Consider the following 56,546-nt stretch of genomic DNA (forward strand, 5'->3'; position numbering starts at 1 on the left):
TCGTTGAAGTAGGAATGAAACATAGAAGTTTGTAACTTTTTATAAGTTTTCAGTAACGGCTGATTCATATGAAGATGGTAGTATTAGTAGAAAACAGTTCCAGATGCAGACTTTGTGCAGAACATGGGCTGTCGGTTTATATCGAATATGAGGGAAAGACGTACCTTCTGGATACTGGCGCAACAGCGCTCTTTGCAGAAAATGCAAAGGAGCTGGGGATTGATCTTTCGAAAGTAGATACGGCGTTTTTATCCCATGCACATTATGACCACAGTGGCGGTTTTGAGGAGTTTTTTAAGGAGAATGACAAAGCAGCGGTCTATATGCAGGAGACGTCTGCTGAGAACTGCTTTTACCGGACAGAAGGAAAAGAGAAATATATTGGAATTCCGCAGCATCTTCTGGAAAATTATAAAGAGCGGTTCCGTCCGTTAAATGCAGTCTGTGAAGTTGAAAAAGGCGTCTGGGTCGTGCCGCATTTTACCGGCGGTCTGGATGAGATGGGACGCAGGGCGCACATGTACCGGAAAATCGGTGAAGAGTTTATTGCAGATGATTTTGCACATGAGCAGAGTGTGGTTTTTGAGACGGGAAAAGGACTGGTGATATTTAATAGCTGTTCCCATGGGGGAATTGTCAATATTGTGCGAGAAGTGCAGATGGCACTCGGCGGGCAAAAGGTCTATGCGGTTGTCGGTGGATTCCATATGATGAAGCTTTCGGGCATGGATACACTTGCCATACCAGAGGAAGAGGTTGTGGAAACTGCGCAGGAATTGAAAGGGCTTGGCGTAGAGGAAATCTATACCGGTCACTGTACCGGAAATATTGCATTCGGGATTCTGAAAAAAGAACTTGGCGAAATGGTACATGCACTTGGAACAGGGGAAACGGTGGTATTTTAAATGAAGGAAGCCCCAGGATTTATCACGGGTAATGAGTTGATAGATCCTGGGGCTTTTGTCTTGTTACATTGCTTCTTTTATGAGTATGACTTCAGGTTCGGTCATTGCATAAGCATCCAGAACTTCATCCAGCTCGTCTGCCCTGATCAGATTTTCTTCCAGAACCAGCTTATAGTGAGGGGGATAAAACAGAAGTTGAATTCTGAAAATAATTGTTAAATATGGCTATTGAATGGAATTGTGTATATAATAACTAAAAAACATTGTCGTTGACTAACCAATATGAAAGCGAGTATACTGTAGTAAAATCAAAGGAGAAAAAAAGAAGGTGTAAAAATGCAGGCATTATCAACAGCTGTTCCGGGGAAATGGTACACGATCAAATGGATGTTCGGAGTACCGGAGGTGCTGGAAAAATTAAAGGAATTCAAAATCAAAGAGGGCAGCGAAATCCATGTGATCCAGAATGATGCCAGTGGTATGATGATTATAGCATCTGACCAGAAGCGGTTCGCTATCAGCCAGGATGCCGCCGCGAGAATTCAAGTATAACAAAGAAATGAAAAATCGATCTTACAATCACAGGAAAAGTAGGATCGATTTTTTTGTATATCCGGATCATGAAGGAGCCAGTCTGTTCGATTTTATAAAGTTTTCACAGAATAACGGATTGTTTTCAGCTGCGATTGAAGATATAATACATTTATGTAACAAAATAGAAGCGCGAAAGAGGGAAAACAAATGTTAGAAATTATTTGTCTTATATGGCTTTGGCGTGTGAATGGAAAGCACGCGATAGAAAGAGGACAGAATCCAAAAAAATATCGTGCATTGACACTGGGATTGTGGTTTGGCCTTGAATTTACCGGTACTTTTGTCGGAGCCTGGCTGATGCAGCTTTTGAATGCTGGTGATAATGCATTTTACGGGGCATATGTTTTTGGAATTATCGGAGCTGCAATTGGTGGTTTCACTTCTTACTGGGTTGCAAAAAAAGCACCGATGGGAAATTACAGACCAGAAGACCAGCCAAATGGATGGAATAATCAGTCAGGTGGATGGAATCAGAGCCAGAACGGCTGGGACAATCAGCAAAATGGATGGAACCAGAATCAGAACAGCTGGGATAATCAGCAAAATGGATGGAACCAGAATCAGAATGTCTGGAACAATCAACAGAATGTCTTGGAACAGCCACAGCAGGAACCGGATTGCCTTTTTGCTCCGGCAACGATCCATATTATCGAAGAAGAGGGCGGTTATACCGGCGGACAGGATGCATTTTTCTTAAATGGCAGACCCATCTGTTCTCTGCGGCCGGGCAGTGAATATACCTTTACAACTTACGCAAAGAAGAATGTGCTTACGATTGGCAGACCGACACCGGAACTGTCAGATGATACAACGGCATTAAAGTTTATTGCCGGAGAAAAAGGTCAGATCGAAATTCATGCATGTGCGGGAAGACTGCTCCCGGGAAAATTCAGCAATTATACAGCATAGGAATATTATGTGGTTCTGAAGCATACACTGTCAACAAAACGGTATATGCGGCAATATGAGACAGAGATCCGAACAAGAAGACGGGACACGAAGGTATCGCATGGCAGATGCAGCAAATTTGCCGAAGGATGTGGTGCTGGGTGTCCCGATTCTGACTCTTACAGGGCATTATGAAGTGAATATAGAGAATTACCGTGGAATTCTGGAATATACCGAACAGCTGATCCGTATAAATGTACGTAGCGGACAGATTCGCATCACAGGGAAATCACTTGAGATCAACTACTATACAACAACCGATATGAAGATTACCGGAAAGGTAGAGAAAATTGAGTATTCTTAGGAAGGGATGACGAAGATGCTGCGATATATTCTGAATAATCTTGCCGGATACCTGCGCATCAGAGTCGAAGGATATTCACCGGAACGTTTTTTAAATCTTTGCTGTTATCATGGGATTTTTCTCTGGAATTTGAGACCGGCAAAAGGGGCATATGAGATGAATATCCGCGTCCGGGATTTCCGCAGACTGCGACCAATGGTCAGGAAGAGCAGGGCAAAGGTACGGATCATCCAGAAAAGAGGAGTCCCGTTTTTTATACATAAATACCGTGGACGGAAGCTTTTTTTTACAGGATCGGTCATCGCAATCTGTCTGATCTTTCTGCTTTCTTCTTTTATATGGAGGATTCAGATTGATGGAAACCTTGCAAGGACAGATGAGGTTTTGCTTTCTTTTCTGACGGAAAAAGGAATTGCCTGTGGAATGGCAAAAAAGAATGTAGACTGTGACCGGATTGAAAAAGATATTCGTATGGAATACGACGATATTATCTGGGTTTCAGCCTATGTTCATGGGAGTTGTCTGAAGATTAAAGTCAGGGAGAATCCTGACCGGAAGGAGCTGCAGACAGAAGCTGAGGCGGAAGCGCCGATGGATATTGTGGCAGAAGCGGACGGGATCATTCAGAAGATCATTACACGAAAAGGGAATCCGCTTGTCCGGGAAGGCAGTGAGGTAAAAAAAGGAGAGATCCTTGTGAGTGGAAGTGTGGAAGTAAAGAATGATTCAGATGAGGTGACAGGATACCAGTACCGGGTATCGGATGCAGACATAATAGCACAGACAACGGTTGCGTATACAGATATTCTTGACAGGTTGCATCCGGTATGGAAAGATACCGGCAAGAAGAGCTGGAGGTTCTGGATAGAAACACCGGGAAGGCTGTATCTTTTTGGCAGGCGGGAGCTACCTTACCCGGAATATAATGCGCTGACCTGCAGATATACCCTGTATTTGGAGAGACACTTTCCATTTCCGGTCTCGGTAAGAGTTGAACGGAGCAAAGAGAGCAGAAAAGAGGAGATTTCTTATACAGACAGGCAAGCAAGAGAAATTCTGTCCTATAATTTTGAGAAGTTTTGCGCCCGATTAGAGAAAAAAGGGGTTCAAATTTCAGAGAATGATGTTAAAATATACAGGGAGACGAACCGGTATTCGGCAAAGGGGAAACTGGTTTTATCCGGACCGTTCGGAATTGTACAAAAAGGAACGGTACATGAACTGCCGAAGGCAGATGCAGAAAATATACAGCAGGAAGGAAACTGATTTATGGGAATTCTTGAGACCATGATAGACATACCGGCTGAACATGAAAAAAATGTGTTTGGCCAGTTCGATATATTTGCAAAAAAAATTGAGAGAGCTTTACATGTTACACTGATCGCGCGAAATGGAAAGGTGAAAGTCCTTGGAGAAGAAAAGAATGTAGAGAGGGCGCAGCAGGTATTGTCGCAGCTTACCGAGCTTTCCAGGCGCGGGAACATGATCCAGGAGCAGAATGTAGACTATGCCCTGTCCCTTACGATGGAAGACAGCGCGGAAGATATTTTGACAATTGATAAAGACCTGATCTGTCATACACTTCAGGGAAAGCCAATCAAACCAAAGACGCTCGGACAGAAGAAATATGTGGATGCGATCCGGGAAAAGATGATCACCTTTGGTCTTGGCCCTGCCGGAACCGGTAAAACTTATCTGGCGATGGCAATGGCAATCACGGCGTTCAAACGCAATGAAGTGGGGCGTATCATTCTGACACGTCCGGCAATTGAAGCAGGAGAAAAGCTTGGCTTTTTGCCGGGAGATCTGCAGAGTAAGATCGATCCATATTTAAGACCACTTTATGATGCACTCTATCAGATCATGGGAGCAGAAAGCTTTATCAAGAATTCAGAAAAAGGGCTGATCGAGGTTGCGCCTCTTGCCTATATGCGAGGCAGAACCCTTGATAACGCTTTTATTATTCTGGATGAGGCACAGAATACCACACCGGCGCAGATGAAGATGTTCCTGACACGTATTGGCTTTGGATCCAAAGTCGTGATTACTGGAGACTCTACACAGAAAGACCTTCCGGCAGGACAGACATCCGGACTTGATGTGGCAGTGAGTGTAGTCAAGAATCTGGAAGATATTTCGATTTGCCGTCTGACCAGCCGGGATGTTGTCAGACATCCGCTGGTACAGCGAATTGTTAAAGCGTACGAGGAATACGAGCAAAAGCAGGAACAGAAAAAATCCCACACTAGAGACAGAAAGAAACGAGGAACAAGATGAGACTATTTTTAGAGGATGAGGGAGCATTGGATTTAAAGCTGCCTTATGAAGAACTGGCGACAAAAGTTGCAGATGCAGTCCTGGATTATGAGAAGTGCCCATACGAGGCGCAGGTAGAACTTCTTCTTACGATGAATGAGGAGATCCGACAGATGAACCTGGAATTTCGCGGAATCGACCGTGCAACCGATGTCCTGTCATTTCCGATGACGGAATTCCCGTCACCGGCTGATTATGCATATCTGGATACAGATGACAGTTCATTTGATCCGGAAACCGGAGAACTGATGCTCGGCAATATTGTGATTTCCAAAGAGCGCGCAAAGGAGCAGGCAGAAGAATATGGCCATTCGGTAGAACGTGAATTTGCTTTCCTTATTGCGCACAGTATGTTGCACTTGTTAGGTTATGACCATATGGAAGATGAAGAACGGCTCGTGATGGAAAAGAAACAGCGGGAAGTTCTGGAGATGCTGGGAATTACAAGATAGATAAAAGTATGAGGTTTTAACGTATGGGTAAAAAGAAAAAATCAAAGGGCGGCAGTTTTCTGATGCAGGGAAGCATCCTTGCGGCAGCCGGTATTATCACAAAGATCATCGGGGCAGTATACCGGATCCCGATGCTCAATATTATGGGGCTTAAAGGACAGGGCTATTATGATATGGCATTTCAGGTGTATTCTATTGCTCTGATCATTTCGTCTTACAGTCTGCCGGTTGCGGTATCAAAGCTGGTGTCATTCAAAATGGCGGCAGGAGAACGGAAAAATGCATTCAGGGTATTGAAGGCATCGCTGATCATAGCTACGCTATCTGGTGTCACGATCATGGTGATCGTATTTTTTGGAGCAGAGGCGATCGCAGAATATCTGATGGGAGCCAAAATGAGCTGCTATTCTTTGAAGGTGCTTGCTCCCGGGCTCCTGATTTGTGCGATTATGGCAGTTTTTCGTGGCTATTTTCAGGGGATGGGAACGATGATCCCGACTGCAATTTCGCAGATCATTGAACAGCTTCTCAATGCGATTGTCAGTGTTGTAGGTGCAGCCGTTCTTCTGGAAAATGGAAAACAGATGGCTAAGGTGCAGGGGAATAACCTTTTGGGACCAGCCTATTCCGCAGCAGGAGGTACACTTGGTACAGTAGCCGGTGCTCTGATCGGTCTGCTGTTCTTACTGTTCTGCTATGTGGTATTCCGCAAGCCGATGATGCGGCAGATGAAGCGGGATACCTCGAAAGAACTGGATGATTACCGTGCGATTTTCAAGATCCTGATTCTGACGATCGCACCGATCATTTTAAGTACAACGATTTATAACAGTGCAAATGTTATTGACAGTGCTATGTTCAATAAGATCATGGGCGCACAGGGAACCAGTGAGGCGGTCTGTGCAGAGCTTCTTGGTAAATTAGGACAGTATTATACCCTGTTCAACGTACCGCTTGCCGTTGCGAGTGCATTGGGATCATCTGTGATCCCGGGGCTTGTAAGCGCGGCAGAGAATCATGACAGAAGACTGTTACATAACCGGATTTATACAGTTATCCGTTACACGATGCTGATCGCGATTCCAAGCGCATTTGGATTCTTTGCACTTGGTCAGCCGATCATGGATTTCCTGTGGCCGAATGTAGATAATGTAACACAGGGAATTATGCTGAAGATCGGAGCGATTTCTCTGGTATTTTATTCACTTTCAACCGTTACGAATACAGTGCTTCAGGGTCTGGACCGTATGATGGAACCGGTAAAAAATGCAATGGTATCCCTGATACTACATATTGTATCTCTGTTTATTATGCTTGTTATGTTCAAATGGGGCATTTATGCACTGATTGGAAGTAAGATTGTGTTCTCTTTATGCATGTGTATCATGAATGCACATGATATCCGTGAAGCATGTGGATATCTTCAGGAGAGCCGTAAGACTTTTGTCATTCCGTCTATCGCCGGAGCTGTTATGGCAATTTTGGCATGGGCAGTGCATTTCGTACTTGACACCTTCATCGGAGGAAGAATCGCAACCCTGATCGCCCTCATCGTGGCAGTAGCGGTATACGCAGTCGTTCTCCTTAAAATGGGTGGCATGTCCGAAAAAGAACTCCTCGGTCTCCCAAAAGGTCACCAAATTGTAATAGTCTGCAAAAAATGCCATTTATTAAAAGAACGCAGATATTACTAAGCTGTGGATGATTTGATATCACAACCTAAAAATTCCCCCATAATGAATAAAATCCTCCAAGCAGACCAATACTTGTAGAAAAAGGAGTGTTCCTTATGGAAACAAGATATCATATTGGTCTTTTAACGGGGACTCTTCTGATTCTTGCGATCTTATCTTATGCATATTATGCAGATTATAATTACAGGAAAGAAATTGCAAGGACAGAACAGACGGAGCAGCAGGAAACAGAACAGACAGTCAGCACTCAGGGCGGCGCACACAAAGAAGGGGTGTATTATCTGAAAAACCGCAACGGATATGTGATTGTTTATCTGGACGACCAGACAAGTATTTATGAATATACGAATATCCGTGTCGAAGAGCTTCCGGAAGAACTGCAGAATGAGATCCGGGAGGGAAAGCGGTTAGAGGGAAAAGACAAGCTTTATGGGTTCCTGGAAAATTATTCCAGCTGATTAAAAAGATAACATTATTATATAGAAAAACAAAGAAGGGACAAAAGAAAAATGGAGACAGCAAAAATTGAACGCATTAATGAATTATATAGAAAATCAAAAGCAGAAGGACTGACAGAGGAAGAGAAAAAAGAACAGCAGATTCTCAGACGGGAATATGTAGATGCATTCAAAAGAAATCTTCGTGGACAGCTTAATAACATTTCAATCAAGGAGAAGGATGGATCCATTACAAATCTGGGTGAGAAATATGGACAGAAAAAAGGAAATTAGGGCAAAATTTCTGAAAATGAGACAGGCACTTCCAAAAGAAGAGGTTCGGGAGAAGAGCCTGCGGATCATGAGACGCATTGAAGAGACAGAGACATTTAAAAATGCAGACAACCTTCTTGCGTATATTGATTTTCGTGGAGAGGTGGCAACCGGAACACTGATCGAGAAGGCATGGGAGCTTGGAAAAAAGGTCTATGTGCCACGGGTAGCGGGAAAAGAGATGGAGTTTTATCGGATACATTCTTTTGAGGATCTGGAAAAGGGGGCTTATGGCATCCTGGAGCCGAAAAAAGAATGCCCTGTTTATAAAGCCGGAGAAGGGCAGACTACACTGGCAATCCTGCCGGGAAGTGTTTTTGATGAAAAAAAGAACCGTGTCGGTTATGGCGGTGGATTTTATGATCGTTATTTTGAAAAACGGAAAGATATCTGCCGGATCGCAGCTGCTTATGAAATGCAGATCGTAGAAGAAATTGAGACCGAAGAATTTGATCTTCCGGCAGATTATGTTACAACGGAAGAGAGGTTCTGGTAGAAATTCTGGAAGTGTATCATAGAGAGTTTTGATTGAAAACAGGAATGGGAGCAAACATACAGGAACATTTGAAGAAAATCAATGGATAGTATGTTTGACTCCCATTTTCAGGTTCATATAGTAAGGCTTATTCAGGATAAACCAGCTGTTTTTCTGTAATATTTTCCAGAACCTCAGTCAGATATCTTTTTGCCATATAATTTGCCATCGGAAGGTTCATGTCCAGATAGTTTCCGCAGTCTTTTGCAGCAGCTCCCGGTACGTCCCCATTGAAGTCTGCGATAAAAGCAAACATTTCTTTCATCAGTGGAACGATATCTTTTGATTCATAATCACCTACAAGAAGAAGGTAGAAGCCGGTACGGCATCCCATTGGTCCAAAGTAAAGTGTTTTTGATGCGTAGTCCCTGTGGTTACGAAGGAAGGTTGCACCAAGATGTTCGATGGTGTGAACCTCTGCAGTATTCATAACCGGTTCTTCATTCGGATTGGTCATGCGGATATCAAAGGTTGTAATGACCTGTTCGCCGGCACAATCCTTACGTGAGACGTAAAGCCCAGGAACAAGCTTCAAATGGTCTATTGTGAAACTGGTAATTTTCTCCATAATCAAGTATCTCCTTTTTTGTACTACGTTTATTATAAGATACCAGGGTAAAAAGGTCAGAAAGCCGATGCAAGCTTGCTTGCAAGAGGTTTTTTGACATCTTGACCCGCCAAAAACATGAGTAAGTAGCCATTTTTCAAAGAAAAATGAGCGGATTACGAATGTTTTTGAGGATTGCGAGAGTGCAAAGCACGTAGCAATCTGGTATCAAAGGGGTCAAAATACCTTTTGACCCCAACATCATTATAACTGTCATAAAGTTTAATAACAAGCCTTTTGGTGGAAGAAAGGTGAAAAATGTGCTATAATCGTTACTGTTAACTCCCGTGCCAATCGCTATGCTGACTGACACGGAGGATGCGTGTGTTTTTAATGATAGCAGGAGGAAGCTAAGAGATGAAAATATATATGATCCGTCATGGAGAGACGGACTGGAATAAAAAAAGAAAATTACAGGGACAGGTGGATATTCCACTGAATGAATTTGGAAAACTACTTGCAAAAGAGACGGCTCCGGCACTCGCAGATGTTCCATTTGCGGTCTGTTACACAAGCCCGCTGAAAAGAGCGGCAGAGACGGCACGGCTCGTCCTGGGGGACAGGGAGGTTCCGATTGTTCCGGATAAGCGGATCCAGGAGATGAGCTTTGGAGAATTTGAGGGACTTTGCTGCAGGGAAGAGGGATGGAATATTCCGGATCCGGGATTTCGCAATTTTTTTAATGCACCGGAAGTGTATCAGCCGCCAAAAGGAGGGGAATCCTTTGAAGAAGTGCGGGCACGTCTGAATAATTTTCTGGAAGAGCTTTATCAGAAAGAAGAGCTTCAGGATAAAAATGTACTTTTATCCACACATGGTGCAGCACTTTGCGGGATTCTGAGCCTGATGAAAGGTCTGCCGATTTCCGGGTACTGGCAGCAGGGGGTACATAAGAACTGTGCGGTATCAATTGCGGAAGTAAAAGATGGAAAAATAGAAATTTTACAGGAAAATGTGACTTATTATCAAGAGTCAGTGCAGGACTGGTAGAAAGTTATTTGATGTCCTAAAGGCTTTCTGATGAATTGTTTAATAAAAAAACTCCCATCCGGAGAAATGTGAGCTAATTATAACTCATTTCTTCTCCGGATGGGAGCTTTTTGATGTTAGATAAAATTCATTGGTATATTCACACAGATATGAGCTATTTTTCAATCGCTTTACACGAATTCCGGACAACCAGCTTACACGGCAGTTTGATCTTAAGTGCAGGTCCCGGATGCTCCCTCAGGAGATGTTGCAGAATAGAAGCTCCGTACATTCCCATATGATAAGCTGGCGCACTGACCGTTGTCAGCGGTGGAGCAGAAAACTGTGCCATATTGATATCATCAAAGCCTACGATGGAAATATCCTCCGGAACACGGATCCCGTGTTCGGTAAAGGCTTTGATCGCACCAAAAGCGATCGGATCACTTGCTGCAAAGATCGCCGTCGGCAGCTTGCCGCCGTTAATCAGATTGCATGCCATCTCATAACCGGAAGAAATCCGGAAGACACCCTCCTGGATATAAGGCTCATAAATCAGATCGTGTGCATCACAGTAATCAATAAAGACTTTTTTCCGGTAATCCGGATAGAGATGATTTTCGCCGATATATTCTTTTCCGGTAAAAAAACCGATCTCCCGATGCCCGATCCCGGTCAGATAATCCAGAGCCTCTGTAACTGCTTCACCGAAATCCGGAATAATTGTGGAAATCCGGTCATCGTTTACCGGCATATCCAGGAACAGGATGCACGAATTCATCTCATACAGATAAGAAATTTCCTCCTGACTGAATTTGCCGATACAGATCAGACAGTCTACATCCTTCAGAACGTCCATGTAATTGATGTCGCTTTTGTAGGTACGCACGATCTGGATATTGTGTGAGAGGCAGTAATCTTCAATTCCCTGACGGATCAGAAGATAATAATTATCCTCCAGTTCCTGCTGGGAAGAGAACCACTGAATGATCCCAAGGGTAAAAAGTGATTTGACAGAAGGACGTCCGCGCTTTACATAATGCAGCTCTCTTGCAGTATCCAGTACTTTCTGTCGGGTTTCCGGTGAGACATTGAGCGTCTCATCATTATTCAGTATACGTGAAACTGCTGCGGCAGAAACACCGGCAGCAGAAGCAATATCTTTGATTGTTGCCATAAGCGGCCCCCTTGTTAAAAAATTTCTGATTCTTCTATTATAACAGAGGAGTAAAAAAATGGAAAGTGAAAGAATTATGTAGAACTGTACAAAAATTCACTAGTAAATTTATTAAAATATTTAGTAAATATATATTGCAAATTTACTAAATATATTTTATAATACAATTATCAAAGCAGAATCGAAAATGTATTTGGAGGAAATGAAGATGAAACAGCTTACAAAACTTATGGAAGAAATGAAACAGGGCGTGTACCGTGATACATTAAAAGATATTTATATTGATGAAAGTGTGATTGCACATCAGGAAGAACGCTATGTAAAAGCGATGGCAGAGTATCAGAAATTGTATGGGGACAGAGAAGTAGAAGTATACAGCGCACCGGGACGAAGTGAAGTTGGTGGAAATCATACAGATCATCAGCACGGAATGGTGCTTGCAACCTCTATTAATCTGGATGCGATCGCAATTGTAAATAAAAATGAAGATATGACCGTCCGTGTGGTATCTGAAGGATATGATATGATCATTATCGATGCGAATGATGTAGAAAAGGTTGACAAAGAAGAAGGGACATCTATCGGACTGATCCGTGGCGTACTTGCAGGACTGAAAGAACGCGGATACAAGATTGGTGGATTCAATGCTTATGTGACAAGTGATGTGCTGATCGGAGCAGGACTTTCTTCGTCTGCTGCATTTGAAACAATCATTGGAACCATTGTTTCCGGACTTTACAACGATATGCAGATCAGCATGGTAGAGATTGCACAGATTGGTCAGTATTCTGAAAATGTTTACTTTGGAAAGCCAAGTGGTCTGATGGACCAGACAGCCTGCGCGGTTGGTGGACTGATCCACATTGATTTCAAAGATCCAAAGGCTCCGGTTGTAGAAAAAGTAGATGTAGATTTTGAAAATCATGCATGCAGTCTGTGCATCGTAGATACCAAAGGTTCTCATCAGGATCTGACACCGGATTATGCACAGATTCCGGCGGATATGAAAGCTATTGCAACATATTTTGGAAAAGAAGTTCTCCGTGACGTAGATGAAAAAGAATTTTTTGCAGCGATCCCGGCACTCCGCGAGAAGCTTGGAGACCGTCCGGTGCTTCGGGCTATGCATTTCTTCGGTGATAATGCGAGAGTTGCAGCACAGGTTGCATCCCTTCGCGAAGGAAGATTTGAAGATTTCCTTAATATGATCAAAGCATCCGGAGATTCCTCTTTCAAATATCTTCAGAATGTATATACTAACCGTGACGTGCAGAACCAGGCAGTATCCATTGCCCTTGCAGTCAGCGAAAATGTACTCGGAAACCATGGAGTATGCCGTGTGCATGGAGGCGGATTTGCCGGAACCATTCAGGCATTTGTGAAGAATGATTTTGTAGAAGAGTACAGAAAAGCATTGGATGCAGTATTTGGAGAAGGATCCTGCCACGTATTAAAGGTTCGTAAATATGGCGGAATGAAAGTAATCGCGTAAACGAAAATATGCTAGCTGTCAAGGTTAGACATAAATACAGATTTTAGTTTGCTATCTGAATAAATAAAGGATTCGGTGTAAAAAATGTGCCGCATTGAAAATGGATGGATAAAGGACGAGCAAAAAGATTTGGAGGAAGAAAAATGATCGATCAGGCAATTACAGAACTGGTACAGTATGGATTAGATACGGGGCTTGTAGCACCGGAAGATAAAATATTTGTTACCAATCAGATTTTAGAGGCACTTGGTCTGGAGTCTTACGAGGAGACACCAGGAAGCAGGGGGGCAGAGGAGCTGGAACAGATTCTGAAGGAGATTACAGATTATGCAGTGGAAAAAGAACTGATTGCAGATTCAATCGTGTACCGGGATCTGTTTGATACAAAAATCATGGGAAAACTGGTTCCGTTACCGAGCATGGTAAGCCATAAATTCTATGAACTGTATCAGGAAGGACCGAAAAAGGCGACCGATTATTTTTACAAGCTTAGTCAGGACAGCGATTATATCCGAAGATACCGGATTAAAAAGGATCAGAAATGGATCACAGAGACACCATATGGGGAGATGGAGATCACCATCAATCTGTCCAAACCGGAAAAAGATCCGAAAGCGATCGCGGCAGCAAAAAATGCTACACAGAGTGGTTATCCGAAATGCCAGCTGTGTAAGGAAAATGAAGGCTACGCCGGTCGCGTCAATCATCCGGCAAGACAGAATCACCGGATCATTCCGATCAGGATCGATGGAAAAAACTGGGGATTTCAGTATTCACCGTATGTGTATTACAATGAACACTGCATCGTTTTCAACGGAGAGCATGTGCCGATGAAAATTGAGCGTGCAACCTTTGCAAAGCTGTTGGATTTTGTCAGCCAGTTTCCACATTATTTTGTTGGTTCCAATGCAGATCTTCCGATCGTAGGAGGATCGATCCTAAGCCATGATCATTTCCAGGGTGGAAATCATGAATTTGCAATGGCAAAAGCTCCGGTTATTAAAGAATATGTGATTCCGGGGTATGAAGATGTGCGCGCTGGAATGGTAAAATGGCCAATGTCTGTTATCCGTCTGCAGTGCAAAGACAAAGAACGTCTGATCAGCGCAGCTGACCATATTTTAATGTGTTGGAGATCTTATACAGACGAAGCCGCATTTATCTTTGCCGAGACGAACGGAGAACCGCACAACACGATCACTCCGATCGCCAGAATCAGGGATGGGTATTTTGAGCTGGATCTTGTTCTCAGAAATAATATTACGACAGAAGAACATCCGCTTGGCGTTTACCATCCGCATGCAAAATTACATCACATCAAGAAAGAGAATATTGGTCTGATCGAGGTGATGGGACTTGCAGTGCTGCCGTCAAGACTGAAAAGTGAGATGGAACAGCTTGCAGATGCAATCCTTGAAGGAAAGGACATCCGCAGCAATGAAGTGCTTGAAAAGCATGCAGACTGGGTAGAAGAATTCCTTCCAAAATATACAGACATTACGAAAGAAAATATCATGGACATTCTCCATGAGGAAATCGGACAGGTGTTTAACCAGGTGCTGGAAGATGCCGGCGTTTATAAGCAGACAGAAGAAGGCAGGTCAGCATTTGAGCGGTTTGTTGGAAGCCTGTAATATAGAGCAAAAAAAGAATATAAAAAGATAAAAAAGGACTAAAACTCGGGTGTCGGACCGAACTTCAATTGTTCGGGGGAACTACCTGAGTTTTAGTCCTGATTTATTATACATCAGCACAAATGTACCGACAAGATAAATTCTTAGTCATCCTGTTCTTCTGTATTCAGATCCAGGATTGCCTGTCTCTTAGAAGCCCCAATATTATTTTTCAAATATTCATCGTAAGTTGTCATCTTATCGATCATTGAACCATCCGGAAGGATTTCCATAATACGGTTTGCTGTCGTTTCAACGATCTGGTGGTCTCTTGAAGAGAACAGAAGTACGCCAGGGAACTTCTTCATTCCATTGTTGAGCGCAGTGATGGATTCCATATCCAGGTGGTCAGTAGGCTCGTCGAGGATCAGTACGTTGGCACCGGAGATCATCATCTTGGATAACAGACAGCGTACCTTTTCCCCGCCGGAAAGAACTTTAACCTTCTTTACACCGTCGTCGCCGGCGAAAAGCATTCTTCCAAGGAAACCTCGTACATAGGTAACATCCTTTTCTTCCGAATACTGAGTCAGCCATTCTACGATGGTATCGTCATTGTCAAATTCTTTTCCGCTGTCTTTCGGGAAATATGCCTGTGTAGTGGTGATTCCCCATTTATAAGTACCTTCATCCGGCTCCATTTCTCCGATCAGGATCTGGAAGAGAACAGTTTTGGCAAATTCATTTCCACCGACAAATGCAACTTTGTCGTCCCGGTTCAGTGTGAAGGAAAGATTGTCCAGGATTTTTTCCCCGTTGATGGTTTTGGATAAGCCTTCGACCATCAGAACTTCATTACCGATCTCGCGGTTTGGTTTGAAATCGATGTAAGGGTATTTACGGCTGGATGGGCGGATCTCATCAAGCTGGATCTTTTCCAGGGCGCGCTTACGGGAAGTTGCCTGACGGGACTTGGACGCATTGGCGCTGAACCGGGAAATAAAGTCCTGTAACTCCTTGATCTTTTCTTCTTTTTTCTTGTTGGCTTCTTTCATCTGACGGATCAGCAGCTGGCTGGATTCGTACCAGAAGTCGTAATTACCGGCGTAGAGCTGGATCTTACCGTAATCGATATCGGCAATCTGTGTGCAGACCTTATTCAGGAAATAACGGTCATGAGAAACAACAATCACGGTATTGTCAAAGTTGATCAGGAATTCTTCCAGCCATGCGATCGCATCCAGATCCAGGTGGTTGGTAGGCTCATCCAGAAGAAGAATATCCGGATTACCAAAAAGTGCCTGTGCAAGAAGGACTTTGACCTTCTGTGCACCGGTCAGCTCGTTCATCATATTGTAGTGAAGCTCTGTCTCAATTCCAAGTCCGTTCAGAAGAGATGCGGCATCAGATTCTGCTTCCCATCCGTTCAGGGTTGCAAATTCTGCTTCCAGTTCACTTGCCTTGATCCCGTCCTCGTCTGTGAAATCTTCTTTGGCATAGATCACTTCTTTTTCCTTCATGATCTCGTAAAGACGGGCATTTCCCATGATTACAGTATCAAGAACCGGATACTGGTCGTATTTGAAGTGGTCCTGCTGCAAGAAAGAAAGACGCTCACCTGGTGTGAGGATGACTTCTCCGCTGGTCGGCTCAAGCTGCCCGGAAAGGATCTTAAGAAATGTAGATTTTCCGGCCCCGTTCGCTCCGATCAGACCGTAGCAGTTGCCTTCTGTAAATTTGATATTTACATCTTCAAACAAGGCTTTCTTCCCTACGCGGAGGGTGATATTACTTGTACTAATCATAAAAATTCTCCTTATTCAAATAGAATTATCGTTTCAATTTTTGCATTACGTTCATTATGGTAACATGACTGCACAATTTTCGCAAGAGAATAAGCATTAACATAAGGAAGAATTTGTGGTATACTTATAAATCATACACGAAATATACAGCATGGTAGGACGAAAGGAGCGAGTGTTTTGACAGAAGCAGGGCTGGTGTTGGAAGGCGGTGCAACAAGAGGTGTATTTACTTCCGGCGCATTGGATTATTTGATGGAAAAAGATCTGTATTTTTCATACGTGGTCGGTGTATCGGCAGGTTCCTGTAACGCAGTCGATTATGTCTCAAAGCAGATCGGCAGGACAAGGGACTGTATGATCCACAGAGGAAAGGAATACAGCTATTATTACGGACTTAAAGATTTCGTAAAAGAAAGAAGTCTTCTGGATATGGATATGATATTCAATAAATATCCGAATGAACTCTTTCCGTTTGATTTTGATACTTATTTTTCAAATGAAATGACCTGTGAGATCGTGACAACCAATTGTCTTACGGGAAATGCCGAATATATGACCGAAGAGAACGCCAGTGACCGGCTGATGAAGATCTGCCGCGCCAGCAGCAGTATGCCACTTGTATGTCCGATCGTAAATATAGATGGGATTCCGTATCTGGATGGTGGACTTGCCGATTCCATTCCGGTAAAGCATGTGCAGGAAAAGGGACTGAAAAAAATAGTTCTCATTTTGACGAGACCGGAAGGCTACCGCAAAAAACCAACTTCCAAAGCGGTCGGCAAGTTATACCGGAAGATGTACAGCAAATATCCGGCACTTGTCCGCACCTGTATCCGAAGACCGGTGATGTATAACCGGACAGAAGAATACATAGAAAAGCTGGAAAAAGAAGGAAATATCTTCGTCCTTCGCCCGGAAATGAAGCCGGTATCCAGACTGGAAAAAGATTATGATAAGCTGATGGCTTTCTACGATCATGGCTATGAAATGATGAAAAGAGAGCTTCCGAGACTCGAAGCTTATCTGGAAAAATAAGGAGGTGTGCATATGCATCTGTACGAACATCAGATTGCGACAAACGCATCACAGCAAATGACAAAGGTAACAGAAATGGTAAGAGAAGACATTGAAAGAAGCGGTGTAAGAGAAGGGATTGCTGTGATCTTCTCACCACATACGACAGCCGGATTTACGATCAATGAGAATGCAGATCCGGATGTGGTGCATGATATGTTGTGTAGCTTTGAAAAAGTATTTCCGGCAGAACAGTTCTTCTATCAGCATGCAGAGGGAAATTCGCATGCACATATGAAGACGACGGTGGTCGGACCGTCACAGACGCTGATCATCCATGATGGAGAGATCGTCTTTGGCATCTGGCAAGATCTGTATTTCTGCGAGTTTGACGGACCAAGAAACCGTACCTTTTATGTGAAGATCATCGAAGGATAGATTAACGGAGTTGTACATCCGTCAGGGTGAATGCATGCGAAGGACAGGCAGGAGCTGCTGATTCTACACCAGCGAGAGTCAGCGTAGTTCCGTCTGTCTTTTTTTCTTTTCCAGCTGTGAGAATGGTACCGGCAAGAAGCTGCGGCATATGCCGGAGAAAACTATTTGCAGTCAGCTGAATCTGTATCAGTTGGTCTTCGCGGTTAATTTTGATCGTTTCTACAGTGCGCACTGTACTTTTTCTGGTACGTCCGTTTGAAAATGCGGCAAAGTCATGCGTACCGATAAGAAGCTGCGCTGCCTGCTGCATGGATTCCAGGTCAAGAGACTCGTTTACAACACAGGTGTAAGGACGGGAAAATAATGCTGCGGCAGGATCTGTGGCGATCCTGCAGGTATAGGTACAGCTTTTTACCGCGAGAGAAGCCACAAAACGTTCATCTGCGATTTCCAGCGAGGTGACTGCAATATCCGCCGGAAGAGCTGCGTTTAATTTCATTTTTAACAGTTCTGTATTGTCTGAAAAAGATTCTTTTTCTAATTGAAAACTTACAATCTGGTGTGTTGCGTGAACACCCGGTTCCGTCTTTACGGCAGCAAAAAGCTGTGTGGACTGTCCGGTTACATCCCTGATCGCCAGTGCAAGCTTTGATTCGATACTGGCGCTTTTTTTCTTTGTGGAAAAGCCCGGATAGCGGGTTCCGTCGTATTCTATGGTAAGTTTGATCGTTGTCATAAGCTCCTCCTGAAGTGCATTTCTGCCGTTCATTATAGCATTGATTGTCGGGCAAGGCAATTTTTATTGCCTTCCGGACCTTGGTGGCTGTTTTCCTGCCTGTATTGTCCGGATCATCTGTACCATCTGGTCGATCTGTGCCTGCTCCTGTTTGCTTTTCCCTTCTTTGATCGCTGAAAGAATCAGCGAAATCTCATCAGGGGTAAACCGGATTCCCCGTTTATTCGCACCGGTGATCAGCGACATCATCACCGGGACCAGCGCTTTCCCGTTCTTGCCACCGGCTTTCATCGCCGCTGTCCGGATCAGCTCCTGTTTCAGCGGATCCAGATTCGCAAGATCCGGATGCTCCATCCATTCGTTCATTTTCATCCATCCTTTCTGTCTGAAATCCACTCATCATATCCGTCATATCCTGTGCTGCCTGAAATCCATTCATCATATCTGCCATATTTGCAGGATCTCCAAAGTCCATCTCTTTCATCATTTCCATCATTTGCCATATTCCGGAAAAGGAATCGAACATTTCTCTTTTTTCAGGAGAAAGATAGGGTACAACTGCTTCAAACATGCTGCCCGGATCTTTCTCCTGCTTTCGTAGCCGCCCTCTGCGATTATGATAATAAGGAGGTTGGAAACAGTAAAAGGCATTCATAAGTTCCGTAAGTTTCACATAAATGCCAGCTATACGCTGAACGTGATCGGGCAGATAGGGAAGAATGATTTTGACAAGTTGCAGAAAATCATTCGTGAGAGACTCGTCAAATGGCGTCATGACAAGGGGCGGTTTCTTTTCCATATGTCCTCCACGGTTCAGCGTTATAAATATATATGTAAAGAAGACGGAAAATATGAGATCCACATATAATAAAGCAAAGGAAGAACTAATGGAAGGATTTTGTTAAATGAGCAGCCGGATTATTATTGATGGGAATGCGATCTATGAAGTGGATGAAGAATGTTTGCGAAAGAAAAAGGAAAAGGAGCAGGAAGAGGAACACGAAAAGCAACGGGAGAAGCGCAAAAACAAAACATAAAAAAGGCGGGGATATAATTTGCCCCGCCTCTGGTCTGTCTGAACGAATAAGATCTGAGTTTCGTAACTAGCAGCCGCATCCGCCGTTGCCACAGCCGTTTCCACATCCGCATCCATTACCGCATCCGTTACCGAATCCGTTGCCGAATCCACCACAGCAGCAGAGAAGAAGGATGATCCACAGGCAGCTGTCATTTCCACATCCACATCCGTCACCATTGCGTCCCCATCCGCCACAGCAGCAGAGGAGAAGAATGATCCATACGCAGGAAGACATTCCACAGCCACATCCACAGTTATCCATAGAATTTCCACATCCGCAGTTTGTTGCACTTAATTCACTCATATTTGATAGCCTCCAGTAAGGTTTCTTTACACTTCATCATATGTAAGGAGGCATGTCAGTGTTTCAAAAAAGTTCCGAAGAAATTGGCATCTGATTTCAGAAAGAATATTCTAATAGAAAAAGGATATTTTAAATATGAAAGATTTGAAACGGAAAATCCACTACTGGTGTTCGGATACAATGCGAAACAAAATCACTGGAAAGGGCGTCGTTTGTGCCGTTCTGGATACAGGGATCACACAGCACCCGGATCTTGTCGGCCGCATCGTGGGATGGAAGGACTGTGTACAGGGGAAGAAAACCATATATGATGACAACGGACATGGAACCCATGTGGCAGGAATTCTTGCCGGAAATGGAAAAAGCGGAAGAGGCCTGTACAGCGGAATGGCACCGGAGGCGCAGATCTTTGCTGTCAAGGTGCTGAATCAGAGAGGTGGTGGAAAAATCCGGGATGTGATAAACGGGATCCGGTACGTGTTGTTAAAACAAAAGGAAATGAAGATCCGGATCGTCAATATTTCGATTGGAACTCTTCCTCATAAGAAGGATCCGGAAGATGAATTGTTCCTGTTCTGGGTAGAACGGCTCTGGGATGCCGGTCTGGTAGTCGTAACGGCGGCAGGAAACAAAGGACCAAAGGAAGGGAGCGTCACGATACCGGGAAACAGCCGGAAGGTGATCACAGTTGGGGCGGATGAAGAACTGGGAAAGAAATATTCCGGCTGTGGGCCGACCGGAGATTGTATTAAAAAACCGGATCTTGCCGTGCCGGGGAACCGGATCTATTCCTGCAATTACCTGTATCCGGTGCGGAGCCCTTATGCCTATATTCCAAAAACCGGGACTTCTATGGCAACTCCGGTAGTGTCCGGGGCAGCGGCTCTGGTTTTGCAGAAATACCCGGATATGTGTAATCTGGAACTTAAATACAGACTGTGGAATTCCTGTGAAAAGGGCAGGTATTATGACCAGAGACAGGGACATGGGAACCTGCATGTAGAAAAATTTCTTGAATGTCAAGAAAAAATACTTGACACTAATGAAAATCTGTTATATGATAGCACAGGTGATAAGTGATGGACGAGATTTTAAAGCAGACATTATTATATGATTTTTATGGTGAGCTTTTAACAAAACATCAGAAAGAGATTTATGAACAGGCAGTTCTTGAAGATTATTCGCTCAGCGAGATCGCAAGAGATGCGGGGATCAGCAGACAGGGTGTTCATGATATGATCCGGCGCTGTAACAAGAGTCTGGAGGATTATGAAGCGAAGCTGCATTTGGTGGAGAAGTTCATGTCTGTGAAAAAAAAAGTCCATGAGATCGATCTGCTTCTTGAGAATTATGAAGAGCAGGACGAAAAAGAACTGATAAAGAAAGTGAAAAAGCTTTCAGGAGAGATCATAGAGGAGTTATAACATGGCATTTGACAGTTTGACAGAAAAACTTCAGAACGTATTCAAGAATTTAAGAAGCAAGGGACGACTTACAGAAGATGATGTAAAAGCGGCTCTGCGTGAAGTTAAGATGGCTCTTCTGGAGGCAGATGTTAACTTCAAAGTTGTCAAAAATTTTGTAAAAAGTGTGCAGGAGCGTGCAGTCGGACAGGATGTGATGAGCGGACTGAATCCGGGACAGATGGTGATCAAGATCGTGAATGACGAGCTGGTGAATCTGATGGGCTCTGAGACAACGGAGATTAAATTCCAGCCGGGAAGCCAGAAGACGGTCATTATGATGATGGGTCTTCAGGGAGCAGGTAAGACAACGACCACAGCAAAGCTTGCAGGAAAGTTCAAGCTGAAAGGTAAGAAGCCTCTTCTGGTAGCATGTGATGTCTACAGACCTGCAGCTATTAAACAGTTGCAGATCAACGGAGAGAAGCAGGGTGTGGAAGTGTTCTCCATGGGAGATAACCAGAAGCCGGCGAATATCGCTAAAGCAGCACTGGAGCATGCTGAAAAGAATGGCAACAACGTGATTATTCTGGATACTGCAGGACGTCTTCATATTGATGAAGAGATGATGGAAGAACTGCAGGAGATTAAGAACACGGTCGAGGTTCATCAGAGTATTCTCGTTGTCGATGCAATGACCGGTCAGGACGCCGTGAATGTTGCAGAGAACTTTAATGAGAAGATTGGTATAGATGGAGTAATCGTCACAAAGCTTGATGGCGATACCAGAGGTGGTGCGGCACTTTCAATCAAGGCAGTCACCGGATGCCCGATCCTTTATGTGGGTATGGGTGAGAAATTATCAGATCTGGAGCAGTTTTATCCGGATCGTATGGCTTCCAGAATCCTTGGTATGGGGGATGTACTCAGCCTGATCGAGAAAGCCGGCGAAGAGATCGACGAAGAACAGGCACGTAAGATGACAGAAAAACTCAAAAAGTCGCAGTTTGATTTTGAGGACTATCTGGAAAGTATGAAACAGATGCGCAAGATGGGCGGTCTTGGAAGTATCATGAATATGCTTCCCGGACTTGGCGGCATGGGTGGTCTTGGTAAAGGCAAGATGCCCGATATCGATGCGGATGATGCGGAACAGAAGATGGCAAGAGTCGAAGCAATCATTTATTCCATGACGATCAAGGAACGTCAGAATCCGGACATCATCACTCCGCAGAGAAAGCGAAGAATCGCAGCAGGAGCCGGAGTTGACATTTCGGAAGTTAACAAGATGATGAAGCAGTTCGAGCAGATGCGCAAGATGATGAAGTCTTTCCCGGGAATGATGGGCGGGAAAGGTAAAAAAGGCAAGTTCAAGATGCCTTTCTAAAGGAGATATATTCCGCAGACCATGCGTGATATATAGATAAACTATTATAAATACAAATTGTTTTATGGAGGAAAGTAAAATGGCAGTAAAAATCAGATTAAGAAGAATGGGACAGAAGAAAGCTCCTTTCTATAGAATCGTTGTTTCTGATTCTAGATCACCAAGAGACGGAAAATTCATCGAAGAAATCGGAACATACGATCCAACTCAGGATCCTAGCGTATTCAAAGTAGATGAAGAAGCAGCTAAGAAATGGTTAAACAACGGTGCTCAGCCTACAGAAGTAGTTGGAAAAATCTTTAAGGCAGCAGGTATTGAAAAATAGGTTGCTTCGCGGAGGTGCGAGTGATGAAAAATTTAGTAGAAGTAATTACGAAAGCACTTGTGGACAATCCTGAAGGCGTCGTGGTTACGGAAAAACAGGAAGGCAAGACTACCGTGATCGAAGTACATGTCGCAGATAATGATATGGGAAAGGTGATCGGTAAGCAAGGCCGAATTGCGAAAGCAATCCGTTCCGTTGTAAAGGCAGCCGCGGCCAAAGAAGACAAAAAAGTCGTGGTTGAAATTATGCAATAGCATAAAAATAAAACGCAGGTAAATTTATTTTTATCTGCGTTTTTTATCATACCTTAGTATGCAAGTGAAGCTGCCAATGACAGATTCACTGTATCTGGGGATGGAGAAAAAGTCGCTTCAAAAGACTAAAACAGACTTTTTCGTTGTAAAGTTTATCTTATGTTAAGAAAGGACAAAGTATGCAACAAAATGATTACCTGCAAGTTGGCGTGATCACATCTACCCACGGAATCAAAGGTGAAGTCAAAGTATTTCCGACAACGGATGATCCAAACCGCTTCCGTGCTCTGAAAGATGTGGTTCTTGATACAGGAAAAGAACAGATTCCCCTTGAAATTGAAGGTGTAAAATTCTTTAAACAGTATGTGATTCTGAAGTTCAAAGGGATCGATAACATAAATGATATTGAAAAATACAGAAAGATGCCGCTTCTTGTATCTCGTGAGAATGCCGTGGAACTGGAAGAGGATGAGTATTACATTGCAGATATCATCGGCATGGATGTCTACACTGAGGACGGTGAAAAATTCGGTGTCCTGGAAGATATTATGGAAACCGGTGCAAATGATGTCTATGTGGTATCGACAGAGGCGCACACAGAGGTGCTTCTTCCGGCAATCCATGACTGTATTCTGGATGTAGATACTGAGAATAGGAAAATGACTGTTCATTTGATGGACGGACTGATTTAAGCGACAGAATAGTAGGAGAACAATATGAGATTTGATATCATGACGCTTTTTCCGGAGATGGTGATGAACGGTCTGGAAACCAGTATTATCGGAAGAGCCGTGAAGAATAAAATTCTTGAGATTGAAGCCTGGAATATCCGGGACTACGCATTTAACAAGCACAGCAGTGTGGATGATTATCCGTATGGCGGCGGCGCAGGAATGCTGATGCAGGCAGAGCCGGTTTACCAGACCTATCTTGCCATTCAGGAAAAAGCAGCCCTCCCGGAAGGAAAGAGACCACGTGTGATTTATCTTTCCCCGCAGGGGAAGCCGTTTAACCAGAAGATGGCAGAAGATTTTGCGAAAGAAGACGAACTGGTGCTTTTGTGCGGACATTACGAAGGAATCGATGAACGTGTGCTGGAGGAGATCGTAACGGATTATGTGTCAGCCGGCGATTATGTACTGACAGGCGGTGAACTTCCGGCAATGATGATCGTGGATGCGGTATCCCGCCTGATCCCGGGTGTTCTGCATAATGATGTATCTGCCGAATTTGAGAGTTTTCAGGACAATCTCCTGGAATATCCGCAGTATTCCAGACCGGAGATCTGGCACGACAGGCAGGTTCCACCAATCCTTTTATCCGGTCATCATGCCAATGTCGAGAAATGGCGCAGAGAGCAGTCAGTGATCCGTACTGCAAAATGGCGTCCGGACCTTCTGGAAGACGCAGAGCTTACCATGAAAGAAAGAGAACTTGCAGAAGAGATTATAGAAAATCGAGAAAAAGACTTGAAAAATGAAGAATAATGTGTTAATATATAGCACGTTGTGATGAAAACAGAGATGGTCCTCTGATACGATAGAAAAGCGTATTAAGAACGTCAAAATATGAAGGAGGTTCACACATGAACGAAATTATTAAGAACATTGAAGCAGCTCAGTTAAAAGAAAATGCTCCGGAATTCCACGTAGGAGATACTGTAAAAGTTTATGGTAAGATCAAAGAAGGAAACCGTGAGAGAATTCAGGTATTCGAAGGTACTGTATTAAAGAGACAGGGCGGCGGAGCAAGAGAAACATTTACAGTAAGAAAGAGCTCTAACGGAATCGGCGTTGAGAAGACATGGCCGCTTCACTCACCAAACGTTGAAAAAGTAGAAGTTGTTCGTAAAGGTAAAGTAAGACGTGCAAAACTGAACTACTTAAGAGATCGTGTAGGTAAGAGAGCAAAAGTTAAAGAATTAGTAAAATAGTAAATGCTTAAAGAGGGACAAATACGACAGGTACTTGTCCCTTTTGCTAATATAGGATATGATAACAGATGAGACATAGAAAAAGAAAAGAACTCAGATTTGACAGAAAGCATAGAAAACATATCAATTTGAAATGGATTCCCGAAGTATTTGGATGGGTATTCCAAATTGTGCTCGTCTGCCTGTGCGCATTTGTGTTTGTGTGGTATTTCGGGCATCAGATCAGTAATATCGGAGAGTCCATGAACCCGGTGATTCGGAATGGGGATGTGGTTTTGGTAAACCGGATTGTATATGATGCCAGTACACCGAAGCGCGGAGACATTATCGTGTTCAAACCAAAGGGGAATGAGAACCTTCATTCCTATATTAAAAGGATTATCGGACTTCCGGGCGAAAGTGTTGAGATCAGGGATGGAGAGATTTATATCAACAACAGAAAGCTGGATGAAAAGTATGAGACTACTGCAATTGCAGATGCAGGTATTGCCAGTGAGAAGATCGTTCTCGGTGGAGATGAGTATTTTGTCCTTGGCGACAACCGGGAGAGCAGTGAAGACAGCCGGATGGCTGATATTGGAAATGTAAAGCGTTCCGAGATTGAAGGGAAAGTATGGTTTATCCTTTCCCCGAAAGACCGTTTCGGACTGCTTGGTAAATAGAAGGAGGAAACTGGATGAATTTTCAATGGTATCCGGGGCATATGACAAAGGCCAAAAGGATGATGCAGGAGAATATCAAACTGATCGATCTTGTGATCGAACTGGTTGATGCAAGAGTTCCGATGAGCAGCCGGAATCCGGACATCGATGAACTTGGAAAGAATAAAGCAAGACTGATCCTGCTCAATAAGGCAGATCTTGCAGATGAGAAGCAGACAGAAGAGTGGATCGGCTATTTCCGTGGAAAAGGATATTCGACAGTTAAGGTTAATTCCCGTAAAGGCGGTGGGATTAAGTCTATTCAGGGAGTAATCCAGGAAGCATGTAAAGAAAAGACAGAGCGTGACCGTAAGAGAGGGATTCTGAACCGTCCGGTCCGTGCGATGGTAGTCGGAATCCCGAATGTCGGAAAGTCTACTTTTATCAATGCACTTGCCGGAAAAGCCTGTGCAAAGACCGGTAACAAACCGGGTGTGACCAAAGGAAAGCAATGGATCCGTCTAAACAAGAACGTAGAGCTTCTCGATACACCGGGAATTCTCTGGCCGAAGTTTGAGGACCAGCAGGTGGGACTGCGCCTTGCATTTATCGGGTCGATCAAGGATGAGATCATGAATCTGGAAGAGCTTGCGGCGGAGCTGATCAGCTTTATGCAGGATGCTTATCCGGGTGTTCTTGCTGAGAAATATACGATCAACGAAAAGCAGAACAGCTACAGTGTATTGGAAGCAATTGCTGAGAGCCGCCATTGTCTGGTGCGTGGAAATGAATTAGATACCGCAAAAGCAGCTGGTATGCTGCTGGATGATTTCCGAAATGGAAGACTCGGAAGGATCACACTTGAATTTGTAAAGGAGTATACAAATGAGTAAGGAAGACAATAAGGAAGAAGCTCCGGAGCAGGAGCAGAGTATATGGAGATCACTGGGAGGAACTCTTCTGTATCTTCTGGTCATTGTTCTGCTGACATGGGTGATCGTCACCTTTGTCGGACAGCGCACAAAAGTAGACGGTCATTCAATGGAGCCGACACTTTCAGACGGAGATAACCTGATCGTGGATAAGCTCAGCTACCGCTTCCGCGATCCGGAAAGATATGATATTATTGTATTCCCTTACCAGCATGCAGAGAATACCTATTATATCAAACGTATCATCGGACTGCCCGGTGAGACTGTGCAGGTGATCGATGGATATATGTATATTAATGGCAAAAAGCTGGATGAACATTATGGTGCAGAGGTGATGGAAGATCCGGGAATTGCAGCAGAGCCGATAAAACTGGGAGACGATGAATATTTTGTCCTGGGAGATAACCGGAATCACAGCTCGGACAGCCGTGTGGCAAGTGTGGGTGTACTTACCCGTGATATGCTGATCGGGCGTGCCTGGGTAAGAATTTATCCGTTCAACAAAATCGGAGTGATAAAGCATGAGTAAAGAAAGTATCAAAGAGATCGACAGCCGTTTAAAAATGGCAGAGGATGCCGAAAGGGAGCAGCTGATGAAGGTCTATGCGCCGGATGACAGAGCCGGTGTGCAAAAGCTTCTGGAAAAGTACAGAAAGCAGAAGGAAAAGCTGCTTGCCGAAAAAGAGCGCCTTGCGAAAATGCGTCAGTACGAAGAAAAATATGCTGACCATGCGTTTATCTGTGGAATTGACGAGGTGGGAAGGGGGCCACTTGCGGGTCCGGTGGTTGCAGGAGCCGTGATCCTGCCCAAAGAGTGCGAGATCCTTTATATAAATGATTCCAAGAAGCTTTCCGCAGCAAAAAGAGATGAGCTTTATGATGAGATCATGGACAAAGCAGTTGCGGTAGGTCTCGGGATGGCTTCCCCTGCAAGGATTGACGAGATCAATATTCTGCAGGCAACTTACGAAGCCATGCGTCAGGCGATTGGCAATTTGAAAGTCAAGCCGGATCTGCTTTTAAATGATGCAGTTACCATTCCGAAGGTTGTGATTCCACAGGTTCCAATCATCAAGGGAGATGCGAAAAGCGTATCCATCGCTGCAGCAAGTATTGTGGCAAAGGTAACAAGAGATCGTCTGATGGAAGAGTATGATAAGGTACTTCCGGGATATGGATTCGCGTCCAACAAAGGTTATGGATCAGCAGAACATATCAAAGCGCTTCAGACGCTTGGACCGACACCGATCCACAGAAGAAGTTTTATTGGACACTTCGTATAAAAATCCGTCAGAACAGGTAGAAGATCAGATCCAAAAGGCGATTGGAGAATGAAAAAAACCGGCGAAGGACCGGTACAAAATATGAAAAAATAGCAGGTGAATTTCTGGAAAAGCAAGGATATCGGATACTGGAGTATAATTTCCGCTGCCGTTATGCGGAGATTGACATTGTTGCAAAAGACGGAGAATATCTGGTCTTTTGTGAGGTGAAATTTCGCAAAACAGGAGGGCTTTCGGCTGCTCTGGAGGCGGTATCTGTGCCCAAACAGATGCGCCTGTCCGGAGCGGCCGTTTATTATCTGATGAAGAACGGCTGCACAGAGATACCATGCCGCTTCGATGTAATAGGAATCGCGGGGAATAAGATTTCTTTGCGGAAAAATGCATTTGAGTACTGCGGAGATTTTGGAATTGTATGAGTTATGATACCGGGGAAAGGCAGATGGCTGCCTGCAGATATCACAATACGGGAGAGTACAGATGAAAATAGGATTAAAATATAAAAACGAGGAGCATATCTTTGACGAATGCATAAGTGCTGGCGTACCATTTCTCAAATATCCGATCCTTGAAAAGGAAGGGCTTGTAGAACATGGAATTTCGACCAGACTTGGAGGAGTGAGTGAAGGTTTCCTGGGAAGCATGAACCTGAGCTATACCAGAGGGGATGATCCCGCGCATGTGGACGAGAATTACAGAAGAATGGCAGCTGCAATCGGCGTGAAGCCGGAGCATATGGTCTGCACGCATCAGACCCATACGACGAACGTACGGATCGTGACAAGAGAAGATGCCGGCAAAGGTGTTACAAGAGAAAAAGATTACACAGATGTAGATGGACTGATCACAAATGTACCGGGGATCTGTCTGGTGACATTTTACGCGGACTGTGTACCGCTTCTGTTTCTGGATCCGGTGAAAAAGGTGGTAGCATCCAGCCATTCTGGCTGGAGAGGCACCGTGAACCGGATGGGACAGGTGACGGTTGAAAAGATGCAGAAAGAATTCAATTGTGATCCAAAGAATATCCTTGCCTGTGTGGGACCGTCCATCTGTCAGGAATGTTATGAAGTCAGTGAAGATGTGATCGATATGTTCCGCGCAAATTTCAGAGAGTCTGAATATGACCGTCTGTTCTATGCCAAGGAGAATGGAAAGTTCCAGCTGGATCTCTGGAAGGCAAATGAACTGGTTCTCACAGATGCAGGGATCAGACCGGAACATATGGCGGTTACTAATGTGTGTACCTGTTGCAACCCGGAGCTTTTATTTTCCCATCGCGCATCCAAAGGAAAGAGGGGGAATCTTGCAGCATTTATTGCACTGAAGGAGGGATAAAACATGCTTTTGACACAGACAGCCGCAGGAAGTGAGGTAGAGGCGACCGTGCAGGATACGGTGGATACAATCACCGGATTTAACAAATTCATTCAGGAGAAAGGTCCGGACCTGATTGCGTTTGGAATCCGGATTCTGATGGCGCTGCTCATATTCATCATCTGCCATAAGGTGATCAACTGGATCCGCAAGATTACGCGGGCATCCATGGAACGCGCCAATTCGGATACCGGTGCAAGACAGTTTGTGGATTCTCTGTTGAAATACGGACTTCATATTCTGCTGTTTCTGGCAATTATCAATTCGCTCGGTGTAGAATCTGCATCGATTGCAGCAACGGTTGCATCGGCAGGCGTGGCAGTTGGTCTTGCCCTGCAGGGAAGTCTTTCCAACCTTGCCGGTGGGATGCTGATTTTATTTTTGAAGCCTTTTGTTGTCGGGGATTATATTATAGAAGACAGCCATGGCAATGAAGGAACGGTCAAAGAGATCCAGATCTTCTACACTAAGCTTGCCACCATTGACAACAAGACGATCATTGTGCCGAATGGAACACTTGCCAACACAAGCCTTACCAATGTGACGGACAAAGATTACCGTCAGCTGGATCTGAAGGTGGATATTGCATATGAAGCGGATCTGCGCCTTGCCAAGAAACTGCTGCAGGGACTTGTAAAAAATGATCCGTCCGTCATCCAGAGTATGGAACATAATGTCTTTGTAAATGAGCTTGGGAGCAGTTCAGTGGTGCTTGGTGTCCGTGCCTGGGTAAAAAGTGAAGAGTATTGGCCGACAAGATGGCGGATGCTGGAAAATATCAAGTTGACACTGGATGAAAATCATATTGATATTCCATATCAGCAGATCACTGTCCATCAGGCACACATGGAGTCGGAAAAATAGAGCTTTGTATCTGAAAAAAGACAGATATAAAAAATGTATCTGGTAAAATACAAGCGGGGAAATTGACAAAATAATCACAAATAAGTATAATATGTTGTCAGGGTTAAAAGACAAAACACCCTATGTTTTGAAATGATGGAGTAGTTTCTGACATCATAAATCAGGAGAACGATAAGATGAGAGTCATAGCAGGGAAAGCCAGAAGAATACCACTTGTGACGGTAAAAGGAATGGAGACACGTCCGACAACCGACAGAACCAAAGAAACCTTATTCAATATGATCGCACACGGACTTTGCGACTGTACATTTCTGGATCTTTTTTCCGGAAGCGGGGCAATCGGGATTGAGGCGATCAGCCGAGGTGTAAAAAAGGCGGTTTTTGTGGAAAACAATCCGAATGCAATCCAGTGCATTATGGAGAATCTGAAAAAGACACAGCTTGCAGACCAGGCGGAAGTAATCCGGGAGGATGTATTTTCGGCACTTCGCAGGCTGGATGGAAGAGAAAAATTCGATTATGTGTTTATGGATCCACCGTACAACCATATGCTGGAAAAAGAGGTGCTTACTTATCTTGCAAAAGCAGACTTGCTGGAAAAGGATGCACTGATCATCGTGGAAGCATCTTTGGCGACTGATTTTTCTTATTTGGAGGAACTTGGTTTTTTAATGATCAAACAAAAGAAATACAAGACCAATATGCATGTATTTATATCTGTGGAGGAGTAGACTCATGATAAGAGCGATTTATCCGGGAAGCTTTGACCCGGTAACTTTCGGACATCTGGATATTATTACCCGGAGCAGTAAAATTGTAGACGAACTTATAATCGGAGTATTGATGAATAAAGCAAAAACCCCGTTGTTTTCTGTAGAAGAACGTGTTAAAATGTTAAAGGAAGTGACAAAAGATCTCGACAACGTGAAAGTAGTGCCTTTCGACGGGCTGCTTGTAGAATTTGCAAGACAGCAAAAGGCACGTCTTGTGATTCGCGGACTGCGTGCGATCACAGATTTTGAATATGAGATCCAGATGTCACAGACGAATCATAAGCTTGAACCGGAAGTAGAAACCATGTTCCTTACAACCAATCTCAAGTATTCTTACCTTAGCTCTACAATCGTAAGAGAAGTCGCAGCTTTCGGAGGGGATATTTCCCAGTTCGTGCCGGAGACTGTCGCCAAAAGTATAAAAGAAAAGATGTCACAGTAGGTCTGTGACAAGAAGGAGAGTGCAAAATTATGAGCAGCCGTATTGAGCAGATTATTGAAGAAATTGAAGAGTACATTGACAGCTGTAAGTTTCAGCCATTATCAACTACAAAGATTATCGTGAATAAAGACCAGATCGATGAACTTCTCCGTGAACTTCGTATGAAGACACCTGATGAGATCAAGCGTTATCAGAAGATCATTGCGAACAAGGATGCGATCCTTGCGGATGCACAACAGAAAGCAGAAAGCATGATTGAAGAAGCACATGCACAGACAAGTGAACTGGTAAGTGAGCATGAGATCATGCAGCAGGCATACGCACAGGCAAACGAGATCGTTATGGCAGCAACAGACCAGGCACAGCAGATTCTGGATAATGCAACCAATGATGCTAACGATATCCGTATCGGGGCAGTACAGTATACAGATGATCTTCTTGCCAATGCTGAAAGCATCATCGGTCATACACTGAACAGTTACACAAGCAAGTATGACAGTCTGGTAACATCCCTTCAGGAATGTTATGATGTTGTCCGTAACAACCGTGCAGAACTGGAAGTTCCGGATAAGTCCTCACGCGGACTGGAAGCAGAATTCGGCGGAGAAGCCGGACAGACGGACCAGGGACAGAGAGAATAAGTTCTTTATCCGAACAATTTCATATAGCAAAAAGCGAACAGGCTGGTTACCATTGCGGTAATCAGCTTTTCTGCTATATAGCGAGGAAAAGACCAGTTCTGGGATCGGATCATGCATTTTGTCTGGAAAAGCGCGCAGACTCCTCCAAAAGAACAGTGCGCCATAACGAGAAGAAACCGCAGTTCAGAAGTAAGGTCCAGCTGACAGAGCATGCGGATTCCCCCGGTCAGTTCCACTCCGGGAAGAAGCAACAATTTCCAGAAGAAATTCTGAAAGGAAAGTTTTGCCATAAAAGAAATGAGCACTGAAAAAACGATCATATATCCGCCGATTTTCGTTATGGAATCACATGCTGACAGAATACTTTCGTCAAGAGCCTCGGAAAAAGGAAGAAATTGTCTGGGATCAGCCTGTTCTTCTACGACCGCAAAAGGATTCCGCGGCAGATACCATCTGCGGAACAAAAAGGAGCAGCACAGTGCGGCAAGGATAGGAAAAAGCAGACAGATTTGCGTCATTTCAGGCTGTTTGAGGCTCTGTACTGCCACATACCCGATCAGAAACGCAGGACTGACATTGTTACAGAAGGAAAGCAGGTATTCTCCTTCAGCAGAAGAAATTTCCCCTTTATCAGTCAGGTCAGAGCAGGATTTTGCCCCTACTGGAAAGCCACAGAGAAATCCACAGACCACCGAAAAAGAAGCATTTTCAGAAATGCCAAGAAAAGGCTTCAGAATCGGAGAAAGGGTATGGTTGATCAGGGAAATGCTCTCTGTGCGGATCATAAGACCGGTTATAAGAAGAAAAGGAAAGAGCACCGGAAGCATCTGCCTATACCAGAGCAGCAGTCCGTTTGCGGCACCTGTGGCAACGGTTTCCGGGGAAAAAAGCATCAGAAGGAAAAGTCCGATCAGAAAAAGCACAGACAGTTTTTTTGTTTTCATCGTGTATACCTGCCGTATTCTTTTGCAATAGTTTATGAAAAAATGCAGACAGATATACCGGGGCACATGTGCATAGAAGAGATTCAGTGTGAATAGAATAAAAGAAAAATGGAGAAATCTTGAAAAAAAGACTGGAACGCAGATCGCTTCTGCTCCTTTTTTTATTGCTGATTTTTTGCGTGGCAGCAAGTATACAGATCAACGAGAAAGCTAAAAAAAACCGATTGAACCTAAAAACAGGAAGCACAGAAGAATTCAGAAAGCTTGGGATGGATGAGGCGTTTTTCCAGGTTCTTGTGAAGACAGATCATGAAAAAAGAGGAAGACTTTATGCCATTTATTTTCTGGAAAACAACCTGTTTCCACAGGATAACGAAAAAGAGCTGTTTGAAAAATGGTCGGAAAAAGAAGAGTGGAAATCTTTTGAAAAGATCTGTACAGCTCTTTGGAATGATATCCGCTATTTTCCTGTTCCGGAATCACCGAAACATCCACAGTATCAGGTATCTTTTGTGGACAGCTGGATGGGAGAGCGCATCTACAGAGGAAAAAGGGGACATGAAGGCTGTGATCTGATGGCATCGAAAGATATCCCCGGTCTCTATCCGGTTGTGAGTATGACAGATGGGGTAGTATCGGCAAGAGGCTGGCTGGAAAAGGGAGGATACAGGATCGGGATTACCGCACCGTCCGGTGCATATTTCTATTATGCACATCTGGACTCTTATGGAAGTTATCAGGAGGGGGACGAGGTGAAGGCAGGGGATATCATTGGATTTATGGGAAATACCGGATATGGTCCGGAGGGGACGAAAGGGATGTTTGCCACGCATCTGCATCTGGGGATTTATCTGTATCCGGACGGCAAAGAAACCAGCTACAATCCCTATTGGATTTTAAGACTTGCCGGGGAGAAAAAACTTTCCTGTTCTTTCTAACTATGCTATACTTAAATGATATGGAGGACGAAAGAATGATAAATTTACCAAATGAATTTGAAGAGAAGATGAAGGCACTCCTCGGAGATGAATTTGAGGATTATATAAAATGTTATGACGAGCCGAGATATTACGGACTTCGTGTGAATACGGAGAAGATTTCTGTGGAGGATTTTGTGAAGATCTGTCCGTTTGAGATCACACCGATCCCGTGGATCGACAACGGTTTTTACTATGACGGAGAGAAGATATCTCCTGCGAAGCATCCGTATTATTTTGCAGGACTTTATTACCTGCAGGAGCCGAGTGCAATGACACCGGCGAACCGTCTTCCGGTAGAACCGGGGGACCGGGTACTGGATGTCTGTGCCGCACCCGGTGGAAAGGCAACCGAGCTTGGAGCGAAGCTTCAGAACGAAGGTGTTCTGGTCGCAAATGATATCAGCAGCTCCAGAGCAAGAGGACTCTTAAAGAATCTGGAAGTTTTCGGGATCGGCAATATGCTGGTCATGAGTGAAGAACCTGGACGACTGGAACGCTATTTCAGCGGTTATTTTGACAAGATCCTGATCGATGCGCCGTGTTCCGGGGAAGGGATGTTCCGTAAGGATAAGAAGATGGTACGCGCCTGGGAAGAACATGGACCGGAATTTTTCTCGAAGCTGCAGAGAAGCATTATCACCCAGGCGGCAAGAATGTTAAAGCCGGGTGGCATGATGTTGTATTCAACCTGTACGTTTGATCCACTGGAGAATGAGGGGACGATTGAATATCTGCTCGGTGAATATCCTGAATTCGAGATTCAGGAAATCGCAGGATATGAAGGATTTGCACCGGGCAGGCCGGAAGTAACCAAGTCAAAGGATCCGGATTTTGCTAAGACTGTCCGTATTTTTCCACATCATATGAAAGGGGAGGGACATTACCTCGCACTGCTGAAAAAGAGTGAGGATGCAATCTGCCCGTCTTCCCCGGTCGCAGAGCAGAAAGCGAAGAAAATCCCGGCAGAGCTGGAGGAATTCTTCCGTGATGTAAAGTGGGATCTGAAGCCGTGGAGACTGGATATCCATGGAGAGCGCGTGTACTATATGCCGGAGAATCTTCCGGAACTGAAAGGCGCAAGATTTTTAAGAAGCGGACTGCTCCTTGGCGAACTGAAGAAAAAGCGTTTTGAACCGAGCCAGGCACTGGCGATGAACCTGAAAATGGAAGAGTACGCGCATACTTTGAACTTGTCTTCTGATGATAACCGACTGATGCGTTATCTGAAAGGTGAGACAATCGATGTGGAGGATCTGATTCCGGCTAAGGCAAAAGGCTGGCATCTGGTCTGTACAGACGGTTTCCCGCTTGGATGGGGAAAAGTCACGAACGGAACTTTGAAGAACAAATATCTGCCTGGATGGAGGAATCAGTCTGCATGATGCGCATAGACAAATATCTTGCCGAGATGGGGCAGGGAACCAGAAGTGAAATCAAAAAACTGATCCGCAGCGGACGTGTTATGGTTGATGGAGAGACGGTGAAAAAACCGGAACTTAAAATCGATGAGATCACACAGAAAGTAAGTCTTGAAGGAAAACAGATTGGATACACTAAAAAAGAGTATTATATGCTCTATAAACCGGCAGGTGTTATTTCCGCAACAAAAGATGACCGGGACAAGACAGTTCTGGATCTGATCACAGATAAAAAAAGAAATGATCTGTTCCCGGTAGGACGTCTGGATAAGGACACGGAAGGACTTCTTCTGATCACCAATGACGGAGAACTGGCACACCGCCTGCTTTCCCCCAAAAAGCATGTGGATAAGGTGTATTATGCGAAAGTACAGGGAAAGGTAGATGAATCTGATGTGAAAGCATTTGCAGATGGAGTGGATATCGGAGACGATACGCCGGTTAAAAGCGCAGATCTTCGAATCCTGAAAAGTGGGGAAGAGTCGGAAATCGAGCTTACGATCACTGAAGGACGTTTCCATCAGGTGAAGCGGATGTTTCATGCAGTCGGCAAAGAGGTAATCTATCTGAAGCGGCTTTCTATGGGAAGCCTTGCTCTGGATAAAACACTTACAAAGGGAGAATACCGGTCACTGACCGAAGAGGAGATAAAAAAATTATGTTAGAGCATACTAAAGCTGTCATTTTTGATCTGGATGGGACTCTGGTAGATTCCATGTGGGTGTGGACAGCGATAGATGAAGATTATATCAGAAAATATCATCTGAATCCGCCGGAAGATTTTCATGAGGCAATGGAAGGGATGAGCTATACCGAGACAGCGCAGTACTTTTTGAAGATTTTTCCGGAGCTTCCGCATACTGTGGAGGAGATCAAAAAAGAATGGTATGATATGTCTGTGGATAAATATACAAAAGAGGTCACACTAAAGCCAGGGGTAAAGGAATTTCTGGAGATGCTGAAAGAGAAAGGGATCCGGACAGGAATCGCAACCAGCAATGACCGGAAACTGGTGGAAGAATTTTTAAAGGCAAGGCAGATCACCCATCTTTTCGATACGATCTGTACAAGCTGCGAAGTGAATAAAGGGAAACCGGCACCGGATGTTTATCTGAAGGCGGCTGGGCAGCTGGGTGCAGAGCCTTCTGCCTGCCTGGTATTTGAAGATGTTCCGATGGGAATCCTCGCCGGGAAAAATGCAGGAATGCGTGTGTGCGCGGTGGACGACTGGTTTTCACGCCCACAGGATGCGAAAAAGCGGGAACTTGCCGACTATTTTATTCACAGCTATGAAGACATTGCCAATCAGACATACGAGGTATTATAATGAATCATGGATTTTTACCGATCAGCAGGAAAGAGATGGAAGAACGGGGGTGGAATCAGGTAGACTTTGTCTATGTAAGCGGAGATGCCTATGTAGACCACCCGTCTTTTGGACATGCGATCATCACCCGCCTTTTAGAGGCACATGGCTTCCGCGTGGGGATCATTGCACAGCCTGACTGGAAGGATAAAGAAAGTATTACAGAATTTGGAGAGCCGCGGCTTGGATTTATGGTGTCAGCGGGAAATATGGATTCCATGGTCAACCATTATTCTGTATCAAAGAAAAGACGGCAGCAGGATTCTTATACACCGGGCGGAGTGATGGGAAAGAGACCGGATTATGCAGCGGTTGTGTACGGCAATCTGATCCGTCAGACATATAAGAAGACACCAATCATTCTGGGTGGTATCGAGGCGAGTCTTAGAAGACTTGCACATTATGATTACTGGTCCAACCAGCTTAAGCGTTCCATTCTTCTGGATTCGGGTGCAGACCTGGTTTCTTATGGAATGGGCGAACGCTCGATCATTGAGATTGCAGAGGCACTGGATGCCGGACTGGATATCAAGGACATTACTTATATCGATGGAACAGTCTGCAAGGTCAAGAATCTGGACAGTGTGTATGATGCAGAGATTCTGGAACCGTATGAAGAGATGAAAAAAGATAAGCTTCTGTACGCCAAAAGCTTTTACAGACAGTACTGCAACACAGATCCATTTTCCGGAAAGCGGCTGGTTGAGCCCTATTCAGATCATCTGTATGTGGTACAGAACCCTCCGGCAAAACCGCTGACCCAGCAGGAGATGGATGATGTCTACGCACTTCCTTACATGCGGACCTACCATCCATCTTATGAGACGGCAGGTGGAGTTCCGGCAATCCGGGAGATCAAATTCAGTCTGATCAGCAACAGGGGATGTTTTGGAGGCTGCAGTTTTTGTGCACTGACATTCCATCAGGGAAGGATCATTCAGACACGAAGTAAGGAATCACTGATCACTGAAGCGAAGACATTTCCGGAGGATCCGGAATTCAAAGGATATATTCATGATGTAGGCGGACCGACCGCGAACTTCCGTGCGCCGGCATGTAAGAAACAGTTAAAATACGGGGCATGTACGAACAAACAGTGTCTTTTTCCAAAGCCGTGTAAAAATCTGATCGCAGATCATAAAGAATACTTAAGCATTCTCAGGGATCTCAGAAAGATACCGGGAGTTAAAAAAGTATTTATCCGTTCCGGTATCCGTTTTGACTATCTGCTGGCGGATCCGGATGACACGTTTTTCAGAGAATTGTGTCAGTATCATGTCAGCGGTCAGCTGAAAGTTGCACCGGAGCATGTAGCAGACCCGGTTCTTCAGATGATGGGCAAGCCGGAAAATGCGGTTTATGAACGTTTTACCCACAAATACGAAGAGATCAATAAAAGGCTAGGACTTAAACAGTACCTGGTTCCGTATCTGATGTCGTCCCATCCGGGTTCTACTATGAAAGAAGCGGTAAAGCTTGCCGAATACCTGCGGGATCTCGGTTATATGCCGGAGCAGGTACAGGATTTCTACCCGACACCGTCTACGATTTCCACTTGTATGTACTATACCGGTGTAGATCCGCGGACGATGAAGCCGGTGTATGTGCCGAAGAACCCGCATGAAAAAGCGATGCAGAGAGCACTGATCCAGTACCGAAATCCGAAGAATTATGATCTGGTCATGGAGGCACTGCGAATCGCAGACCGTATGGATCTGGTAGGCTTCGATGAGAAATGTCTGATCCGTCCGAGAAAGCTTCATTCGGAAAAAACGCAGGAGAAGAATGGATACAGCGGAAGAAACCATGGCGGAACTCATGGCGGTACGGACCGAAAGAGCAAAAACCCGAATGGAAATAACAAAAATCCAGGAAAGACAAACGGAAATTATAAAAATTCAAATGCAGGGCATAAGAATACAAAGCCTGCATCTACAGGAAACGGCAGAGGCGAGTCCTCGTCAAGACCGCAGAAAAAGAAATCCATCCGTAATGTACACAAACGGAAGTAGTCACAGGAGAAAGGAGAACCGCTTATGAAGATTGCGATTGTTACCGGGGCATCCTCCGGCATGGGAAAAGAATTTGTCAGACAGATTGAACGTTTTTACAGGGAACTGGATGAAATCTGGGTGATCGCCCGCAGTGAAAAGAAGCTGGAAGAGATCAAGAAAAGCCACAAGACGTATATCCGGATCTTTGCAGGTGACATGGAAGAGGATCTGGTATACAAGCAGGTGAAAAACCGGCTGGAGAATCAGAATCCTGATATCCGTATGCTGGTCAATGCAGCAGGATTCGGAAAGACCGGGACAGTAGAGGAGATTGCAAAGGAAGACAAGAAACTTCAGCTCCGCATGATCGACCTGAACTGCCGGGGACTGACCGAAATGACCTGTACCTGTCTGCCCTGGATGCATAAAGGAACCAGGATCATCAACCTGGCAAGCGCAGCAGCTTTTTGCCCGCAGGCAAAATTCGCAGTTTATGCGGCGACAAAATCGTATGTACTGAGCTTTTCAAGGAGCCTTGCAGCTGAACTTAAGGGAAAAGGAATCTCAGTCACAGCGGTCTGCCCGGGACCTGTGGACACTCCGTTTTTTGAAGTGTCAGGGAAGCTGCCCGGTGGCATGAAAGAGGCTGTGATGGCAGATCCGGTACAGGTTGTAAAGCAGGCGCTCATTGATGCCAAATACAAAAAAGAGGTTTCCGTATATGGCACGGCAATGAAAGGGGCAGAAGCTGCTGCCAAAGTACTTCCGCATGGAATGATCTTAAAAGCCATGTCAGTGATGGAGAAAATAACGAAGGAGTAAGCGAAAAACACGATGAAGATACAAAAAGGAGATGCAGGTTATCTGCGCAGAAGAAAACGATTATTGATACTGGAAGCTGTTGTCTCTTTTGGACTGGTTGCCGCACTGATGATCGCCGGTTATGTAACAACAAAGACAAAGCTCAATCTGCTCACTGTAGTAGCGGTACTCGGATGTCTTCCGGCAAGCCGGATCCTGGTCAATCTGATCATGGTCATGCCGCATGATTCCATTGATGAGGCAACTGAGCTTGAAATCTCGGCTGTCACTGAAGAACTTACCGTTGCATACGATCTTGTGATCACCAGTGAGAAAAAGGCAATGCCGGTAGCAGCTGTTGCAATTTACAACAATACGATCTGTGGCTATGTGCCGGTGAAAAAAGTGGATGTGGACTATGCCGCAAAGCATATCAAATCCATTATGAAGCAGAACCAGTTCGACAAGGTGGTGGTCAAGCTTTTCCATGATTACAAAGCATTTCTGACCCGCGCCGAGGGAATGAACAACATTGCTTCTGTAGAACAGCAGGATACAAGAAAACACGAAGAGATGATCAAAGGACTCCTTCTGGACATTTCACTGTAAAAGGCAGGAGGAATTAAAAGCATGCAGAAAATAACCGTTTCGTCAAATGAAGCAGGACAGCGTCTGGACAAGCTTCTTGGAAAATATTTAAGTAATGCGCCGATGAGCTTTGTTTACAAGATGCTGCGGAAAAAGAACATCAAGTTAAACGGGAAAAAAGCGCAGGGAAATGAAAAACTGACAAAAGGAGACCAGGTTGAAGTATTTCTCTCAGATGATACCTGGCAGAAATTCGCAGGGGCACCGGGAGCAGAAAAGCAGCTTCCGGCAGATCTTGCACGGGCAATGGAAAGCAGCATCCGGCTGTCGGTAATCTATGAGGATCCGGATATTCTGATCCTGAACAAACCATCAGGCATGCTTTCCCAGAAAGCAGCACCGTCTGACCTTTCCCTGAATGAATATATGATCGCTTATCTGCTGAAAAAAGGCGATCTGAAACTAGCTGAGCTTGCTACTTTCCGCCCATCTGTCTGTAACCGCCTGGATCGGAATACCAGTGGTCTTGTAACCGCAGGGAAAAGCCTTGCGGGATTACAGCAGCTCAGCGAGATTTTAAGAGACAGGACCGTGAAAAAATATTATCTCACGATCGTGGATGGGGTGATAAAAGACCGTCAGAAGATCGAAGGATATCTTCTGAAAAATGAGATGACCAATCAGGTGAAAATTCTGAAAGAAGCAAAAGGCGAGGCAAAGCCGATAGCCACAGAGTATATTCCGCTTGCGGATAATGGTCAGCAGACGATTCTGAAGGTGCATCTGATCACGGGACGGACCCATCAGATCCGTGCACATCTGTCTTCGACCGGTCATCCGATCATCGGGGATAGCAAGTATGGTAATCCAAAGGTTAATTCTATTTTCAGGAAAAAATATGCGTTAAAATATCAACTTTTACATGCATGGAAAATGCAGTTCCCGAAAAGAGAGGATGCGCTTGCAAAGGTATCGGAAAAGGAGGTTACCGCGCCTCTTCCGGAAGGATTTACAACCATCATAAAAGGAGAAGGATTAGAATGGGAACCTGGAATTCAAGAGGGCTAAGAGGTTCAACCCTGGAGGATTTTATTAACCGGACGAATGAACGCTATCAGCAGCAGGGACTGGCGCTCATTCAGAAAATCCCGACACCGATCACTCCGGTACGAATGGACAAAGATCACCGCCAGATCACGCTGGCCTATTTTGACCAGCGCAGTACGGTCGATTATATTGGAGCAGTACAGGGAATTCCCGTATGTTTTGACGCAAAAGAGTGCAGTATGGATACCTTTCCACTACACAATATCCATGAACACCAGATGAACTTTATGCGGGATTTTGAAAAACAGGATGGAATTTCCTTTTTTCTTATCTATTACAGTACAAAAAACCTGCTTTATTACATGCGCTTTGAAGAAATAGAAGTGTTTTGGGAGCGGATGAAGCAGGGCGGACGGAAAAGCGTACGCTTTGAAGAACTGGATGAGGAATATTTTATGCAGCTAAGGCAGGGCGTATTCGTTCCGTATCTGGAGATGCTCCAGAAGGATCTGAATCACCGGGAAGAAAGATAAGAAGCATGGAAAAGAGATTAGCAGGATAGAACTTCTGAGTATGCAGGCTTGACAAGCCGCGTCAAAGTTCGTATAATACAACAAGGTCACGTTTTAATATGGTAACATGCTAAAGTGACAAATAAACAAAAAAGAGGAGTTACAATCTATGGAGCAGTTATTACATACACCCGAAGGGGTCCGAGACATTTATCACGAAGAATGCGCCAAAAAGCTGGCACTTCAGAACCGACTTCATAAGACTCTGCATTTGTACGGATATCATGATATCCAGACTCCTATGTATGAATATTTTGATGTATTCAGAAAAGAGATCGGAACCATTCCTTCAAGGGAATTATATAAATTTTTTGACAGAGACGGCAACACACTGGTGTTAAGACCGGATATCACTCCGCAGATCGCACGTGCGACGGCAACTTTATTTAAGGATGATGAGCTCCCGGCAAGGCTTTGCTATGTGGGGAATACATTTATCAATCATTCCAGTTATCAGGGACGATTAAAGGAAAGTACCCAGATGGGCGCGGAGATGATCGGACTGGATGCGGCGGATGCTGATGCGGAGATGCTGGCACTTGTCATTGACTGTCTGAAGAATGCCGGACTGGAAGAATTTCAGATCAGTATAGGAAATGTAGACTTTTTCCAGAGTCTGATCGAGGAATCCGAGATTGATGATGAGACAGAAGAACGTCTGCGTGAGCTGATTAACAACCGGAACTTTTTCGGTGCAGACGAACTTTTAGAAGAGGCTGATGCAAAACCGGTATCAAGAAAAGCATTTTCTGCACTTTCAGAGATGGTCGGTGGTGTGGAGATCCTGGAGGAGGCGAAAAAGGTAGCGCCAAGCAAAAAAGCGATGAAAGCAATCCGGCGTCTCGAAAAAATCTACGCGATCTTATCTGTCTACAAAATGGAACAGTATATTACGTTTGATCTGAGCATGAGCGGAATTTACGGATATTATACCGGTATTATCTTCCGGGGATACACTTTTGGGACCGGGGATGCCATTGTAAAAGGCGGACGTTATGACCACCTGGTTGAAAAGTTTGGAAAAGAAGAGCCGGCGATCGGTTTTGCGATCGTAGTAGATGAACTGATGAGCGCACTTTCCCGCCAGAAGATCCAGATCTCAAGTGGCGAGAAGAGTTCCCTGATCTTATATGATAAAGAACGGTTGAAGGATGCAATCCAGCTTGCCATGGAATTCAGAGGGAAGGACAAGAATACCCAGATCCTTCAGAAAGCATCGGATAAGTCGCTGGAATTCTATGTGGATTATGGAAAACGCAGTCTTGCAGGAAGCATGCTGTATCTTCGCAGCAAAGGAGATGTGCATATGGTGAACCTGATGACCGGCGAAGAGAAAATTGTAGGGTAGGGGTGAGACGATGAAAGACACAAGATATTTGACATTTGCGCTCTGTAAGGGACGGCTCGCAAAACAGACACTGGAGCTTCTGGAAGAACTGGGGATCACCTGTGAGGAAATGAAAGATAAAGATTCCAGAAAGCTGATTTTTGTGAATGAAGAATTAAAACTCAAATTTTTCTTATCGAAGGGACCGGATGTACCGACCTATGTAGAATATGGTGCGGCGGACATCGGCGTGGTCGGAAAAGACACGATTCTGGAAGCGGGAAAGAAGGTACATGAGGTACTGGATCTTGGTTTTGGTAAATGCAGGATGTGCGTATGCGGACCGGCAGATGCGAAAAAATATCTGGAGAATCACGAACTGATCCGTGTGGCAACAAAATATCCGAATATTGCAAAGGATTATTTTTATAATACCAGACACCAGACGGTAGAGATTATCAAATTGAACGGTTCGATTGAACTTGCACCGATCGTTGGCCTTTCAGAGGTGATCGTGGATATCGTGGAAACCGGATCCACCCTGAAGGAGAACGGACTTGTAGTTCTCGATGAGGTTTGCCCGTTATCAGCGCGTATGATCGTAAACCCGGTCAGCATGCGTCTGGAAAATGACAGGATCAAGGAACTTCTTTATAAACTCAGAAGTATATTAAAAAGGGAGGCTTAATGCACATGAGAATACAAAAGCTGAACAGTGATACAAAGAAAAATCTGCTGGAAGATCTGCTGAAAAGAAGTCCGAACAATTATGGACAGTATGAGGCAAGCGTAAAAGAAATTTTAGATAAAGTAAAAGAAGAAAAAGATGCGGCAGTTTTTGCATACACTGCCAAATTTGATGGGGCAGAGCTTACTGCAGATACGATTGAAGTCACAGATGCAGAAATTGAAGAAGCATATGCGCAGGTTGATGATACACTTCTTACAGTCATCCGCAAAGCAAAAGACAATATCGAAAATTATCATGCAAAACAGCGTCAGAACAGCTGGTTTGACAGTAAACCGGACGGAACCATTCTTGGGCAGAAGATCACTCCGCTTCACAGAGTCGGCGTGTATGTGCCGGGAGGAAAGGCAGTTTATCCGTCTTCGGTACTGATGAATGTGATGCCGGCAAAGGTTGCCGGTGTGGATGAGATCATCATGGTAACGCCTCCTGGAAAAAATGGAAAAGTAAGTCCGAATACACTGGTTGCAGCCAAAGAAGCCGGTGTGGATAAGATCTACAAGGTCGGCGGTGCACAGGCAATTGCAGCCCTTGCATACGGAACAGAGAGTATCCCGAAGGTTGACAAGATCGTAGGACCTGGAAATATCTATGTAGCACTTGCAAAGAAAGCAGTTTACGGTCATGTCAGCATTGATTCCATTGCAGGACCAAGTGAAATCCTGGTTGTGGCAGATGAGACAGCTAATCCGAGATATGTTGCGGCAGACCTGCTTTCCCAGGCAGAGCATGATGAGCTCGCTTCCGCAATTCTTGTTACGACAAGTGAAAAGCTGGCACATGAGGTATCCGATCAGGTAGATGGTTTCTTAAAAGAACTTTCAAGAGCAGAGATCATTTCCAAATCTCTGGATAATTACGGATATATTCTGCTTGCCGATACGATGGAAGATGTGATCGACGTAGCAAATGAGATCGCATCCGAGCATTTGGAAATCCAGACAAAAAATCCATTTGAAGTGATGACCAAGATCCGCAATGCAGGAGCTATCTTTATCGGAGAATATGCAAGCGAGCCACTGGGCGATTATTTCGCCGGACCAAACCATATCCTTCCTACCAACGGAACCGCTAAATTCTTTTCCCCGCTTTCTGTAGACGATTTCATTAAGAAATCCAGTATCATCTCTTATTCAAGAGAAGCACTGCAGAAGGTACATAAGGATATCGAAAGCTTTGCAAAAGCGGAACAGCTGACCGCACATGCCAATTCGATCCATGTACGTTTTGAAGAGGAGGGCTAAAAGATGGAGAGCAGAGTTGCATCCTGCAGTCGTGTGACAAAAGAAACACAGATTGAGATGACACTGAATCTGGACGGAACAGGAAAGACTGACATTTCCACTGGCATCGGTTTCTTTGACCATATGCTTTCCGGCTTTGCAAGACATGGACTTTTTGATCTGACTGTCAAAGTTACCGGAGATCTGGAGGTAGACAGCCACCACACGATCGAGGATACCGGAATCGTGCTGGGACAGACCATTGCAAAAGCACTGGGAGATAAAAAAGGAATCAAGCGGTATGGACATTTTATGCTTCCGATGGATGAGGTACTGGTGCTTTCGGCAATCGACCTTTCCGGAAGACCATATCTGAATTTTGACGCCACATTTACCTGTGATAAATTAGGAGAACTGGACACGGAGATGGTAAAAGAATTTTTCTATGCTGTTTCCTACAGTGGTGCAATGAACCTGCACCTGAAAGTCCTGGATGGCGGCAACAACCATCATATGGCAGAGGCGTTGTTTAAAGCATTTGGAAAAGCGCTTGATATGGCTGTATCCGAAGAACCACGGATGAAAGAAGTGTGGTCTACAAAAGGCAGTCTGTAAAAAGATAAAAGGAGTTTCTCGTATGAGTTATAAAAGATTGATTCCCTGCATTTTTATTCTTGGAGGGAAGGCGGTAAAATGGTTTGATGACCCGACAGTTGTATCTGAAGATGTGATCGCGCTGGCAAAAGAGTACAGCGATAACGGGGCGGATGAACTTCTGGTATTTGACCTGTCAAGCACGGATCAGGATCATGATGAGTCCATTGAACTGATGAAAAAGATCAACCGCGTGATCCGGATCCCGATGGTTGCCGGAGGAAATGTAAAGCGGCAGGAGGATGTGAAGAAAATCCTCTACACCGGTGCAAAGCGTGCCATGCTGAATTTTTCAAAGCCGGATTCACAGAAACTGATCGAATCGGTGGCAAAGCGGTTTGGGAAAGAGAAGATCGCGGTGTCTTTGAATGACTTTGATGCATTATTTAAGCAGCAGCATCTGATCCAGACTTACAGCAGTCAGATCGTATTTATGCACCGTCTGGATCTGAATTCTGTTGTAAATATTACGGATATTCCGTGTGTGGTTGTGACCGATACACTGGAAAAGGAAGAGCTTTTTAAGATCCTGGAATGCCCGGGTGTGAAAGGACTTTCTGGAATGTATGTGAGTCAGAGAGAAATCAATTGTGCTGATTTCAAAGAAGAGTGCAGCCAGAAAGGAATTCGTATGACATCCTTTGAGAGTCTGATGGATTTTTCCGAATTTAAATTAAATTCCGATGGACTGCTTCCGGTTGTCACCCAGCATTATAAGACGTCCGAAGTGCTGATGGTGGCATACATGAATCAGGAGGCATTTGAAAAAACGGTGAAAACCGGACGGATGACCTATTTCAGCCGGAGCAGACAGAGTCTCTGGACAAAAGGCGAGACATCCGGACATTTTCAGTATGTCAAATCCCTGACCATCGACTGTGACAAAGATACCCTGCTTGCAAAAGTCGATCAGGTAGGTGCGGCATGTCATACCGGCAATCCGACCTGCTTCTTCCAGCCAATCGTAGGGGATCAGTATGAAGAAATCAATACGCAGCAGGTATTCGAGAGCGTGTATCATACGATCATGGACCGCAAAGAGTATCCAAAGGAAGGTTCTTACACGAACTATCTGTTTGAAAAAGGTATTGACAAAATTCTGAAGAAGGTTGGAGAAGAAGCTGCCGAGATCATCATTGCGGCGAAGAATCCGAACCCGGAAGAACTCAAATATGAGATGTGCGACTTCCTGTATCACATGATGGTGCTGATGGCAGAACGGGGGATCACCTGGGATGACATCATGGAAGAGATGGCAAAACGGTAAAAATAGCATATTTGAAAAAAAGAGGGACATATACTGAGGTAGAGGTATATGTCCTTTTTGTTTGTCTGAAATTGGGAAAGAACTTTCTGGTAAATGAAAAGAACTACCTGCCAAAGATGCGCACTCGCGCAAAGAAGAATGTTGCAAGTAACTGCGTTCGGCGTAGAATGCACCGAGGCACATTCATTTTAATTGGATGTTTTAGCAGAAGGGAGAGATTGGAATGAACGAATCACAGGAACGCCGCGAGGAGTTGCTTAGGATGTCACGTCAAAAATGGAGAAAAGGCAGTATCCCGGCGGTGCATCCAAGGTATCAGCATGTATATAGGGGATTATATGGAGAACATTCTTCAGAAGAAAATGGCGGAAGCAGTTTTTTTGCGCGGATGTTTATCAGTTTCCTTATCTTTGGGATGTTTGTGGCGGCAGATTATACAGGAGAGAAAATCTGGAAATATACGCCCTCACAGATCGTGTCACAGATTGAGTACCAACCGGATATTATGGGTGGAAAATGGTAAGAGAAGATGGGAAAGCAGTTCTATGGCGGAGACGGACTTGTAGAAAAAGGTGTAGAATTGTGTATTTTTACTAAAAAAACACCACATATGGTTTAATTTATGCTATAATTAAAAATAATCAAATAAAAGATGAATGGAACCCCTAAATTTAATGTTTCATACATTTTATTAATGCAATTGTTAATGCGAAGAAGAATTTTTCGAAAACTTCAAAAATTAACATACAACTTATAGTCTATTTACGATAGGAGGATCAATTATTGAAGTTTAGGAACAAATTTGTATCAAAAAGGATCGGGACAAAGACACTGGCAAGTCTTATGGCATTTGGAATGGCTCTTGGTTCGCCAATGGCGGTATTTGCCGATGATGGAGAAACGGTCGTTGTGGCAGAGAATACAGTGCAGGCAAAAAAGACAGATGGATCAGAAGTATTTGTGGGTGTATCTGATTATGTACGGGGAATGATGGAAAGCGGAGCAGTCAGGCTGAATGATGAAACCGGCTATCTGGAAGATACCTCGACTGGTCAGAAAGTGGATCCGGAGACAGGAGAACGCCTGACAGAGACACCGGATGTTCCGGAGACACCAGCCATACCGGACACCCCTGGAAATCAAGAAAATCCAGAGTCACCGGGAACCCCGGAGAATCCAGAAAACCCAGAGGTTCCGGAAAAACCGGACACTCCGGGAACTCCAGAGACACCGGAAAAACCAGAAACTCCGGAAACCCCGGAGAATCCAGAAATTCCAGAAAAACCAGAAACTCCAGAAAAACCGGATACTCCGGAAACTCCAGAAAAACCGGATACTCCGGGAACTCCAGAGACACCGGAAAAACCAGGCACTCCGGAAAATCCGGATAGCCCGGATTCCGGCAAATCCGATTCCAAAGATCCGATTCAGACACCGGATACTGATAAGGCAGATTCTTCCGAAGACCGGAAAGATACAAAGACTGAACCAATTCCGGGAAGTGAGATCGACCATACACAGGAGATCAGCAAAGCAGAAGAAGCAGCCGGTCAGAACGAATCAAAAACTGCAGTCAGTAATTCTGAACTGATCAACCGTCAGCAGATTGTGAAGCAGCCAGAGATGGTAGAGGATTTCCGTTTCTGGACTGTGGCAAGAAAATATGCATTTGCCAGAACAGCGATCAATGTACGGGAGGAAATTCCGGAAGATGCAGATGGCAGGGCAGATGCTTCCGAGGAAGCCAAAGAAGCAGAGCTTGAAGCGGCAAAAAAAGATGCAAAAGAGCTGAGAGCTGGATTTGATATAGAGAATCAAAAATACAACACGAAAAAAGTGAAACGTACAAAAACGGCAAAAGGTGTAAAAAAATCTGCACAGATCAAACTGACCGGATTCAACATTTTTTCATCAGCGAAATTAAAGACAGAGGCGCCGAATCAGACCAATCTGAAAGCTAGAAAAAGAGCTGAAGCAGCAAGACAGGCTGAGAAGGATCTGCAGAAGCAGAAAGAAGAAAAGGCGGCAAAAGTGACTGCTGACCTGGCAGCACAGCAGATGGAAGAAAAGGTCCGCTCGGTCGGAACGATTTCGCAGGACGGGCTTCTTTATATTTTGAAAGAAGAAGACAATGGCTGGTTGTATGTGGAATCCGGTAATGTCAGGGGATTTGTAAAGGCGTCTGAAATTTATACGGAAGATGCGGCACAGGAACTTCTGGATGTCTATCAGACACAGGCCAGGTTTAAAGCTTCCAAAGAAAACAAAGACTATACCGGAATCGAGGGAACCGCAAAGACGGCACAGGCACTGGTAGAGGCTAAAGATAATCAGGCATATACCTATCTTCGTGCGACGGTGAACCAGACGGTTGCAGATAAAGAACCGGCACTGGTAAGCGAACAGGTAGATACTGATAAAAAAGGAATCCTGGATATTCAGGAGGAGAAGAATGCGGATTCCAGAGTTGTTGGAACAATGACAGCAGGAGAGCTCTGCTACATTCTCGCAGATGAAGATTCAGACTGGGTTTATGTAGAATCCGGAGATGTCAGAGGTTTTGCGGAAAAGAAGTATTTGAAATCAGACGCTGAAACCAAAGCACAGGTGACAGAAAGAGGAGCTGATGCCTATTCAATGGCAGAGGAAAACATGGATCCGGAAGATAATAAGGCTCTTTATTATACGCTGACTTCTACAAAAGAAGGAACGCCGAGTGGTGAGATCCGCCAGTCAATGATTGAATATGCATCCCAGTTTGTCGGTAATCCTTATGTGTGGGGCGGAACCAGTCTGACAAATGGGGCGGACTGTTCCGGATTTGTACAGCAGATCTACAAGGCTTACGGATATGATCTTCCGCGTGTTGCCGAGGATCAGAGCCAGTATGGAACCAAAATTCCAGTAGAAGACGCACAGCCGGGAGACCTGATCTTCTATGCAAAGAACGGTTATGTATATCATGTTGTGATGTATGCCGGAGATGGAAAGACCATCGAAGCTGCAAATGAAGATGTTGGAATTATTTACGGAACTGTTTACGACAAAGATGCAGTATGGGCGACCCGGATTCTGGACGATAATTATACCGTCGCAGGTGGAGGAATCGGCGAGGTCAATGCAACGCAGGAGATGTACGGAACGGATCTTGGCAATTTTACGATTACCTATTACTGTGCATGTGAAATCTGCTGTAACAAAGCAGACGGGATCACAGCAACCGGAACCCCAGTCATTGAGGGACAGACCATTGCGGTGGATCCGAGTGTAATCCCTTACGGAACAAAAGTCATCATCGGCGGACATGTATTTACTGCTGAAGACTGTGGTGGTGCGATCAAGAAAAACCACATTGATGTCTATGTGAACAGCCATGAAGAAGCACTTGCTCTCGGCGTGACGAATGCAGAAGTATATCTGGTTAAATAAAAATTAAGCGAAGGATAATTTGTTCTTTCGGAGTTTATCTAAAGCCATAAAAACAGGGAAATGTTCTGACGTAAAATATGTCAGGACATTTCCTTTTTTTCATTTTACCAAAATATTTTCCGAAAGAAATTACTCTCTGAGTTTGAAAAATTTTATCAGAAATATTTTTAATGAAATATGGACGGTTTTGTCAAAGAGTAGTAAAATAAAAATGTCGCGTTTCGACTAAAAGGACTGCGTTTTACAGAATTTGTAAGAAGGAGCAACAGATTTTGAAATATAGAAATATACAGGTAGCAAAAATGACAGGAACAAAAATTCTCGCAGGATTACTTGTTTTCGGACTTACTTTCAGCGCTCCGGCAACAGCTTGGGCGGCAGAGGGCGTTCTTACAGAGGTTACTTCTAATGGATCAGAAAATGGAGAAAAATTACAGGCAAAATCCATTGATGGGCGTGATACACTTACAGAAGTATCAGATCTTGTCCTGGAGATGATTCATAATGAAGAAATCAGATACAATGAAGAGACTGGATATCTGGAAGATACCGGTCTGCGTGATGCAGCGAAAACAGGATGGAAGGTTGATCCGATAACAGGAGATGAAGTAGAAGTAATCCCGGCTAATCCAGATGTGCCGGTTACGCCGGAGCAACCGACAGATCCGGTCAATCCGGATACACCACAGCAGCCTTCAGATGGCAATGTGAACAATGAACAGCAGCCTTCGGAAGACCAGACAGAAGACTCAGAAGAAAACAAAGCGCAGGAGCAGGAAAAAAATGCGCAGGATAGTGAACACAAGATGACCAATGAAGAACTGGTCAAGAGACAGCAGATCGTCAGTCTTCCGGAATACGAAGAAGATTTCCGTTTCTGGACAGTTGCGAGAAAATATGCATTTGCAAAGACAAAGATCAGCATACGTGAGGCAATTCCGGAGGATATCAATGGAGCCGTTGATACTGATCGGACAGAAAGTGATATTCAGGAAGCAACAGCTGATGCTAAAAAACTGTTTCATAAGGAAACTTCTGTAAGGGCGAAGAAATCAAAGACGAAATCTTCTGCGAAAAAGACGAAAACAGCAAAGAAAGTACAGCTTAATACATTTTCTGCCGGGACATTAAAAAATACAGCAGACACTTCGGGAAAGAAGTCATCCTTAAACTCGGATACTGCTACAGCATTGCAGGATGATACTTTAAATGCATCCTCAGCATCCCGGCAGTTGACCGAAAAGGTGCGTTCTGTCGGAGAAATTTCACAGGATGGACTTCTCTACATTCTGAAAGAAGAAAAGAATGGATGGCTGTATGTAGAATCCGGAAAGGTCAGAGGATTTGTAAAAGAATCCGAGCTTTATACCGGAGATGCCGCACAGGTACTGCTGAGTGGATACCAGAAGCAGGCAAAAAAAGCTGCAAAAAAAGCCAAGATTGCATACACTGGAATCGAAGGGACAGCATCCCTTGCAAAAGAAACGGTTCCGGCAAATGAAAATCAGGCATTTACCCATGTACGTGCAACCGTAAATCAGACACTGGCTACGAAAAAATATGCACTGGCAGATGCATCAAAGTCGGATGGAACTGTAGCAATCCAGGAAGAGGCAAATGTGCAGTCACGTGTGATCGGAATCATGTCTCAGGGAAATCTGTGTTATATCCTTGCGGATGCAGAGAAAGACTGGATCTATGTGGAGTCCGGGGATGTCCGAGGGTTTGTCTCTAAAGAGGCTGTTCAGACTGGGGATGAAGTAAAAGCGCAGGTAGAAGCAGCAGGCGAAGGTGCTTACCAGACAGCTACAGAACTGATCGCACCGGAAGATAACCAGGCACTTTATTATAGCTATGCTTCTGTAAAGCCGGGAACACCGGGGAATGCGATCCGCCAGGCAATGCTGGATTTTGCCGCACAGTTCATTGGCAATCCTTATGTATGGGGCGGTACAAGCCTGACAGAAGGGGCGGACTGCTCCGGATTTGTACAGCAGATCTATAAGACTTTTGGCTATAATCTGCCAAGAGTAGCCGAAGATCAGAGCCAGTATGGAACCAAGATTCCAGTTGAAGACGCACAACCGGGGGATCTGATCTTCTATGCAAAAGACGGTTATGTCCATCATGTTGTGATGTATGCAGGAGACGGAAAGACCATCGAAGCTGCAAATGAAGACCAGGGAATCATTTCGGGAACGGTATATATTCCGGAAGCTGTCTGGGCAACCAGAATCCTGGAAGAAAATTATAATCTGGAAGGCACGGATGTGAACGAACAGAACGCTACAGCCGAACAGTATGGAGACAGTATTGGAGAGTATACCATTGATTATTATTGTTCCTGCGAGACTTGCCGTGCGAAGGCAAGCAAAGTCAAAGCAACCGGAACTCCGGTTGTTGAAGGGCAGACCATTGCGGTTGACCCGGATGAGATTCCGTATGGAACAAAGGTGATCATTGACGGACATGTATTTACTGCTGAAGATTACGATACTTCCGGCAAAGAAAAACATATCAGTATCTATGTCAATGAGCATGAGACTGCACAGAAGCTGAATGAGAAGAAGGCAGAAGTACATCTGGTGAAATAAAGACAATCAAAAAAAGAAATATTAAACAAGAAAAACTTCGGATCACTGGCGAAAATCCAGAATATCCGAAGTTTTTTGCATGTCTACACTATTCAGACAAGTCATTCTCCCGGCTAATGTTTGATCTTTTTCAGTTTTTCATTGTCTGCCTGACATTCGGTCGGGGAAATATGATACATTTTCTTAAAAGCACGAAAAAATGAAGAATAGTCTCCAAAACCGGACTGGACAGCAACCGTTTTAAGCGGAATATCCTGCCGGATCAGCGAGACCGCAAGTGCCAGCCGTTTCTTTAAAATATACTGATGACAGGTCGTATTCAGTTGTTTCTGAAAAAATTTGTTCAAACTGCTCTTGCTCATGTGGAAAGTACGCGCCAGATCCTCCACGCCGATTTCTTTCAGAAAATGCTGATCCAGATAGCGGACGATCTGGTTGGTCTGATCGGATTCAATCTCAATAAATTCGGTGGAATATTTCAGGGCATAATTGATGATTTTTACCAGAAGACAGGTGGATGCACCACAGGCATAGGTTTCGGAAAGCTCCCCATAAGAAGCATATTCCCGGTAAAAGGTTTCAAATTCTTCCTCAAAATTGCACAGCTTATTGGTAGTATGAAGAAGATGAGGTGTGTCAATATTGAAAACAGATTCCTCAAGAGCCGGAAGCTGGCTTTTCAGATTGGAAATATATGATTTTTCCAGCCATACAGTGATAAAATCATAATAGTTTGCAACAAGATCACTGGAGGTAAAGTAGTGTGGAATATCCGGTGGAATAACCAGAATATCGCCATTTGTAATAAAATGCCGTTTCTGGCCGATGCGAAACAGAAAATCTCCGCTTTTACAAAAGCTGATCTCATAAAATCCGCTTTTGATCATAGAAAGATCTTCCATCAGATATCCTTTGTGGTGCGTGCATTTTACATGGCGCAGATGGCGTTTGCCGGACAGATGCATTTCAGGGCTTTGCTCATATAATTTTTTCATTTATAAACCTTTCATGATGAATAATAATTTAACAAATCTTTTGTAATCATTATACAATACACATTGCAAAAAAGGTAAAATAAATTGTAAAAAAATTATGTTTTTTGTTATAGATAAAAACAATAAATTGTTAAAAGTTACAAAAATAACGAGAAATCGCCGTTTTCTGGAATTATTGATAAATAATAGCAATAAGTACAAAAAGTGATAGAAAAAAGCTATTTGCAAAGAAAAAAACATTTTGGTAGTATTTTTGAAGAGTTGTTAACTAGGGGATATACCGACAGAGCAACTTAAGGAAAATACAATGGAGGAAAAAGGAAAATGAAAAGAAGAGCACTCGCATTATTGTGTGCAGGAATTTTAGCAGTCGGTATGCTTGCCGGATGTGGTGGAAGTTCCGACAAGAAAGACAGCAGCGCAAAGACAGAAGACACGAAGAAAGAGGCAAAAAGTGATGGGACTTTTACATTTGCATTGAATTATATGCCAAATTCACTTCAGCCAAGTGCACAGAGCAGTGATGACTTGGTAAGTGCAATCCGCCCAATCTATGAACCGTTATTTGCTGAGACAAAAGACGGTCTGGAATATTATCTGGCTGATAAGCTTGATATTTCAGAAGATGGTCTTACCTACACACTTCATATTAATGACAAAGCAACATGGAGTGATGGAGAACCGGTTACAGTAAAAGATATCAAATTTACCATTGATTATGGTGTATTGGTTTATGGCGGACCTACATCATTCACCAAGGTAAATGGTGGAGAAGTGCAGATCAACGAGATTGATGATAAGACAATGGAATTTGTACTTCCATCAGTATATGATAACTATGTCAGAACGTTATCTCAGTTCTATCCAATGCCGGCACATGCATTTGATAATGATCCGTCAAAGATTGATGACAGTACATACTTCAAAACACCGGGTATGGCTACATCTGGAGCATATGTAGTAAGCGAAATTAACGAAGATAGTTTTGTTTATACAGCAAGAGATGACTACTACAGAGGAACTCCTTCTGTTAAGAAAGTCGTTATAAAAACAATCGGCAGCGGAAGCACAAAACAGATCGAATTTGAAAATGGCGGAATTGATTATATGCGTGTTACAAGCGCAGAAGACCTGAAGAAATACAAAGAGGAGTCTGATAAATACAATATGTACAGTATATCAGAAGCTCGTCTTAATTACCTTCAGTTAAACCCACACGGACCGGTAATGTCTACATTATCTCAGGATGCAAGAAAAGCAATCTTCCTTGCACTTGACAAAGATGCGATCGTTGATTTTGCATGGGGATCAGATGAACTTGCAGAGCCGGCGAACAGCCTCATCACACCGGACCAGTCTATTTATAATAAAAACTGTAAAGGATATAACTTCAATCTGGAAGAAGCAAAAAAACTTGCAAAATCATCCGGATTGGAAGGAAAAGAACTTACATATATTTACAATTCAGACCGTGCAAATATGGAATCTGTAGCAACTGTCGTACAGCAGCAGTTAGCTGAAATCGGCGTAACAGTAAATATTGAAAGCTGCGATACTTCTACATTCTTCCCACGTTTCTTTGCAAGCAAAGATAAAGAACTGGCTACAACATGGGATCTTGGTACAAACGGATGGGATTCACAGCGTGGTTCAAACTGTGGACAGGCAATCAGCTACTTTACAAATCGTCTCTGTGATTGTGGATACAGTGATGAAGTTTCAGGGCTTGCTCAGAAAGCCATAGGAACTGCAGATGCGAAAGAAAAACAGGAACTTTGGAATACAATTCAGGACAAAGCGTTGGAAGAATGTTGGGAATACCCACTTACATATACAAACTTTGTTATGGTTTCGCAGAAAAATGTTACTGGTTTAGATGGTTCGTCAGTTGTTCCTGAATTCATTGATTACTTATCTATTCATATGGATTAAAAATTCACACTAGCTGAAAAGCATACGGAATGTGGCATGCCTTTAAAGTAAAGACAAGCCACATTCTTTCATATATTCGATTTTACAGAGAGGAATACTTATGTGGAAATATTGTTTAAAAAAGACGGCTCAGGTAGTAATCGTAATGATATTGATTTCCTTTTTTTCATTTGCAATTGTCTATTTTGCACCAGGTGACATATCGGATATGTATGTGAATCCGGAAATGACGGAAGAACAGAAAGCTAATGTGATTGCACAATTGGGGTTGGATAAGAGCATGACAGAGCAGTATTTTGCCTGGGCTAAACGTGCGGTACACGGAGATTTAGGTGTATCCTTATCTAATAAGTCGGCTGTGTGGCCACAGTTTATGCAGCGTCTTCCGGCAACGATCATACTTATGGGAAGTTCTATGATCTTGTCACTTTTACTTGCAATCCCGCTTGGTTTATGGTCGGGATATAAGAAGAACTCATGGCTTGATAACTTGATAAGTTCGTTAGCGTATATGGGAATGTCCATTCCTTCTTTTTGGTTTGGTATGCTGCTTATTATTGTATTTGCTGCAGTATTAAAGGTATTACCTTCTTCCGGTATGCATACCGTTGGAAATGTATCTGCATTTGATACGTTCCAGCATATGATTCTTCCATGTATT

64 protein-coding genes (1 of these 64 running past the window's edge) are annotated in these 56,546 nt (G+C 44.1%); 55 read left to right on the plus strand and 9 right to left on the minus strand.

The window, feature by feature from the left end; all coding sequences use genetic code 11:
* Positions 1-68: 68 nt before the first annotated feature.
* The 11 genes from PGW42_RS09830 to PGW42_RS09880 all read left to right on the plus strand — a co-directional run bounded on the left by PGW42_RS09830 (position 69) and on the right by PGW42_RS09880 (position 8,479).
* The gene (locus PGW42_RS09830) at positions 69-905 is read left to right on the plus strand and encodes an MBL fold metallo-hydrolase (protein ID WP_270203517.1); all 837 of its coding nucleotides are present in this window, start codon (positions 69-71) and stop codon (positions 903-905) included.
* A gap of 336 nt (positions 906-1,241) precedes the next feature.
* Positions 1,242-1,457 carry a FeoA family protein gene (locus PGW42_RS09835; protein WP_008370804.1) on the plus strand — a complete coding sequence of 72 codons (216 nt, stop codon included), beginning with the start codon at positions 1,242-1,244 and terminating at the stop codon, positions 1,455-1,457.
* 189 nt (positions 1,458-1,646) lie between these two features.
* Complete coding sequence (locus PGW42_RS09840) at positions 1,647-2,408, plus strand: hypothetical protein (protein ID WP_270235136.1); 762 nt, start codon at positions 1,647-1,649, stop codon at positions 2,406-2,408.
* Between the two features lie 100 nt (positions 2,409-2,508).
* Complete coding sequence (gene yqfC, locus PGW42_RS09845) at positions 2,509-2,751, plus strand: sporulation protein YqfC (RefSeq protein ID WP_022219963.1); 243 nt, start codon at positions 2,509-2,511, stop codon at positions 2,749-2,751.
* Between the two features lie 15 nt (positions 2,752-2,766).
* The gene (locus PGW42_RS09850; RefSeq protein WP_182420282.1) at positions 2,767-4,017 is read left to right on the plus strand and encodes a sporulation protein YqfD; all 1,251 of its coding nucleotides are present in this window, start codon (positions 2,767-2,769) and stop codon (positions 4,015-4,017) included.
* Between the two features lie 3 nt (positions 4,018-4,020).
* On the plus strand, positions 4,021-5,028 hold the full coding sequence (locus PGW42_RS09855) for a PhoH family protein (RefSeq protein ID WP_117558673.1): 1,008 nt from the start codon (positions 4,021-4,023) through the stop codon (positions 5,026-5,028).
* Positions 5,025-5,519 carry an rRNA maturation RNase YbeY gene (ybeY, locus tag PGW42_RS09860; protein ID WP_008370797.1) on the plus strand — a complete coding sequence of 165 codons (495 nt, stop codon included), beginning with the start codon at positions 5,025-5,027 and terminating at the stop codon, positions 5,517-5,519. Before PGW42_RS09855 ends, ybeY begins: the two co-directional genes overlap by 4 nt.
* 23 nt (positions 5,520-5,542) lie before the next feature.
* A complete protein-coding gene (locus PGW42_RS09865; RefSeq protein ID WP_195502732.1) occupies positions 5,543-7,213 on the plus strand; it encodes a putative polysaccharide biosynthesis protein in 1,671 nt (556 codons plus the stop codon).
* A 95-nt stretch (positions 7,214-7,308) separates the two neighbouring features.
* Entirely contained in the window at positions 7,309-7,671 is a 363-nt protein-coding gene (locus PGW42_RS09870; RefSeq protein WP_055296647.1) for a hypothetical protein, read from the plus strand.
* Between the two features lie 51 nt (positions 7,672-7,722).
* Complete coding sequence (locus PGW42_RS09875; protein WP_055157151.1) at positions 7,723-7,944, plus strand: DUF896 domain-containing protein; 222 nt, start codon at positions 7,723-7,725, stop codon at positions 7,942-7,944.
* Positions 7,922-8,479: a 5-formyltetrahydrofolate cyclo-ligase gene (locus tag PGW42_RS09880; protein ID WP_173826136.1), complete on the plus strand. Its 558-nt coding sequence runs from the start codon at positions 7,922-7,924 to the stop codon at positions 8,477-8,479. Before PGW42_RS09875 ends, PGW42_RS09880 begins: the two co-directional genes overlap by 23 nt.
* 127 nt (positions 8,480-8,606) lie before the next feature.
* Here PGW42_RS09880 and PGW42_RS09885 read toward each other — a convergent pair whose 3' ends face one another.
* Complete coding sequence (locus tag PGW42_RS09885; RefSeq protein ID WP_117558667.1) at positions 8,607-9,086, minus strand: S-ribosylhomocysteine lyase; 480 nt, start codon at positions 9,084-9,086, stop codon at positions 8,607-8,609.
* 396 nt (positions 9,087-9,482) lie between these two features.
* On the opposite strand from PGW42_RS09885, the gene PGW42_RS09890 reads away from it, so the two are divergent.
* Positions 9,483-10,115, plus strand: a complete 633-nt coding sequence (locus PGW42_RS09890; protein ID WP_055248837.1) for a histidine phosphatase family protein — start codon at positions 9,483-9,485, stop codon at positions 10,113-10,115.
* A gap of 154 nt (positions 10,116-10,269) precedes the next feature.
* Here PGW42_RS09890 and PGW42_RS09895 read toward each other — a convergent pair whose 3' ends face one another.
* Positions 10,270-11,271 carry a LacI family DNA-binding transcriptional regulator gene (locus PGW42_RS09895; protein WP_270203519.1) on the minus strand — a complete coding sequence of 334 codons (1,002 nt, stop codon included), beginning with the start codon at positions 11,269-11,271 and terminating at the stop codon, positions 10,270-10,272.
* A 208-nt stretch (positions 11,272-11,479) separates the two neighbouring features.
* On the opposite strand from PGW42_RS09895, the gene PGW42_RS09900 reads away from it, so the two are divergent.
* Together PGW42_RS09900 and galT are read left to right on the plus strand one after the other, a co-directional pair.
* Entirely contained in the window at positions 11,480-12,763 is a 1,284-nt protein-coding gene (locus PGW42_RS09900) for a galactokinase (protein WP_118199199.1), read from the plus strand.
* A 143-nt stretch (positions 12,764-12,906) separates the two neighbouring features.
* Positions 12,907-14,397 (plus strand): UDP-glucose--hexose-1-phosphate uridylyltransferase, encoded by a 1,491-nt coding sequence (galT, locus tag PGW42_RS09905; protein WP_270203520.1) that lies wholly within the window; start codon positions 12,907-12,909, stop codon positions 14,395-14,397.
* 143 nt (positions 14,398-14,540) lie between these two features.
* On the opposite strand, the gene PGW42_RS09910 is transcribed toward galT, so the two are convergent.
* Positions 14,541-16,181: an ABC-F family ATP-binding cassette domain-containing protein gene (locus tag PGW42_RS09910; RefSeq protein WP_270203521.1), complete on the minus strand. Its 1,641-nt coding sequence runs from the start codon at positions 16,179-16,181 to the stop codon at positions 14,541-14,543.
* 177 nt (positions 16,182-16,358) lie between these two features.
* On the opposite strand from PGW42_RS09910, the gene PGW42_RS09915 reads away from it, so the two are divergent.
* Both PGW42_RS09915 and PGW42_RS09920 read left to right on the plus strand, forming a co-directional pair.
* A complete protein-coding gene (locus tag PGW42_RS09915) occupies positions 16,359-17,216 on the plus strand; it encodes a patatin-like phospholipase family protein (RefSeq protein ID WP_117824364.1) in 858 nt (285 codons plus the stop codon).
* Between the two features lie 12 nt (positions 17,217-17,228).
* On the plus strand, positions 17,229-17,633 hold the full coding sequence (locus PGW42_RS09920) for a secondary thiamine-phosphate synthase enzyme YjbQ (RefSeq protein ID WP_117834723.1): 405 nt from the start codon (positions 17,229-17,231) through the stop codon (positions 17,631-17,633).
* Between the two features lies 1 nt (position 17,634).
* On the opposite strand, the gene PGW42_RS09925 is transcribed toward PGW42_RS09920, so the two are convergent.
* From PGW42_RS09925 to PGW42_RS09935, 3 genes are all read right to left on the minus strand, one after another.
* Entirely contained in the window at positions 17,635-18,369 is a 735-nt protein-coding gene (locus tag PGW42_RS09925) for a tRNA pseudouridine synthase A (protein WP_270203522.1), read from the minus strand.
* Positions 18,370-18,432: 63 nt separating this feature from the next.
* A complete protein-coding gene (locus PGW42_RS09930) occupies positions 18,433-18,735 on the minus strand; it encodes a hypothetical protein (protein ID WP_270203523.1) in 303 nt (100 codons plus the stop codon).
* A gap of 2 nt (positions 18,736-18,737) precedes the next feature.
* A complete protein-coding gene (locus PGW42_RS09935) occupies positions 18,738-18,872 on the minus strand; it encodes a hypothetical protein (RefSeq protein WP_264471514.1) in 135 nt (44 codons plus the stop codon).
* Between the two features lie 128 nt (positions 18,873-19,000).
* Here PGW42_RS09935 and PGW42_RS09940 point away from each other — a divergent pair, with 128 nt between their 5' ends.
* Positions 19,001-19,237: a hypothetical protein gene (locus PGW42_RS09940; protein ID WP_044998655.1), complete on the plus strand. Its 237-nt coding sequence runs from the start codon at positions 19,001-19,003 to the stop codon at positions 19,235-19,237.
* A gap of 37 nt (positions 19,238-19,274) precedes the next feature.
* Positions 19,275-19,406, plus strand: coding sequence for a hypothetical protein (locus PGW42_RS09945; protein WP_270203524.1), 132 nt, complete (start codon positions 19,275-19,277; stop codon positions 19,404-19,406).
* Positions 19,407-19,472: 66 nt separating this feature from the next.
* Here PGW42_RS09945 and PGW42_RS09950 read toward each other — a convergent pair whose 3' ends face one another.
* Positions 19,473-19,751, minus strand: a complete 279-nt coding sequence (locus PGW42_RS09950; protein ID WP_022220624.1) for a hypothetical protein — start codon at positions 19,749-19,751, stop codon at positions 19,473-19,475.
* Positions 19,752-19,886: 135 nt separating this feature from the next.
* Between PGW42_RS09950 and PGW42_RS09955 the strand changes: the two genes are divergently transcribed.
* The 18 genes from PGW42_RS09955 to PGW42_RS10040 all read left to right on the plus strand — a co-directional run bounded on the left by PGW42_RS09955 (position 19,887) and on the right by PGW42_RS10040 (position 32,006).
* A complete protein-coding gene (locus PGW42_RS09955) occupies positions 19,887-20,831 on the plus strand; it encodes a S8 family peptidase (RefSeq protein WP_055260526.1) in 945 nt (314 codons plus the stop codon).
* Positions 20,831-21,175, plus strand: a complete 345-nt coding sequence (ylxM, locus tag PGW42_RS09960; protein ID WP_008370603.1) for a YlxM family DNA-binding protein — start codon at positions 20,831-20,833, stop codon at positions 21,173-21,175. Before PGW42_RS09955 ends, ylxM begins: the two co-directional genes overlap by 1 nt.
* Before the next feature lies 1 nt (position 21,176).
* Entirely contained in the window at positions 21,177-22,541 is a 1,365-nt protein-coding gene (gene ffh, locus PGW42_RS09965) for a signal recognition particle protein (RefSeq protein WP_008370602.1), read from the plus strand.
* A gap of 79 nt (positions 22,542-22,620) precedes the next feature.
* Positions 22,621-22,866, plus strand: a complete 246-nt coding sequence (gene rpsP, locus PGW42_RS09970; RefSeq protein ID WP_022220623.1) for a 30S ribosomal protein S16 — start codon at positions 22,621-22,623, stop codon at positions 22,864-22,866.
* Positions 22,867-22,889: 23 nt separating this feature from the next.
* Positions 22,890-23,120, plus strand: a complete 231-nt coding sequence (locus PGW42_RS09975; RefSeq protein ID WP_008370600.1) for a KH domain-containing protein — start codon at positions 22,890-22,892, stop codon at positions 23,118-23,120.
* Positions 23,121-23,299: 179 nt separating this feature from the next.
* Positions 23,300-23,812, plus strand: a complete 513-nt coding sequence (rimM, locus tag PGW42_RS09980; RefSeq protein ID WP_270203525.1) for a ribosome maturation factor RimM — start codon at positions 23,300-23,302, stop codon at positions 23,810-23,812.
* Positions 23,813-23,836: 24 nt separating this feature from the next.
* On the plus strand, positions 23,837-24,607 hold the full coding sequence (gene trmD / locus PGW42_RS09985; protein ID WP_055157163.1) for a tRNA (guanosine(37)-N1)-methyltransferase TrmD: 771 nt from the start codon (positions 23,837-23,839) through the stop codon (positions 24,605-24,607).
* Positions 24,608-24,705: 98 nt separating this feature from the next.
* Positions 24,706-25,053: a 50S ribosomal protein L19 gene (gene rplS / locus PGW42_RS09990; RefSeq protein WP_008370594.1), complete on the plus strand. Its 348-nt coding sequence runs from the start codon at positions 24,706-24,708 to the stop codon at positions 25,051-25,053.
* A gap of 68 nt (positions 25,054-25,121) precedes the next feature.
* Positions 25,122-25,715 carry a signal peptidase I gene (gene lepB, locus PGW42_RS09995; RefSeq protein ID WP_118199170.1) on the plus strand — a complete coding sequence of 198 codons (594 nt, stop codon included), beginning with the start codon at positions 25,122-25,124 and terminating at the stop codon, positions 25,713-25,715.
* A 14-nt stretch (positions 25,716-25,729) separates the two neighbouring features.
* Entirely contained in the window at positions 25,730-26,587 is an 858-nt protein-coding gene (gene ylqF / locus PGW42_RS10000) for a ribosome biogenesis GTPase YlqF (protein WP_270203526.1), read from the plus strand.
* Positions 26,580-27,155 carry a signal peptidase I gene (gene lepB, locus PGW42_RS10005; RefSeq protein ID WP_008370589.1) on the plus strand — a complete coding sequence of 192 codons (576 nt, stop codon included), beginning with the start codon at positions 26,580-26,582 and terminating at the stop codon, positions 27,153-27,155. Before ylqF ends, lepB (PGW42_RS10005) begins: the two co-directional genes overlap by 8 nt.
* Positions 27,148-27,909 (plus strand): ribonuclease HII, encoded by a 762-nt coding sequence (locus tag PGW42_RS10010; RefSeq protein WP_270203527.1) that lies wholly within the window; start codon positions 27,148-27,150, stop codon positions 27,907-27,909. Before lepB (PGW42_RS10005) ends, PGW42_RS10010 begins: the two co-directional genes overlap by 8 nt.
* 41 nt (positions 27,910-27,950) lie before the next feature.
* Complete coding sequence (locus tag PGW42_RS10015) at positions 27,951-28,328, plus strand: YraN family protein (RefSeq protein ID WP_022220621.1); 378 nt, start codon at positions 27,951-27,953, stop codon at positions 28,326-28,328.
* A gap of 61 nt (positions 28,329-28,389) precedes the next feature.
* The gene (gene pgeF, locus PGW42_RS10020) at positions 28,390-29,247 is read left to right on the plus strand and encodes a peptidoglycan editing factor PgeF (RefSeq protein WP_117824360.1); all 858 of its coding nucleotides are present in this window, start codon (positions 28,390-28,392) and stop codon (positions 29,245-29,247) included.
* 3 nt (positions 29,248-29,250) lie between these two features.
* Positions 29,251-30,150, plus strand: coding sequence for a mechanosensitive ion channel family protein (locus PGW42_RS10025; RefSeq protein ID WP_117558641.1), 900 nt, complete (start codon positions 29,251-29,253; stop codon positions 30,148-30,150).
* Positions 30,151-30,305: 155 nt separating this feature from the next.
* A complete protein-coding gene (gene rsmD, locus PGW42_RS10030; protein ID WP_270203543.1) occupies positions 30,306-30,881 on the plus strand; it encodes a 16S rRNA (guanine(966)-N(2))-methyltransferase RsmD in 576 nt (191 codons plus the stop codon).
* Between the two features lie 4 nt (positions 30,882-30,885).
* Positions 30,886-31,365, plus strand: a complete 480-nt coding sequence (coaD, locus tag PGW42_RS10035) for a pantetheine-phosphate adenylyltransferase (protein ID WP_195502716.1) — start codon at positions 30,886-30,888, stop codon at positions 31,363-31,365.
* 29 nt (positions 31,366-31,394) lie between these two features.
* Positions 31,395-32,006 (plus strand): hypothetical protein, encoded by a 612-nt coding sequence (locus tag PGW42_RS10040; protein WP_008370579.1) that lies wholly within the window; start codon positions 31,395-31,397, stop codon positions 32,004-32,006.
* Between the two features lie 5 nt (positions 32,007-32,011).
* Here PGW42_RS10040 and PGW42_RS10045 read toward each other — a convergent pair whose 3' ends face one another.
* Entirely contained in the window at positions 32,012-32,950 is a 939-nt protein-coding gene (locus tag PGW42_RS10045) for a transporter (RefSeq protein ID WP_270203528.1), read from the minus strand.
* Positions 32,951-33,069: 119 nt separating this feature from the next.
* Here PGW42_RS10045 and PGW42_RS10050 point away from each other — a divergent pair, with 119 nt between their 5' ends.
* The 17 genes from PGW42_RS10050 (at position 33,070) to PGW42_RS10130 (ending at position 52,958) form a co-directional block, all read left to right on the plus strand.
* Entirely contained in the window at positions 33,070-33,888 is an 819-nt protein-coding gene (locus tag PGW42_RS10050) for a M23 family metallopeptidase (RefSeq protein ID WP_270203529.1), read from the plus strand.
* 38 nt (positions 33,889-33,926) lie between these two features.
* Entirely contained in the window at positions 33,927-35,312 is a 1,386-nt protein-coding gene (locus PGW42_RS10055) for an RsmF rRNA methyltransferase first C-terminal domain-containing protein (RefSeq protein ID WP_117834778.1), read from the plus strand.
* On the plus strand, positions 35,309-36,013 hold the full coding sequence (locus PGW42_RS10060) for a pseudouridine synthase (RefSeq protein ID WP_270203530.1): 705 nt from the start codon (positions 35,309-35,311) through the stop codon (positions 36,011-36,013). Before PGW42_RS10055 ends, PGW42_RS10060 begins: the two co-directional genes overlap by 4 nt.
* Entirely contained in the window at positions 36,007-36,675 is a 669-nt protein-coding gene (locus tag PGW42_RS10065) for an HAD family hydrolase (protein ID WP_270203531.1), read from the plus strand. Before PGW42_RS10060 ends, PGW42_RS10065 begins: the two co-directional genes overlap by 7 nt.
* Positions 36,675-38,726, plus strand: a complete 2,052-nt coding sequence (locus tag PGW42_RS10070; RefSeq protein ID WP_270203532.1) for a YgiQ family radical SAM protein — start codon at positions 36,675-36,677, stop codon at positions 38,724-38,726. The genes PGW42_RS10065 and PGW42_RS10070 overlap by 1 nt, the downstream gene beginning before the upstream one ends.
* 24 nt (positions 38,727-38,750) lie before the next feature.
* Positions 38,751-39,530, plus strand: a complete 780-nt coding sequence (locus tag PGW42_RS10075) for an SDR family NAD(P)-dependent oxidoreductase (protein ID WP_270203533.1) — start codon at positions 38,751-38,753, stop codon at positions 39,528-39,530.
* Between the two features lie 12 nt (positions 39,531-39,542).
* Positions 39,543-40,118 (plus strand): hypothetical protein, encoded by a 576-nt coding sequence (locus PGW42_RS10080; protein WP_117558631.1) that lies wholly within the window; start codon positions 39,543-39,545, stop codon positions 40,116-40,118.
* Positions 40,119-40,139: 21 nt separating this feature from the next.
* Positions 40,140-41,165 (plus strand): RluA family pseudouridine synthase, encoded by a 1,026-nt coding sequence (locus tag PGW42_RS10085; protein ID WP_270203534.1) that lies wholly within the window; start codon positions 40,140-40,142, stop codon positions 41,163-41,165.
* Positions 41,138-41,677: a Holliday junction resolvase RecU gene (locus tag PGW42_RS10090; protein ID WP_055296634.1), complete on the plus strand. Its 540-nt coding sequence runs from the start codon at positions 41,138-41,140 to the stop codon at positions 41,675-41,677. The genes PGW42_RS10085 and PGW42_RS10090 overlap by 28 nt, the downstream gene beginning before the upstream one ends.
* A 148-nt stretch (positions 41,678-41,825) precedes the next feature.
* The gene (gene hisZ / locus PGW42_RS10095) at positions 41,826-43,064 is read left to right on the plus strand and encodes an ATP phosphoribosyltransferase regulatory subunit (RefSeq protein ID WP_270203535.1); all 1,239 of its coding nucleotides are present in this window, start codon (positions 41,826-41,828) and stop codon (positions 43,062-43,064) included.
* Between the two features lie 10 nt (positions 43,065-43,074).
* Complete coding sequence (hisG, locus tag PGW42_RS10100) at positions 43,075-43,731, plus strand: ATP phosphoribosyltransferase (RefSeq protein ID WP_022220614.1); 657 nt, start codon at positions 43,075-43,077, stop codon at positions 43,729-43,731.
* Positions 43,732-43,736: 5 nt separating this feature from the next.
* Positions 43,737-45,035 (plus strand): histidinol dehydrogenase, encoded by a 1,299-nt coding sequence (hisD, locus tag PGW42_RS10105; protein ID WP_270203536.1) that lies wholly within the window; start codon positions 43,737-43,739, stop codon positions 45,033-45,035.
* 3 nt (positions 45,036-45,038) lie between these two features.
* Complete coding sequence (hisB, locus tag PGW42_RS10110; protein ID WP_022220612.1) at positions 45,039-45,629, plus strand: imidazoleglycerol-phosphate dehydratase HisB; 591 nt, start codon at positions 45,039-45,041, stop codon at positions 45,627-45,629.
* 22 nt (positions 45,630-45,651) lie between these two features.
* On the plus strand, positions 45,652-46,935 hold the full coding sequence (gene hisIE, locus PGW42_RS10115; protein ID WP_270203537.1) for a bifunctional phosphoribosyl-AMP cyclohydrolase/phosphoribosyl-ATP diphosphatase HisIE: 1,284 nt from the start codon (positions 45,652-45,654) through the stop codon (positions 46,933-46,935).
* 223 nt (positions 46,936-47,158) lie between these two features.
* Entirely contained in the window at positions 47,159-47,458 is a 300-nt protein-coding gene (locus PGW42_RS10120; RefSeq protein ID WP_022220610.1) for a hypothetical protein, read from the plus strand.
* Positions 47,459-47,718: 260 nt separating this feature from the next.
* On the plus strand, positions 47,719-50,364 hold the full coding sequence (locus PGW42_RS10125; RefSeq protein ID WP_270235138.1) for a C40 family peptidase: 2,646 nt from the start codon (positions 47,719-47,721) through the stop codon (positions 50,362-50,364).
* 272 nt (positions 50,365-50,636) lie between these two features.
* Positions 50,637-52,958 (plus strand): C40 family peptidase, encoded by a 2,322-nt coding sequence (locus PGW42_RS10130; protein ID WP_270203539.1) that lies wholly within the window; start codon positions 50,637-50,639, stop codon positions 52,956-52,958.
* A 113-nt stretch (positions 52,959-53,071) separates the two neighbouring features.
* Here the strand turns inward: PGW42_RS10130 and PGW42_RS10135 are convergent, their stop codons facing one another.
* Positions 53,072-53,953 carry an AraC family transcriptional regulator gene (locus tag PGW42_RS10135; protein WP_270203540.1) on the minus strand — a complete coding sequence of 294 codons (882 nt, stop codon included), beginning with the start codon at positions 53,951-53,953 and terminating at the stop codon, positions 53,072-53,074.
* A gap of 324 nt (positions 53,954-54,277) precedes the next feature.
* On the opposite strand from PGW42_RS10135, the gene PGW42_RS10140 reads away from it, so the two are divergent.
* Both PGW42_RS10140 and PGW42_RS10145 read left to right on the plus strand, forming a co-directional pair.
* On the plus strand, positions 54,278-55,885 hold the full coding sequence (locus PGW42_RS10140) for an ABC transporter substrate-binding protein (RefSeq protein WP_117558611.1): 1,608 nt from the start codon (positions 54,278-54,280) through the stop codon (positions 55,883-55,885).
* Positions 55,886-55,985: 100 nt separating this feature from the next.
* Positions 55,986-56,546: the 5' portion of an ABC transporter permease gene (locus PGW42_RS10145; protein ID WP_022220605.1), read on the plus strand. It continues 405 nt past the right edge of the window; 561 of the gene's 966 nt are visible here — the first part of the coding sequence; its start codon is at positions 55,986-55,988; the stop codon falls past the right edge of the window.

Origin of the sequence: Coprococcus sp. TM115-187 (assembly GCF_027679115.1) — a bacterium.
Classification (GTDB): domain Bacteria; phylum Bacillota; class Clostridia; order Lachnospirales; family Lachnospiraceae; genus Allocoprococcus; species Allocoprococcus comes.

Coding starts and splice junctions, on each gene's coding strand:
- PGW42_RS09830 (WP_270203517.1), top strand. CDS start 69: ATGAAGATGGTAGTATTAGTAGAAAACAGTTCCAGATGCAGACTTTGT.
- PGW42_RS09835 (WP_008370804.1), top strand. CDS start 1,242: ATGCAGGCATTATCAACAGCTGTTCCGGGGAAATGGTACACGATCAAA.
- PGW42_RS09840 (WP_270235136.1), top strand. CDS start 1,647: ATGTTAGAAATTATTTGTCTTATATGGCTTTGGCGTGTGAATGGAAAG.
- yqfC (WP_022219963.1), top strand. CDS start 2,509: ATGGCAGATGCAGCAAATTTGCCGAAGGATGTGGTGCTGGGTGTCCCG.
- PGW42_RS09850 (WP_182420282.1), top strand. CDS start 2,767: ATGCTGCGATATATTCTGAATAATCTTGCCGGATACCTGCGCATCAGA.
- PGW42_RS09855 (WP_117558673.1), top strand. CDS start 4,021: ATGGGAATTCTTGAGACCATGATAGACATACCGGCTGAACATGAAAAA.
- ybeY (WP_008370797.1), top strand. CDS start 5,025: ATGAGACTATTTTTAGAGGATGAGGGAGCATTGGATTTAAAGCTGCCT.
- PGW42_RS09865 (WP_195502732.1), top strand. CDS start 5,543: ATGGGTAAAAAGAAAAAATCAAAGGGCGGCAGTTTTCTGATGCAGGGA.
- PGW42_RS09870 (WP_055296647.1), top strand. CDS start 7,309: ATGGAAACAAGATATCATATTGGTCTTTTAACGGGGACTCTTCTGATT.
- PGW42_RS09875 (WP_055157151.1), top strand. CDS start 7,723: ATGGAGACAGCAAAAATTGAACGCATTAATGAATTATATAGAAAATCA.
- PGW42_RS09880 (WP_173826136.1), top strand. CDS start 7,922: ATGGACAGAAAAAAGGAAATTAGGGCAAAATTTCTGAAAATGAGACAG.
- PGW42_RS09885 (WP_117558667.1), bottom strand. CDS start 9,086: ATGGAGAAAATTACCAGTTTCACAATAGACCATTTGAAGCTTGTTCCT.
- PGW42_RS09890 (WP_055248837.1), top strand. CDS start 9,483: ATGAAAATATATATGATCCGTCATGGAGAGACGGACTGGAATAAAAAA.
- PGW42_RS09895 (WP_270203519.1), bottom strand. CDS start 11,271: ATGGCAACAATCAAAGATATTGCTTCTGCTGCCGGTGTTTCTGCCGCA.
- PGW42_RS09900 (WP_118199199.1), top strand. CDS start 11,480: ATGAAACAGCTTACAAAACTTATGGAAGAAATGAAACAGGGCGTGTAC.
- galT (WP_270203520.1), top strand. CDS start 12,907: ATGATCGATCAGGCAATTACAGAACTGGTACAGTATGGATTAGATACG.
- PGW42_RS09910 (WP_270203521.1), bottom strand. CDS start 16,181: ATGATTAGTACAAGTAATATCACCCTCCGCGTAGGGAAGAAAGCCTTG.
- PGW42_RS09920 (WP_117834723.1), top strand. CDS start 17,229: ATGCATCTGTACGAACATCAGATTGCGACAAACGCATCACAGCAAATG.
- PGW42_RS09925 (WP_270203522.1), bottom strand. CDS start 18,369: ATGACAACGATCAAACTTACCATAGAATACGACGGAACCCGCTATCCG.
- PGW42_RS09930 (WP_270203523.1), bottom strand. CDS start 18,735: ATGAACGAATGGATGGAGCATCCGGATCTTGCGAATCTGGATCCGCTG.
- PGW42_RS09935 (WP_264471514.1), bottom strand. CDS start 18,872: ATGGCAAATGATGGAAATGATGAAAGAGATGGACTTTGGAGATCCTGC.
- PGW42_RS09945 (WP_270203524.1), top strand. CDS start 19,275: ATGAGCAGCCGGATTATTATTGATGGGAATGCGATCTATGAAGTGGAT.
- PGW42_RS09950 (WP_022220624.1), bottom strand. CDS start 19,751: ATGAGTGAATTAAGTGCAACAAACTGCGGATGTGGAAATTCTATGGAT.
- PGW42_RS09955 (WP_055260526.1), top strand. CDS start 19,887: ATGAAAGATTTGAAACGGAAAATCCACTACTGGTGTTCGGATACAATG.
- ylxM (WP_008370603.1), top strand. CDS start 20,831: ATGGACGAGATTTTAAAGCAGACATTATTATATGATTTTTATGGTGAG.
- ffh (WP_008370602.1), top strand. CDS start 21,177: ATGGCATTTGACAGTTTGACAGAAAAACTTCAGAACGTATTCAAGAAT.
- rpsP (WP_022220623.1), top strand. CDS start 22,621: ATGGCAGTAAAAATCAGATTAAGAAGAATGGGACAGAAGAAAGCTCCT.
- PGW42_RS09975 (WP_008370600.1), top strand. CDS start 22,890: ATGAAAAATTTAGTAGAAGTAATTACGAAAGCACTTGTGGACAATCCT.
- rimM (WP_270203525.1), top strand. CDS start 23,300: ATGCAACAAAATGATTACCTGCAAGTTGGCGTGATCACATCTACCCAC.
- trmD (WP_055157163.1), top strand. CDS start 23,837: ATGAGATTTGATATCATGACGCTTTTTCCGGAGATGGTGATGAACGGT.
- rplS (WP_008370594.1), top strand. CDS start 24,706: ATGAACGAAATTATTAAGAACATTGAAGCAGCTCAGTTAAAAGAAAAT.
- lepB (WP_118199170.1), top strand. CDS start 25,122: ATGAGACATAGAAAAAGAAAAGAACTCAGATTTGACAGAAAGCATAGA.
- ylqF (WP_270203526.1), top strand. CDS start 25,730: ATGAATTTTCAATGGTATCCGGGGCATATGACAAAGGCCAAAAGGATG.
- lepB (WP_008370589.1), top strand. CDS start 26,580: ATGAGTAAGGAAGACAATAAGGAAGAAGCTCCGGAGCAGGAGCAGAGT.
- PGW42_RS10010 (WP_270203527.1), top strand. CDS start 27,148: ATGAGTAAAGAAAGTATCAAAGAGATCGACAGCCGTTTAAAAATGGCA.
- pgeF (WP_117824360.1), top strand. CDS start 28,390: ATGAAAATAGGATTAAAATATAAAAACGAGGAGCATATCTTTGACGAA.
- PGW42_RS10025 (WP_117558641.1), top strand. CDS start 29,251: ATGCTTTTGACACAGACAGCCGCAGGAAGTGAGGTAGAGGCGACCGTG.
- coaD (WP_195502716.1), top strand. CDS start 30,886: ATGATAAGAGCGATTTATCCGGGAAGCTTTGACCCGGTAACTTTCGGA.
- PGW42_RS10040 (WP_008370579.1), top strand. CDS start 31,395: ATGAGCAGCCGTATTGAGCAGATTATTGAAGAAATTGAAGAGTACATT.
- PGW42_RS10045 (WP_270203528.1), bottom strand. CDS start 32,950: ATGAAAACAAAAAAACTGTCTGTGCTTTTTCTGATCGGACTTTTCCTT.
- PGW42_RS10060 (WP_270203530.1), top strand. CDS start 35,309: ATGATGCGCATAGACAAATATCTTGCCGAGATGGGGCAGGGAACCAGA.
- PGW42_RS10065 (WP_270203531.1), top strand. CDS start 36,007: ATGTTAGAGCATACTAAAGCTGTCATTTTTGATCTGGATGGGACTCTG.
- PGW42_RS10070 (WP_270203532.1), top strand. CDS start 36,675: ATGAATCATGGATTTTTACCGATCAGCAGGAAAGAGATGGAAGAACGG.
- PGW42_RS10075 (WP_270203533.1), top strand. CDS start 38,751: ATGAAGATTGCGATTGTTACCGGGGCATCCTCCGGCATGGGAAAAGAA.
- PGW42_RS10080 (WP_117558631.1), top strand. CDS start 39,543: ATGAAGATACAAAAAGGAGATGCAGGTTATCTGCGCAGAAGAAAACGA.
- PGW42_RS10085 (WP_270203534.1), top strand. CDS start 40,140: ATGCAGAAAATAACCGTTTCGTCAAATGAAGCAGGACAGCGTCTGGAC.
- PGW42_RS10090 (WP_055296634.1), top strand. CDS start 41,138: ATGGGAACCTGGAATTCAAGAGGGCTAAGAGGTTCAACCCTGGAGGAT.
- hisZ (WP_270203535.1), top strand. CDS start 41,826: ATGGAGCAGTTATTACATACACCCGAAGGGGTCCGAGACATTTATCAC.
- hisG (WP_022220614.1), top strand. CDS start 43,075: ATGAAAGACACAAGATATTTGACATTTGCGCTCTGTAAGGGACGGCTC.
- hisD (WP_270203536.1), top strand. CDS start 43,737: ATGAGAATACAAAAGCTGAACAGTGATACAAAGAAAAATCTGCTGGAA.
- hisB (WP_022220612.1), top strand. CDS start 45,039: ATGGAGAGCAGAGTTGCATCCTGCAGTCGTGTGACAAAAGAAACACAG.
- hisIE (WP_270203537.1), top strand. CDS start 45,652: ATGAGTTATAAAAGATTGATTCCCTGCATTTTTATTCTTGGAGGGAAG.
- PGW42_RS10120 (WP_022220610.1), top strand. CDS start 47,159: ATGAACGAATCACAGGAACGCCGCGAGGAGTTGCTTAGGATGTCACGT.
- PGW42_RS10135 (WP_270203540.1), bottom strand. CDS start 53,953: ATGAAAAAATTATATGAGCAAAGCCCTGAAATGCATCTGTCCGGCAAA.
- PGW42_RS10140 (WP_117558611.1), top strand. CDS start 54,278: ATGAAAAGAAGAGCACTCGCATTATTGTGTGCAGGAATTTTAGCAGTC.